The 48,842-nt window shown below is 31.6% G+C and carries 42 protein-coding genes and 6 pseudogenes; all 48 read right to left on the bottom strand.

The genetic code is table 11. The annotated features are described in order from the left end of the window. Positions 1–143: 143 nt before the first annotated feature. A complete protein-coding gene (locus ACU68Y_RS08350) occupies positions 144–434 on the bottom strand; it encodes a DUF3847 domain-containing protein (protein ID WP_446755855.1) in 291 nt (96 codons plus the stop codon). Positions 435–507: 73 nt separating this feature from the next. Continuing rightward, positions 508–648 carry a hypothetical protein gene (locus ACU68Y_RS08345; RefSeq protein ID WP_446755854.1) on the bottom strand — a complete coding sequence of 47 codons (141 nt, stop codon included), beginning with the start codon at positions 646–648 and terminating at the stop codon, positions 508–510. A 30-nt stretch (positions 649–678) separates the two neighbouring features. Then, on the bottom strand, positions 679–2,121 hold the full coding sequence (locus ACU68Y_RS08340) for a HAMP domain-containing sensor histidine kinase (protein WP_446755853.1): 1,443 nt from the start codon (positions 2,119–2,121) through the stop codon (positions 679–681). Then, entirely contained in the window at positions 2,112–2,774 is a 663-nt protein-coding gene (locus ACU68Y_RS08335; protein ID WP_002840689.1) for a response regulator transcription factor, read from the bottom strand. Before ACU68Y_RS08335 ends, ACU68Y_RS08340 begins: the two co-directional genes overlap by 10 nt. Before the next feature lie 124 nt (positions 2,775–2,898). Continuing rightward, positions 2,899–3,639, bottom strand: coding sequence for a lantibiotic immunity ABC transporter MutG family permease subunit (locus ACU68Y_RS08330; RefSeq protein ID WP_446755852.1), 741 nt, complete (start codon positions 3,637–3,639; stop codon positions 2,899–2,901). Between the two features lie 5 nt (positions 3,640–3,644). Further along, the gene (locus ACU68Y_RS08325; protein ID WP_195853314.1) at positions 3,645–4,394 is read right to left on the bottom strand and encodes a lantibiotic immunity ABC transporter MutE/EpiE family permease subunit; all 750 of its coding nucleotides are present in this window, start codon (positions 4,392–4,394) and stop codon (positions 3,645–3,647) included. Further along, positions 4,387–5,097 carry a lantibiotic protection ABC transporter ATP-binding protein gene (locus ACU68Y_RS08320; RefSeq protein WP_002841082.1) on the bottom strand — a complete coding sequence of 237 codons (711 nt, stop codon included), beginning with the start codon at positions 5,095–5,097 and terminating at the stop codon, positions 4,387–4,389. The genes ACU68Y_RS08325 and ACU68Y_RS08320 overlap by 8 nt, the downstream gene beginning before the upstream one ends. Before the next feature lie 226 nt (positions 5,098–5,323). Further along, a pseudogene (locus ACU68Y_RS08315) lies at positions 5,324–5,443 on the bottom strand (adenine-specific methyltransferase EcoRI family protein); the annotation flags it as partial. A 45-nt stretch (positions 5,444–5,488) separates the two neighbouring features. Then, on the bottom strand, positions 5,489–5,710 hold the full coding sequence (locus ACU68Y_RS08310; protein ID WP_446755851.1) for a helix-turn-helix domain-containing protein: 222 nt from the start codon (positions 5,708–5,710) through the stop codon (positions 5,489–5,491). Positions 5,711–5,805: 95 nt separating this feature from the next. Next, a pseudogene (locus ACU68Y_RS08305) lies at positions 5,806–9,762 on the bottom strand (Eco57I restriction-modification methylase domain-containing protein); the annotation flags it as partial. Positions 9,763–12,019: 2,257 nt separating this feature from the next. Next, entirely contained in the window at positions 12,020–12,985 is a 966-nt protein-coding gene (locus ACU68Y_RS08300) for a DNA cytosine methyltransferase (RefSeq protein WP_446755850.1), read from the bottom strand. Beyond that, positions 12,978–14,699, bottom strand: a complete 1,722-nt coding sequence (locus tag ACU68Y_RS08295) for a DNA topoisomerase 3 (RefSeq protein ID WP_446755849.1) — start codon at positions 14,697–14,699, stop codon at positions 12,978–12,980. Before ACU68Y_RS08295 ends, ACU68Y_RS08300 begins: the two co-directional genes overlap by 8 nt. Positions 14,700–14,789: 90 nt before the next feature. After that, positions 14,790–15,773: a nucleotidyl transferase AbiEii/AbiGii toxin family protein gene (locus ACU68Y_RS08290; protein ID WP_446755848.1), complete on the bottom strand. Its 984-nt coding sequence runs from the start codon at positions 15,771–15,773 to the stop codon at positions 14,790–14,792. A gap of 1 nt (position 15,774) precedes the next feature. After that, positions 15,775–16,377, bottom strand: coding sequence for a DUF6088 family protein (locus ACU68Y_RS08285; RefSeq protein ID WP_446755847.1), 603 nt, complete (start codon positions 16,375–16,377; stop codon positions 15,775–15,777). Between the two features lie 74 nt (positions 16,378–16,451). After that, positions 16,452–17,315, bottom strand: a complete 864-nt coding sequence (locus tag ACU68Y_RS08280) for a CD1107 family mobile element protein (protein WP_446755846.1) — start codon at positions 17,313–17,315, stop codon at positions 16,452–16,454. 14 nt (positions 17,316–17,329) lie between these two features. Beyond that, positions 17,330–19,681 carry a leucine-rich repeat protein gene (locus ACU68Y_RS08275; RefSeq protein ID WP_446755845.1) on the bottom strand — a complete coding sequence of 784 codons (2,352 nt, stop codon included), beginning with the start codon at positions 19,679–19,681 and terminating at the stop codon, positions 17,330–17,332. Then, on the bottom strand, positions 19,668–19,907 hold the full coding sequence (locus ACU68Y_RS08270) for a hypothetical protein (protein ID WP_002839226.1): 240 nt from the start codon (positions 19,905–19,907) through the stop codon (positions 19,668–19,670). The genes ACU68Y_RS08275 and ACU68Y_RS08270 overlap by 14 nt, the downstream gene beginning before the upstream one ends. Positions 19,908–19,921: 14 nt before the next feature. Next, complete coding sequence (locus ACU68Y_RS08265) at positions 19,922–22,501, bottom strand: CD1108 family mobile element protein (RefSeq protein ID WP_446755844.1); 2,580 nt, start codon at positions 22,499–22,501, stop codon at positions 19,922–19,924. A 7-nt stretch (positions 22,502–22,508) separates the two neighbouring features. Continuing rightward, positions 22,509–24,911, bottom strand: a complete 2,403-nt coding sequence (locus ACU68Y_RS08260) for a VirB4-like conjugal transfer ATPase, CD1110 family (protein ID WP_410054644.1) — start codon at positions 24,909–24,911, stop codon at positions 22,509–22,511. Next, positions 24,823–25,233, bottom strand: a pseudogene (locus ACU68Y_RS08255) (PrgI family protein). The gene ACU68Y_RS08260 and the pseudogene ACU68Y_RS08255 overlap by 89 nt, the downstream one beginning before the upstream one ends. 1 nt (position 25,234) lies before the next feature. After that, complete coding sequence (locus ACU68Y_RS08250) at positions 25,235–25,525, bottom strand: hypothetical protein (RefSeq protein WP_002838520.1); 291 nt, start codon at positions 25,523–25,525, stop codon at positions 25,235–25,237. A 9-nt stretch (positions 25,526–25,534) separates the two neighbouring features. Continuing rightward, entirely contained in the window at positions 25,535–26,398 is an 864-nt protein-coding gene (locus tag ACU68Y_RS08245) for a VirB6/TrbL-like conjugal transfer protein, CD1112 family (protein ID WP_000466919.1), read from the bottom strand. 10 nt (positions 26,399–26,408) lie between these two features. Beyond that, complete coding sequence (locus ACU68Y_RS08240) at positions 26,409–26,624, bottom strand: Maff2 family mobile element protein (protein WP_000394203.1); 216 nt, start codon at positions 26,622–26,624, stop codon at positions 26,409–26,411. A gap of 1 nt (position 26,625) precedes the next feature. Continuing rightward, a complete protein-coding gene (locus tag ACU68Y_RS08235; protein ID WP_002839977.1) occupies positions 26,626–26,937 on the bottom strand; it encodes a hypothetical protein in 312 nt (103 codons plus the stop codon). A 195-nt stretch (positions 26,938–27,132) separates the two neighbouring features. Then, complete coding sequence (locus tag ACU68Y_RS08230) at positions 27,133–28,602, bottom strand: PIN-like domain-containing protein (RefSeq protein ID WP_001105422.1); 1,470 nt, start codon at positions 28,600–28,602, stop codon at positions 27,133–27,135. 17 nt (positions 28,603–28,619) lie between these two features. Beyond that, the gene (locus ACU68Y_RS08225) at positions 28,620–29,156 is read right to left on the bottom strand and encodes a ClbS/DfsB family four-helix bundle protein (protein ID WP_446755843.1); all 537 of its coding nucleotides are present in this window, start codon (positions 29,154–29,156) and stop codon (positions 28,620–28,622) included. A gap of 61 nt (positions 29,157–29,217) precedes the next feature. Next, positions 29,218–30,027, bottom strand: a pseudogene (locus tag ACU68Y_RS08220) (VirD4-like conjugal transfer protein, CD1115 family); the annotation flags it as partial. A gap of 11 nt (positions 30,028–30,038) precedes the next feature. Next, positions 30,039–30,224: a transposon-encoded TnpW family protein gene (locus tag ACU68Y_RS08215; protein WP_062570877.1), complete on the bottom strand. Its 186-nt coding sequence runs from the start codon at positions 30,222–30,224 to the stop codon at positions 30,039–30,041. A gap of 111 nt (positions 30,225–30,335) precedes the next feature. Next, positions 30,336–31,325 carry an ORF6N domain-containing protein gene (locus ACU68Y_RS08210; protein ID WP_000797008.1) on the bottom strand — a complete coding sequence of 330 codons (990 nt, stop codon included), beginning with the start codon at positions 31,323–31,325 and terminating at the stop codon, positions 30,336–30,338. 21 nt (positions 31,326–31,346) lie between these two features. Continuing rightward, positions 31,347–31,670: a hypothetical protein gene (locus ACU68Y_RS08205; protein WP_001222545.1), complete on the bottom strand. Its 324-nt coding sequence runs from the start codon at positions 31,668–31,670 to the stop codon at positions 31,347–31,349. A gap of 173 nt (positions 31,671–31,843) precedes the next feature. Continuing rightward, a complete protein-coding gene (locus tag ACU68Y_RS08200) occupies positions 31,844–32,596 on the bottom strand; it encodes a phage replisome organizer N-terminal domain-containing protein (protein WP_000774839.1) in 753 nt (250 codons plus the stop codon). Between the two features lie 2 nt (positions 32,597–32,598). Beyond that, positions 32,599–34,251: a MobQ family relaxase gene (gene mobQ, locus ACU68Y_RS08195; protein ID WP_048949720.1), complete on the bottom strand. Its 1,653-nt coding sequence runs from the start codon at positions 34,249–34,251 to the stop codon at positions 32,599–32,601. Positions 34,252–34,495: 244 nt separating this feature from the next. Continuing rightward, positions 34,496–34,825: a DUF3847 domain-containing protein gene (locus ACU68Y_RS08190; RefSeq protein WP_446755842.1), complete on the bottom strand. Its 330-nt coding sequence runs from the start codon at positions 34,823–34,825 to the stop codon at positions 34,496–34,498. 83 nt (positions 34,826–34,908) lie between these two features. Further along, on the bottom strand, positions 34,909–35,325 hold the full coding sequence (locus ACU68Y_RS08185) for a sigma factor-like helix-turn-helix DNA-binding protein (protein ID WP_001074477.1): 417 nt from the start codon (positions 35,323–35,325) through the stop codon (positions 34,909–34,911). Positions 35,326–35,590: 265 nt separating this feature from the next. After that, a complete protein-coding gene (locus ACU68Y_RS08180; protein WP_000791747.1) occupies positions 35,591–36,175 on the bottom strand; it encodes an MptD family putative ECF transporter S component in 585 nt (194 codons plus the stop codon). A gap of 10 nt (positions 36,176–36,185) precedes the next feature. Further along, complete coding sequence (locus ACU68Y_RS08175; RefSeq protein ID WP_025194627.1) at positions 36,186–36,890, bottom strand: energy-coupling factor transporter transmembrane component T; 705 nt, start codon at positions 36,888–36,890, stop codon at positions 36,186–36,188. Between the two features lies 1 nt (position 36,891). After that, the gene (locus tag ACU68Y_RS08170; RefSeq protein WP_000601969.1) at positions 36,892–38,397 is read right to left on the bottom strand and encodes an ABC transporter ATP-binding protein; all 1,506 of its coding nucleotides are present in this window, start codon (positions 38,395–38,397) and stop codon (positions 36,892–36,894) included. Positions 38,398–38,399: 2 nt separating this feature from the next. After that, positions 38,400–40,109, bottom strand: a complete 1,710-nt coding sequence (locus ACU68Y_RS08165; protein WP_000488165.1) for an ABC transporter ATP-binding protein — start codon at positions 40,107–40,109, stop codon at positions 38,400–38,402. After that, positions 40,102–41,841 carry an ABC transporter ATP-binding protein gene (locus tag ACU68Y_RS08160; protein WP_446755840.1) on the bottom strand — a complete coding sequence of 580 codons (1,740 nt, stop codon included), beginning with the start codon at positions 41,839–41,841 and terminating at the stop codon, positions 40,102–40,104. Before ACU68Y_RS08160 ends, ACU68Y_RS08165 begins: the two co-directional genes overlap by 8 nt. Before the next feature lie 103 nt (positions 41,842–41,944). Then, a complete protein-coding gene (locus ACU68Y_RS08155) occupies positions 41,945–42,517 on the bottom strand; it encodes a TetR/AcrR family transcriptional regulator (RefSeq protein WP_000079886.1) in 573 nt (190 codons plus the stop codon). Positions 42,518–42,592: 75 nt separating this feature from the next. Next, positions 42,593–44,431, bottom strand: a complete 1,839-nt coding sequence (locus tag ACU68Y_RS08150) for a recombinase family protein (RefSeq protein WP_001243446.1) — start codon at positions 44,429–44,431, stop codon at positions 42,593–42,595. Between the two features lie 96 nt (positions 44,432–44,527). After that, a pseudogene (locus ACU68Y_RS08145) lies at positions 44,528–45,523 on the bottom strand (type IV secretory system conjugative DNA transfer family protein); the annotation flags it as partial. Next, complete coding sequence (locus ACU68Y_RS08140; protein WP_446755839.1) at positions 45,516–46,250, bottom strand: phage antirepressor KilAC domain-containing protein; 735 nt, start codon at positions 46,248–46,250, stop codon at positions 45,516–45,518. The pseudogene ACU68Y_RS08145 and the gene ACU68Y_RS08140, both read right to left, overlap by 8 nt. Next, a complete protein-coding gene (locus tag ACU68Y_RS08135; protein WP_000606599.1) occupies positions 46,247–46,732 on the bottom strand; it encodes a PcfB family protein in 486 nt (161 codons plus the stop codon). Before ACU68Y_RS08135 ends, ACU68Y_RS08140 begins: the two co-directional genes overlap by 4 nt. After that, the gene (locus ACU68Y_RS08130) at positions 46,725–47,552 is read right to left on the bottom strand and encodes an ATP-binding protein (protein ID WP_446755838.1); all 828 of its coding nucleotides are present in this window, start codon (positions 47,550–47,552) and stop codon (positions 46,725–46,727) included. The genes ACU68Y_RS08135 and ACU68Y_RS08130 overlap by 8 nt, the downstream gene beginning before the upstream one ends. Continuing rightward, a complete protein-coding gene (locus ACU68Y_RS08125; protein WP_446755837.1) occupies positions 47,549–48,322 on the bottom strand; it encodes a replication initiator protein A in 774 nt (257 codons plus the stop codon). The genes ACU68Y_RS08130 and ACU68Y_RS08125 overlap by 4 nt, the downstream gene beginning before the upstream one ends. Positions 48,323–48,404: 82 nt before the next feature. Further along, on the bottom strand, positions 48,405–48,644 hold the full coding sequence (locus ACU68Y_RS08120; protein ID WP_230958001.1) for a CD1845 family protein: 240 nt from the start codon (positions 48,642–48,644) through the stop codon (positions 48,405–48,407). Positions 48,645–48,749: 105 nt separating this feature from the next. Further along, positions 48,750–48,842 (bottom strand): annotated as a pseudogene (locus ACU68Y_RS08115) (methionine--tRNA ligase subunit beta); the annotation flags it as partial.

Below are 48,842 nucleotides of genomic sequence, written 5' to 3'. Positions count from 1 at the left end.
GCGAGTTTATTTACCCTTGACTTTTAAAAAGCGAATGGTTGTTGCTCCCTGCAAGGGTTTGGCTCCGCAGGACGCAAGCACCCTTTAGGGTGTATAATTGCGCCCTTAGAAAATCTAAGGGAGATTTAATTATTTTATTTTTCTTAATTTTCACTCATTATTTTTAGTGTTTCTTTAAATTCTTTCGTCTCTATCGCTTCTTCTAGTAGGATTTTTATTTCTTCATCTGTTAGTTCTTCTGCATTTTCTATAAGGCTTTCTAAGATTGCTCCTCTTGTTATTAGCCTATGAGTTCTTTCTTTTCTTTTTTTCACTATGTCTTGTTTTAATATTTTCTTTTCTTGATTTTTTAGTTGCCTTAATCTTTCTTCTGTATTGTCAATTTTATCTTTTATTTCTTTTGACTCTTGTCTTATTTGTTCTAAATTTTTCATACTAATTTCCTTTCTTGTATTAAAAAAAGACGATAGAGTTTTTATTTTCTATCGCCTAGGTTATTTATCCTATTTATTTTACACCCATTTCAATTTTGCTAGCTATAGGTATCTCTATAAAAAATACTGTATATTCTCCAAACTCACTTCTTACTCCGATGTTTCCTCCCACATTATTAAGTATTTTTTTTACTATTGATACGCCTAATCCCATTTATTCTTTATAACAGGAAAATGTATCGTTTTATTGGGATTTAAAACCTTTATTTTTTTTAACTACTGGAATTATAACTTGTACACAGGCATATCCCTCTGGAGTGTTAGATAGATATAGTTCTCCACCATTTTCTCGTATTACTCTTGCTGTGAAATACAATCCGACACCTTTTATATTTTGTGTGTAATTATTTTTTTCAGAAAAGCCTTTGTCAGTTGCGTGGACTAAGGCAGCATCTGAAAAATGTGATCCAGAATTTGTGATTTTGTATTCGGCTTTCCCGTTTGAAACGATAAATATTAGATGAATTGATTGGGGTGAATGACCATGCTCACAGGCATTAAGAATAATATTAGTTAAGGCTTGATGAATTGCACTTTCCTCTGTAGTTGTATAATCATCTGTATCTTGAAATTGGCTTTTCCACTCATTCCCATATTGCTCACTTAATATATGTCCTTCTTGATTTATTTTGAGATTTAAACTATCTAATGGCAATGATTCCTTGACTAGTTGTTCGTTATCTTCATGACTAAGTTGTAGTTGCAATCTATCTGCTACCTCTTCCAATCGATTCAAATTAAAAATAATGGATTCGGTATATTTCAATAGATTTTCATTCATTTTTTCTTTATCATCGTCAGATAGGAATAGAGTTAATTGACTAAGATCTTCTTTCATAAACTCAGCATTTGCACGAGCAACGGTCAACGGAGAACGATAATCATGCAGCATTTGGGTTGTTTGTTCTCTTATTTTATGCTCGTTATTCCAAAGTTCTTCTAATGTTGCTTTTAGATCAACACGCATGTGGTCCATAAGGTTCCCTAGCTCTCTAAACTCTGATATTGATAGGGAGGAAGGGACAGGTATATTTAGATCTCCATTTCCTATGGAAACAAGAGCTTTTTGTAGAGGTAATACATCTTTATAAATATGTCTGGTAACAGACTTTGCAAACCACATGGTTGGAATAAGAAGCGTGAGAGCTATTATAAAAATAAAAAGTGATTCTACTCTTGGCAGATGTGCATTTGCCCAATCTGAAGAATACAATACACCTATTCTGTATTTAAAGACGCAGACTCTATTATTGTATACAACCTTTGAAAAATAGCCTTTAGAAAAAGGGATTTGTTTTCCATCTAAATAGTCTAAAGCATTCTCTTGATCCTCTATCTTCATATTTGAATTAATAACTTCATTTTCATTGTTTAGCTGAATGTAGCCAATATTATCAGGTACCCAAGTTGAGTTGAAATTTTGGCTAGAAATGATTTTTTCCTTTAAGATTTCAACTTGTTTTTCTTCGTGGTTGGCAAAAGTATATAAATCATGTCTAACTCCATAGTGGAAACCGATAACCAATAAAAGAAAAAGAAAACAAATTATACCTATGAACACTAAGGAATATATAGATAATATTTTCCTTAGTGTATTTTTCTTAGAATATATATTTTTTATTCCCATTTGTAACCGACTCCCCAAATTGTTTTAATTGGATCAAGTTGATAAGTTGAAAATTTTTTTCTGATATTTTTTATATGTTCAACTATAGCTGCAGACTCAGATTCTGTCCAAAATCCACCGACTTGTTCGAGAATATGTTCTCGTGAAAAAACTTGCCCCTTATGTCTAGCTAAGAGTTCGCAAATTTCATATTCCATTTTTGTGAACTTGATAGTTTCTCCCTTTATTTGTATTTCTTTGGCATTCAAGAGAAAACGAATATCTCCAAAAGATAGGTAAGAATGATGAACACGCTCTTCCCTTCTTAGATGTGCTTTTACTCGACTGACTAATTCCAATGGTGTGAAAGGCTTGCGAATGTAATCGTCCCCTCCAAGTGCTAACCCCTCAGCGACATCTGCTTCTGTGGATTTGGCTGTAAGAAATAATATTGGACAATCTACTTTTTCACGAACATTTCTGCAAAGTTCAAAGCCATCCATATCGGGCATCATCACATCGAAAATCATCAAATCAAATTGATCGAGAGATAAACTTAAAGTTTCTTTTGCTGAGGCACAAGTATATACAGAGAATTGAGCACGCTTTAAACTTGTTTCAATAACAGATCTAATTTGCTCATCGTCATCAACTACAAGTATGTTTTGACCCATATATTCACCTCTCCTTTCATTAAATTTAGCCTGAGCCAAAAAGAGTACTTATATTATGAGAGCACTCTTATCATTCAAAATCATAGTATGATATGGAGATCTTGAACTTTTAAATAATTTAATATTATTCATCACTATTATCGGCTCTACCATCCCATTTATTAAACCATATAGGAATTAAAGTAACAAGTGCAATGGTTACTATGATACATATCAATAGACCATATCTCAGCTCAGCTGCAATCTTAAGAATATAATCTGTATGAAAAGTATCTAGAATCATTAGAGATGAAAATCTAGCTGCCCATGTTGGCGGAAGGTAATACCAAAACTTATCCAAAAGTCCAGTACATCCTAAAGCCCCAACCAGAATAAAAATGACTCCAGAACCTATTGACCATGACGTACCAAATTTAAAAGCGATAAATAGATGGATAAAAACTAGGCAAATAAGTGGAATAAGCATAAGAATAGTAGCCAAGACGTATGATATAGTAAGCATCTTTCCATACAGCAAAGCAAACCCAGCAACAGCAATGATTAAACTAAGACCTGTCATAATAACCAATAAAATAACAAGTGATATTAGCATTTGAATTCTTGATTTTCCAACACATAAAATATTAAAAGAAGAACCCGCACGTTGTTCCTGCTGAACAATACCAGTACACAACATGACAACCAAGCAATCCATAAATAAGGATAAGGCTTGAAAAAATCCAGATATATTTTGCTCATTGCTCCATGAAGAAACGGAATAATAAGCGATAAAAAGTCCTACACAAATAATTGGCCAAAGAATGGTTATATAAAATAGCGGACTTTTTACTATTTTATAAATATGCGAATGTAAACATTTCAACATCAAAATCACCTCGCTTCTGATTTTTTATAAAGGGTGGTGGAAACAATGGACAAAACCATCGTTAGTACCACAGATGCAACAATTGCAATTAAAACATCATAAGATTGTGTATAAATCAAATCTTCTTCAACAGGCAAACCATTAGGTAAAAGCCCTAAAATAGAAATCATGGAACGATTTACCCATGCCCATGGGCAAAACATCCAATATGGTTTTAGTGCTAAAAACACACCTGAAAAAGAAATAGCTAAATTGACCACTACCGAAAAGATCACCCCTAATTTTTTTGAAATTATAAAGCTAAAAGGGATTTGCCACATGGTTGTGATAAACATGACTATAATCCCTAAAAATATTGAAGCAATACTTAATTGCTTAATCTGATTAATTCCAAACAAACTAAAAATAAATGGTATACAAACCACAGCAACACTTAATAGAAAACAGGAAAGAAGAGCATATCCTAATACAACCAAAAGTTTAGAGCTCCATATTTTTCCTTGAGAAACTGGTAGACAACGGATTGCACGAAGTCCGTGCTTTCCGTTATCTATATTAACAGCTGTTGCACTGATTAATGCGAATGTGGCAGGTAAAAAAACTACATAGTACCAGTTGAATAAATTCAAGGAAAAATAACCTTGTTGAACAATAGCCATTAGTGCTAAGCAAAGAGGACTAGCAATAGCAATTCTTTTTGTTGCAGTTCTTTTTGTTTTCAAGAACTCGGCCATTAATATATTTGAATTACTCATTGAAACCTCCTTGCTGATTACTAACAACTTTCATAAAAAGTTGCTCCAAATCCATTTTTGAATCAAATGCGCCTTGATAACCTAAATGTCCTGATGCAATGATTCCAATATGATCTGCAATATGTTCGACTTCAGATAAAATATGAGAAGACAGAATTACAGTAGTTCCTTGTTGTGAAAAACCTCTAATAAGTTCTCTCAATTCCTTTATTGCAATGGGATCAAGACCATTAGTTGGTTCATCTAGAATTAAAAGTTTTGGATTACTAAGTAAAGCCAAAGCAATTCCTAATCTCTGCTTCATTCCCATTGAAAATTGTCCAGTACGTTTTTTACCTGTATTAGTAAGACCTACAATCTGCAAAACTTCTTGAATTCGCTCTTCTTCAATCCCTAAAGCAATTGATCGTACACGACAATTTTCATAGGCTGTTAAGTTTGGATATAGTGGTGCATTTTCAATCAATGCACCAATTTCAGAGAGATTTGAACGATTCCAAGGATTATTATTGAATATTATGTCACCAGATGTAGGTGTAATCATACCGCAAATCATCTTGAGAAGAGTAGACTTTCCGGCTCCGTTTGGTCCCAATAATCCATAAATTTTTCCTCTTGGAACATTGATATTAACGCAGTCCACCGCTTTTTGTTTCCCGAACTGCTTTGATAGATTTCTAGTTTGTAATATAAAATCATCCATAGTATATTTTCCTCCTTATATTTCTTTACGAATGTAATTTTAGGAGAAAAAAATAAGGAAATTATAAGGATTTAAGAATTTCCATAGTAGGTAGTTATTGTCAAGATTTATCTCGCCATTTTAGTGAATTTGGCTATAATAAACCAAAAATGGCGAGATTAAATACAATTAATTATTTATCATAATTGAAAAATTAAATGAATCGTTACCACGTTTTATAGTTCTATCAAGAGCCAAAATTATAATGATAACAATAAACCGCTTTATATCTAAAATGAGCCTTATAATATTTCAAATCTCTTTCTATATCAACAAGTTGAGTATGGAATTCGTCATTTTTGTTTTTACTTGCTTTTTTTTAATTTTTATTACTAGCTTGTCTACCCATTCTTTAATCCTCTTCTACTTGTTTTGATTTGCTAATCTCTATAACATCTTCAATTCTGCAATCCAATGCCAAACAAATCTTTTCTAATGACTCTAAGTTCACATAAGAATTTTTGCTCATTCTTGAAACTATGTTGCTTGTTATGTTTGCAGCTCTTTTTAAGTCTTCTTTGTTCATTTCTCTTTCTACCAATAAATGCCATAATGGTTTATAAGAAATTGCCATATTATTACCCCTTATCCGTTTTATTGTTAAGATATATTATATCATAAATAGGCTTATAAGTCACTTTAGCCTATTTTATACTTGTGCTTGCGTTAGTATTTATTGAGATAGTCCTTGTTTTTTCCTTGTCCCACTTGGAACTGCTCCAAATCAGACGGTCTCCAAGGGACGTCTAAATCATGTAAGGCTATTAGTTTATTTTGTACATTTGTACCTGCTCCCATTTTTTGAGTAGAGCCTAATAATACCCTTACTTCTCCTCTTCTTACCTTAGAGAACAATTCATCTTTTTGTTTGTCTGTATCTGCTTCGTGGATAAAGGCTATTTCTTCTTTAGGTATTCCCATATTCACTAGCTTATTTCTAATATCATCATATATATTAAATTCTCCGTCTCCTTTTGGTGTGGACATATCTGAAAACACTAATTGTGTCGATGAATTTTCTTTTGTCTTATCCCAGATCGAAAAGATATTTTTTACACATACATTAACCTTTGAATTAGGATCATCGGGAAGTAGTGGATTTATTAATCTTTGGTCAAGAGCAAGTTTTTTACCATCATTTGTAATCTTTAGCATATTATCTTCTGTTGGCTCTACTTGGTTATTTCTAACTGCGTCTGCTCTTTCTGAAATAGCTTCTAATATTTCTTTTTGTTCCTCAGTAGGTTTTGTTTTAATAACTTCAAAATTTGCTTCAGGAACTGGCAAATTTAACATATCTGAAGTCTTTATATCTGCTACTTCTTTAAACATAGACATCAACTCTGGCAAGTTATAGAACTTTGAAAATCTTGTCTTTTGCCTATATCCAGTGCCTTCTGGAGATAATTCGAAGGTGTTTTCTGTTTCTCCAAAAGTAGAAGCCCAAGCGTCAAAATGTTCTAATCCTCTTGCCTTTAAATCATCATACTGAAGGTATCTTTGCATGGTATAAAGCTCTGTCATTGAATTTGATATTGGTGTACCAGTAGCAAATACAACTCCCTTGCCATCTGTCATTTCATCCATATACCTACATTTCATATACATATCCGAAGACTTAAATGCTTCACTCTGACCGATACCTGCAACATTTCTCATCTTGGTGTGCAAGAATAAGTTTTTGTAATTATGAGCTTCGTCTATAAATAACTTATCTACTCCTAGTTCTTCAAAGGTTATTACATCATCTTTTTTAAAGTCATCATTTAGTTTTTCAAGTCTTACCAAGAGTTTTTTCTTTGTCTTTTCTAGTTGTTTTACTGTGAAATTTTCCCCTCTATTTCTTTTGTTCTCATCAATAAAGGAAACTATATCATCTATTTGGTCTTGTATATGCCTTACTTGGTATTCCTTAGACATTGGTATTTTTTCAAATTGAGAGTGTCCTATGATGACCGCATCATATTCTCCCGTTGCAATCCTACCTATAAATCTTTTTCTATTTTTAGGTTGGAAGTCTTTTTTATCGGCCACCATAATATTTGCTGACGGATATAATTGCATAAACTCCCTACCAATTTGAGTAGTTAGATGGTTAGGAACTACAAATAATGACTTACTTGCAAGTCCTAACTTTTTAGATTCCATAGCAGAAGCTACCATTTCAAAAGTTTTTCCTGCTCCTACTACATGGGCAAGCAGTGTATTTCCACCATAAAGAGTTCTTGCTATGGCATTTTTCTGATGTTCTCGAAGACTGATTTCAGTATTCATTCCATCAAAAGTTAAGTTAGAACCATCAAATTCTCTATTTCTAATTGAATTGAATTTTTCATTATAAATCTTTTCTAGCCTATATCTTCTATCAGGATCTTCAAATATCCAGTTCTTAAATTCCTCTTTAATCAATTCCTGCTTTTGGCTTGCAAGCATAGTTTCTTTTTTATTTAATACTGAAGTCTTAGAACCATCATCATTTATTACTTGGTCAAATACCTTTGTATCTTTTAAGTTAAGGGCATTTTCAATTAGCTTATAGGCATTTACTCTACTTGTACCATAAGTCATATTAGCAAGGTCATTAGCTGAGTCAACACTTTTACCTTCAATGTTCCATTCACTTGTATGTGGTGAAAACCTAACATTTATATTCCACCTATCATAGCCAGGAGTTTTTAAAAGATTAAAAGTAAAGTCTTCTATATCTTTTTGAGGTATCCAAGTTGCTCCTAGCCTTACATTTATATCAGAAGCAGTAAGTTCTTCAGGCATAACTTCTTGTAATTTTTCTCTTTGATATTTGAGTTTGCCTAACTCGTTTAATAGTGTATCTTTCTTTTCAGAAGGTGCTAAATCTATTACATTTTCAATTTCTCCGATATATGAATTGAGGTAGCCAATCTTTTCTCTGATATTACCACTTAAATATTCATCAGCCGATACATATGAAAAATGAAATGGATCGTCATTGTCAAAGTTCTCAAAGGGCATTCTGTTATTTATTAGGTCTGTATCCTTAATATCTAAAAATATCTCGCCCTCAAGCTCACCAATTAAGGTGTTCCTATCTTTACTTGTGATAGATTCCATATATTCAAAATCTACATATCCTTTTTGTGAAACTGATAAGACTAAAGCTTCAAGGGAAGTGTCTACATGATCTACTACCTTTGCCTTTGTTATTGTTCTTTTTGAGAATATATCACTCTTAGCTTTGAAATTATCCTCATCATCAAGTATTTCTATTGATGAAACCAAAGGAAAGTTTGAGTCTTCCTTTAAGGCTCTAGTATTTGATAAGGAGTTAATAAAGCCATGTTTCTTTGAAAAGTTATCATAGACTTCATTTAACTTTGCTTGTGACTCTTTTATTTCATCGTCTGAAAAATAGTCCTTTTGTTTTTCTATTACATCTTTTAAAGCATTCATTACATCAAGATAATCTTTTATCTTTTCTTTATTTTTATCTGATATATTCTGCTTGATTAAGACTGAGTTTTCTCTTAGGTAGACCTCTTCATCAATAATAGTGTAAGAAAAATTCTTAACATCATCTGTTGCTGGAAGACTTAATTCTTCATCTTCCAATAGTTCGACCTCTTCATATTTTGAATTTGAAGATATTTCCTTACTTGCAATATCCATTAAGTCTTTTAACTTTTCATCTTCTTTTTCATCACAAGTAATAGTATTGCCAAATCTGCCAGATACTTCTTTCATATTCCCTAATACCATCTGAGGATTATCTACAAAGTATTTATTATAAGTCAAACCCTTTTTATCAGTTGCTAGATGAATCCAATCATCATCTCTTTCTATAACTGAATCTCTCTTTTTCAAGAAAATAATATCTGAAGTAACTTCTGTACCAGCAAGTCCTTTAAATATTGTATTAGGAAGCCTCATAGCTCCTAAAAACTCACATCTTGCATTAATATATTTTCTAACAGATTCATCTTTTTTATCCATAGTTCCAGATGAAGTTATGAAGGCAATAATTCCTCCATTCCTAACCTTATCTATTGACTTTGCAAAAAAATAATCGTGAATCAGAAAGTTATTTCTGTTATATTCACGATCGTTAACTTTAAAATCTCCAAAGGGAACATTTCCTATTACCAAGTCAAAGAAATTATTTGAGAAGTTTGTTTCTTCAAAACCTTTAATTTGAATATTAGCTTCAGGATAAAGTTCTCTTGCTATTCTTCCGCTTAGACTATCTTTTTCTACTCCATAGACTTTAGAGCTTTGTATTTCACTTGGCATACTTCCAATAAAATTACCGACTCCTGCAGACGGTTCAAGGATATTTCCAGTCTTAAATCCCATATCTGTTAGAGTCTTATATATTCCATCCATTACCTCTCTAGGTGTATAAAACGATGTTAAAGTAGACTCTTTAGCATTCAAATACTCTTCATTTGTTAGATTTTCTTTTAAAATATTTCTTACTTCAAGCCATTGTCCGCCCTTTTCTTCATCAAAGACATCGGCAAGACCACCCCAACCTAGATAGTCAGCAAGATAGGCTTGTTCATACTCCCTTGGGCTCCTATTTTCATTTTCAAGTCTTTTGAGCATTTTAATAGCTTTGATATTTTTATCTAACTTTTCAGATGGTGTAAGGTATTCTGAGTAGATATGATTTTTCAAGTCATAATTTCTAGCAAAGCTTAGCCTTTTCCTATCAGGTTCATAGCCTAGATTCTTTAAATCTTCTTTACCCCTCAATAAGTTTTCGGCTGCTTCTCTTGGAACATTGTATCTATCCATCATTTGGTCAATTTCAGGATTGTGGTTATCTATAAAGCTTTCTTGCTCTACTTGTCTTTCAATTTGTTTTTCATGCTTAGATAATTTGTATATCTCGTAATTTCCACTATCTAAAAGGTCATCAATCTTTCTACTTTCTTCAAATGTTTCACCCTTATATAAGGGGATTTCTTCTCCATTAACTTCTACCTTAGTTCCTGTTTCAATTAAGTTAATTCCATCAAAGGTATTCTCATCTTCTAAAATAAATTCCTTACCAACTTTTACAGCTAGTTTTTCTGATGTTTGACTTAGATTTTCAAAGATTTCTTCAAGGTATGAATCGTTTCTATATGGAATTACTTCCGAACCCCTAATCATACCTCCCATATATTCCATATTATCTCGGATAGTGATAGTTTTAAGTCCTCCACTTAGTTCATCAAAATCTGTAATAGTGAAGTCCTTATCTTTATATCTAACCTGATCACCTATCTTAAATTTAGGCTCTATATTTTCCTTAGTTTCTTCTTTTAATAATTTTTCCTCACTTAGTGCAACTTGTTCTTCTAAATATGAAAATTCACGCTCATTTACTTCTACACCATCACCAAGGTCAATCCTATAATGCTCGACAACTTCGCCGTCTACATAGTGATCAAAATAGAATTTAAAATATCCGATATAATCATCAGTCATTTCTCCAAATTCATTTTCTCCAAGAGTTTGATTATGGTCTTTAACATCAATATCCTTTTGTCTTAGGACATTTATTAATTCTTTGGTTACTATCTGCCCACTATAATCGGGAACTAATTCGTGGTTTTCATTAAATTCTACAATCCAATAATCTTTTCTATTTTCAGTGTTTTTGCCATCAAAAAAAGAAGCTTCATCAGCTTCCTTTTCTTGGCTTATTTCCTTTTCTACGCTTCCACGTATTCCTTGATTGCCATTCTCTTCACTGTTGCCATCAAGTTGTTCATCTGTCCTTGGAATTTCTCTGGATTTTCTCTCATCATCTTCTCTGTCAATCCTTGTGCTTTCATCATCTTGACTTTCTCTCTCTTGATATAGTCCACTGCCTGAGTCTGAATTTCCTTCAGGTGGTTCAAAAGTGTTTTCTCCTCGTACATTTCTTGAAGTTTCTTCCAGTTCTCCATGTCCTCGCTCCCTACCAGGTAAGACAGTCTTAGAACTGCGTATGTTGGATTCGGAAATCTCTCCATAAATTCCAGATCCTTCTCCATCATGTCCAATGTTTTCTCTTCGATCTTCATCGCTATTTCCTCTGTCGCTTCCATCTGTGAAAACTCGTCCATCTCTACTTCTTGACCTATCATCTCGTCTATATAAATCATTTTGACCTCCTCTATCTTCGTTTATATTTTCTATATCTCTATTATAGTCGCCACCGGCCCTTTCTGTCAGCAGCCTAGCTCGATCCATTTCCTTAGATTTTTCTATTGTGTTATCTATAATATCTTCACTAACCCTTGATATTACAAGACCTATCTGCTCTAAAGAAATTGTATTAATCCTCGAAAAATTATTTTTTAAATTTTCCATATCCATAGGATAAACTGTATTAAACCTATTAGCTACCGCATAGGATATTGAGTCTCTCATAAACTTTTCAAAACTTAGTCTATCCTCTATATCTATTCTCAAATCAGCAAGTGCCAAATTAATGTATTCATCTCCATAAATTCGGCTCAAAGAAAATATATTTTCATTGAGTGAATCACTAGCTTCAAATGAAGAATCTCTTATTATTTCTTTTAAAGCCTCCTTATGATTTTCGTGATCAAACTGCCATAAGCTAACCTCATTAATATTCCTATCCATTGATGTGGTCTGACTAATATCGAAAATATATGAAATTCTTTGATTTACATCACTTCCAACTAAAGTTGGAATACCCTTTTGACCTCTCATAACAACTCGACCAAAATATTTTTTCCACATATCAAAAGTCGCACAAGCTCTAGCTTCAGGTTCTTTGTTATATATACTTAGTTGGCTAGAAAAATCATATTTTTGATTGTTACCTATAACCTTTAAGAGTTTTAAATACTCTTTTTCATCTTGTAACACTTCATACTTTATTGCTTCTTGTATATTCTTAAAATCATTTACTTGCATTTCCTACCTCCATTCTATGAATTTCTTTTATAATAGCCATTAAAACATCAACCACAATAGAATTGCCGGCCTGCTTATAAAGCTTGCTTGAAGTACAATTTTTTCTTCTTGGATGTGCTTCTTCTAGTTTGTTAATATCAATGTCATCAAAACCCATGAGTCTTAAACATTCTCTTTCTGTTAAATACCTATATTTACCATTTCCAATATCTATTATTCCAGAATTAGGTACTCTCATCTGTTTTGTAGAAATAGTATAAGAAAAATCTTTAATCACTTTTAGTCGCCCTCTAAAACTATTATCTATGCCTTTATTTAAAAATTTCAGCATATAAGGTTGGGTCATTGTGTAAAGTTCACTTACATCCTTTTCTAAAAATTCACTTAGTGATCTTGTTTCTTTCCTCTCCAATTTATTAAAAGAAAAGTTATTTGCTCCAAGACACGAAACAACAAATATCCTTTCTCTTTTTTGAGGTATCCCAAAGTCCATTGCATTTAAGATTTCATATTTGCTTTCATATCCAAGGTTTTCTAGCTCTTTTAGATAAATAAAAAAGGAGTCCCTCATATTTCTATCAAGGACTCCCTTTACATTTTCCCAAATTATCCATTTAGGTTTATCTTTCATTTCTTTGATTATTCTAATTGTTTCAAATAGTAAGCTTGATCTAGTGCCTGAGTTTTTTACTCCTCCTTGCTTTTTTCCTATTCTTGAAAAGTCTTGACAAGGACTTCCATGCATAATTAAGTCTATCTTCTCATTAGGAGCTTTATATCCTACTACTGATTTTGGCTTATAATCTTCCCCATAAAGTGCGTTGTATGATTTAACACAAGCCTTATCTATTTCTACATAATCAACAACTTCATAAGGTATCTTTAAATTAATAAAAGCCTTTCTAATAGCACCTATGCCACCGAAAAGCTCTAATATTTTTACCTTATTCATTTAGATTATTCTTGTACCTATCTACAAGCTCCCTTATACTATCTTCTATTTCTCTTAAAAAGTCTTCTTTATCTACTTCACCAGAGCTAATCTTTGCAAGTTTCATTTCCCATTCAGATGTTGTTTTAGCTGACTTAAACTTATCCTCTACAATTGATACAAGTCTATTGCCTTTTTCTGTTACAAGTAGATTTTTCTTATCTCTTCTTATAAGGTCCTTATGGATAAGATTTTCAATAATTCCTGCTCTTGTAGCTGGTGTTCCTAAGCCTTTTCTCTCCACTTCTATGTCTTTATCCAAGGATTCTACTCCTGCATTTTCCATAGCTTTTAAAAGTGTATCTTCATTATAATGACTTGGAGCTTTGGTGAATTTCTCCGATATATTTTTAGAAGTTAGCTTAATTTTATCTCCTGTCTTTATATCTGGTAATTCATTTTCTTGTTTTTCTTTTCCATAAAACTTTAGATACTTTGTATATCCTTCATCTATTACAGTCTTACCACTTGCATTAAAGCTAAACTTGTCATATTCATATCTGATTTTTCTACTAGATTCCTTTAAGTTATCCGAACATGAAGCAAGTAATTTATTCTTAATTAGATTATAGATTTTACTTTCTTTATCAGATAAATCTTTGGCTTTTCCAATGCCTGATATAGTAGGAATAATTGCATAGTGATCTGTAACCTTAGATGAATTAAAAATAGACTTAAAGTTTGATTCGTTGATTTTAAAACCTTCTTCAAGTCCTTCTAATAATTCTTTCATAGTAGTAACCATATCATCGGTTAAATACCTGCTATCTGTTCTTGGGTATGTGATTAGCTTTTTTTCATACAAGCCTTGTGCCATATTTAAAGTGTCATTTGCTGAATATCCAAAATATTTATTTGCTTCTCTCTGTAAGGTAGTGAGATCATAAGGCTTATCTGGTTTTGTGCTTATTTCTTTATCCTCTACCTCTGTAATAACTATTTCATCTTCTAGTAGATTTAATAGTTGCTCTGCCACTTCGATTTTATCAATCCTATCTGATACAAGTTTCAATCCTCCATAAGATAGGTCAACTGTATAATATTTTTGCTTCTTAAATAGGTTTATTTCACTATCCCTCTTAGCTATTAAATATAGGGTTGGTGTTTGTACTCTACCAACGGAATATGTTTCCTTGTAAATGCAAGAATAAAGCCTACTTAAATTCATTCCTACCAGCCAATCCGCAATTGCTCTTGCACTTGCCGATCTATATAAGTCTTCAAAGTCTTTTCCGTCTTTAAGATTTCTAAAGCCATCTTCAATAGCTTTGTTTTCCATTGAAGATATCCAAAGTCTTTGAATCTTCTTCTTACATTTAGATTGATTATATACAAGCCTAAAGATAAGTTCTCCCTCTCGTCCAGCATCACAAGCATTGATAACTGTGTCGATGTTCTTATCGTTTAAAAGCTTTTTTAAAACTCCATATTGTTTCTTAGTGATTTTAGATACTTCATAAATATATTCTTCTGGAATTATAGGAAGAGTGTCTATTGTCCATTTCTTCCATTTTTCGTCTATCTTATCTGGACTTGCCATTTGAATTAAATGACCTACACACCATGAAACAATGTATCCATTCCCCTCATAATATCCGTTTTTTCTTGTTCTTGCTCCAATTACTTTTGCAATTGTAACTGCTACACTTGGCTTTTCTGCTATTACTAACTTCATTAATTACCTCCATAAATAAAAAAAAGAGCGAAAGATTTCTCTCTCGCTCAAAGTTTTTCTCCCGAATAATATATTATTTTCGGGAGAATTCTATTTATTAATTTCTTTTTCTAGTTCTTTAAGAACTTTTATAATCTCTTCAAAGTTTGGATAGTCTCCATAAATCATTTCTGACATAGCCTTATAATCTTTTTCTATTTCAGAAAATCGGTACTCTCGTGGGACTAACCTTAATCTACCATTTAATGCATCTTCATACCTTGCCCACTTTCTAGGGTAGAATTTCATTTTAAATTCAGTCACTTGCTTTAGTAATTCTTTATCCTCTAAGGCTTTGTTTTTAAAATCTGAATTTGCTATTTTATATAAGTCATAAAAGTGTCTTGCATACCTATGTGGCATAGGAGAAGATTCTGGTCTATTTGCTTCGTGGTGTAAAATTGTTGCTTTTTCCCAAAAAGTTCTCTCTGCTGATACTGTTCTTATATTAGTTTTTTCTTTAAAAACATTTGGATAGGCTTCTCCAATTATTGGCAGGATTTCCACTTCAATTGCAGGTGTCCATGCTGCAAGACTTCCTATTTCAATCCTTATATTTTGTGTCAAATAATTAGATTCAAAAATTTTAGGATATTTACACAAAATTGTTTGTGAATCTATACTATCTATAGAAAATTCAAAATCAAAATCCTTTAAATCTTGTTCTAAAACTTTTAAAAATTGGTCTCTTAAAAATACTTCTGTCTTTTCATTAACTGCTTTGTTGAATTTATCTTGCTTGGTATTTGATCTTTCTATCCATGGTTCTTTTTCTTCATAACCTAATACTCGCCAATCTAAGATTAAATCTATATCTTCAGAAAATCTTTCTATAAGTCCAAAACACTTTGAAAGTGATGTTCCTCCTTTAAAGGTAAAATATTCTTTCCATTTGTTTTCATTAAATAGATAATCTAAGATAAAAGTAACCCAATAGTCTTTTTCAATGACTGCTTCAGATATATTCCTCTTTCTTGCAGTATTTACTATTAAAGTCCTTAGATCTTCTTTATTTTTTATATAGAACTTATTCATTTTAACCCTCACAGATTTCCCTTATCACTTCATATATCCATGCAGGAACTGATTTTGATTCGTTCATTAAGTCTATTCTTTCTTTTTCACTTAAGTTTTCTCTTATCTTTTGTATAACTTCGCTGGTTATATCTTCTTTACCTAAAGACTTAATTGCTTGAATAGCAGTCGCTGTCTTCAAAGACATATTAGCAATCTCTCCTGGATTTACTTTTTTAAATTCTAAAATGGTATCTCCAATTTTATATTCCTTATATCTTCCACTAGATATATATTTATAGTGAGTTGGTACTTGTGTTGAAAGTCCTAATAAGTTTAAGGCTGTGCTATTATATGGTGCAATATTCCAATTGTATTTTCTTGCTATAGCAAGTGCTAATTCATGAATTGATACTGCTTCATACTCTCCGATTAATTCACTGTATTTTGGATTGTAATAAAATCCATTAATTACTCTTTTTATTTTATTTTCACTAACTAGTTGATTTAAAGTTCTACGAACAGTTTCATTTCCTGCTATATCTAAGAAATCATTGTTTATAAAAACTTTTCTGCTATCAAAATCATTAATTCTATTTTTTATTTGATCTAAATAGGAATTCATTTTGCTTCACCTTTCTCCCGAATATTGTATCATATTCGGGAGAAATAATCAATTTAGATTAAATTTTCATATCCTTATAATAGTTCATCGTCATCATCATCTAGTGATTCTTCATGACTTTCTTCGTTGTCAGACTCATCTTCTGACTCACTAATATAATCCTCATCATCTTCTTCAAAATCTTCCAACATTTTATCTTCCTTAGCTTTTACTACTTTAAAATAATATCCTGCTCCTACAACTCCTCCAATTACAAGTGCAACAATTAGAAATGAACCTATCCCTCTTTTCTTTTCTTCTTTTACTGGAACAGTCTTAGGTTCTTCTTTTTTTACTTCTTCTTTCTTAGGCTCTTCAACCTTTATAGTATTTTTATCTTCTGATTCAATCATATTAAGTAGGTCTTGCTCTCCTACCTCTGTCAATAACCTTACATTATCTTGATTTGATGAATGATCCACTATTAGGTGCATAGTTTTTCCACTTTTAGTTTGAAATGTTAAAAATTGTCTTACATCTACTGGATTTTCTTTATCTTTTTCTGTATCTCCACTTGGTGTAATATCTTTTCCATTCCTATCTACATTCTCAATTACTGAACCTCTTGCCTTATTTTCCTGTGTTGCAAGATTATTTACTGCCTTAGTATTACCACCTTTTACAAGTGGTGTTTTCTTAGGAAGATTATTTGAAGGCTTATTTGCTTCACTTGTATTTCCTGGTATTCTTGGAACATCTTGATAAGGAATTTCTTCTTTTGATGGTGTAAAAACATCATCTTTCAACATTTTTTCAAATTCTTCTTTTTGTGGTTCATATATTGATCCACTTTGATTTTCTATTTGCCCTTCATTTGTCATTGCAAATGTAGTTGCTGGTACTGTAAATGTAAAAAGGAGTAACGCTATGGCTACTCCTCGTTTAATACTCTTATTCATTTTTCTATCCTTTCTTATTTTACATTTTTAAATACATATACTGCTTTTCTAGCATTGTCCCATTCTATTGTTTGATTTTTACCATCTTTAATATCTCCATGACTTGCTCCAAAAGCTTTAGCAATATTTGAAATTGAAGCATGAATTCTTCCATTTATAATCACTGGCTTAACATCTGAATTGTAGACCTTTCCATCTGAATCTTTCATAACACCAGTATCAATATTTAGTCTTAATGTCTTTTTAGCTAGGATATTATTCTCCTTATTTGAGAAAATGGCTTCACGAGTAGAGTTGTCATACTCAACATTAAAACCTAGAGTATAGGCAATATATCTTACTGGAATCATAGTTCTTCCTTGGTCTACATAAGTTTTTACATCCATATAGACTGTTGTCTTACCATCTTTGTTGATAATGTTATAAAAGTTTTTGTCTACTTGGAAAACTGCAAATTCTTTTTCATCTTTAACTTGTTTTTTGCCTTGTTGTTCTTCTTGCTTTTTCATCTTGTTAAGATCAAATTGATTTAGGATATTCTTGTCATCAGCTTTTAAAAGTTCGTCCCACTTCTTATCTTGAGATTTCTTATCTTCTTTATTCTCTTTGTTTTCTTTTTGGAGTTTTAGAAGTTCATCTAATTTTTTAGATAAGTCTTGATTTAGATTTTTATCTTTTTCATCTTTAGTTTGTTTTTCAAGTTCTTCTTTTGCTTTTTTATTTGCTTCCTCGATTAACTTCTTGGCTTCTTCAATTTTCTTATCTAAATCTTCTTTTAGCTTTTTTATTTCTTCATCAGAAGATTTTTGTTTTTCTTCTAGTTCTTTAATCTTATCTTCTAATTCCTTTTTTGTATTTTCAGAAGATTCTTTTAAACTATCAATAGCTTTTTGAAGCTCTTCAATTTTCTTACAACATTCTGACTTAGTATTTTCTGTTTCTTTCTTTTTAGACTCAAGGTCTTTTATCTTAGCATCTTTTTCATCAAGAGCTTTTTCTAAGTCCTTAATTTTATTATCTTTATAATCAATTTCTTTAGTCTTCTTTGCAAGTTCCTCTTCTAAAGAGTCAAGCTTTTCTTGCATTTCTTTGATTTTATTTTCGTTTTTATCTGCCTTTTCTTTCTCAGCTTCTAGCTCCCATTTTGTAGATGAATAATCTTCTTTTAGCTTTGCATTTTCATCTTGTAATCTTTTTAATTCATCTTTAAGCTGAGTAATTTCTGCTATTAGTTCATCATTATTAGAGTTTTTAAGTTCCTCAATTTCTTTATTTAATTGAGCAATCTTATTATCTTTATCTCTAATCTCTTCTTCTAGCTTAGCTTTTTCTTGTTTTAGTTTTTCTCCATTATCTTTGCAAGATTCTAACTTTTCCTTTAATTCATCTATCTTTGATCGGTCTTCTTGTTTTTCTTCATTTAAGTCTTTGATTTGATTTTCTAAATCCTTAATGTTTTTAGTTAAATCATTAATTTTATTGTCTTTTTCATCAATATCTTGTCCTGTCAAATCTGTTTGAGTATCAATGGAATATTTATTTGGATTGTATATAGTCATCTTTCCTTGATACATATCATTGTTATAATCAAATTCAAGTTCTACACTATCTACATTCTTATCAAAGACAAACTCTCCATTTTCAAACCTTAATCCATTAGGAATAGATTTGAATCCTTGATTTCCATTGAAACCAAAAAGATTTTCGTAAAATGGATTTTGTTTTGGTCTATACTCAACTTCTTGATTATGGAATACTCCCTTACTGTTAATATTTGGATTGCCTAAAACTTTTATAGTGTGCAATTTGTTTCTTGAAAAAGCGTATTGTTCAATTGTCTTCACAGACTTCGGTATAGTTATTTCTTGAAGGTTATTTCTTTCAAAAGCATTATGTTCAATATTTACCAAAGTATCAGGTAAAGTTACTTCTTTAAGTCCACAGTTGAAGAATGCTAAGCCTCCAAGATAAGTTAGGCTATTTGATAGTTTTACCTCATCTATACTTGCTTCATAAAAGGCAGCATAACCTAAATGCTTAACAGAGTCAGGAATAATTACTTTATCCCAATGTTTGCCACGTCCAAATTCTCTTTTATACCTAAATTCATCGTTTGAATGATTTAAAGAATAATTTCCATTTATAGACTTCGTCCCTTCAGGAAATACTAGAATATTTGTCTTTTCTTTCTTTTCTAAACCCTTATCACTAAAGGCAATTATATTTCCCTCAGAAGAATACATAAAATCATCTTCCGTCCAAGTAACATCAGACTTTGCAAATGCACTTGTATGCACAGTTGATGTCAAAACTAATAAAAGAGCCATAAAAAAGGCTCTTAGTCTGTTCGTATTAAATTTCTTCATTATGAATGTTCTCCTTTTCTTTTAATTTTTCTTCTCTTTTTCTATCATTGATTTTCTCCATTAATTCTTCCAAGCTAATATTGTTCCTCCTAAGAGTTACAATTATTTCTTCATTTTCAACTTGTATTTCTTCATCGCAAATTTCCTTGTATTTTGCATTTAAATCTTTTAATTTATCTTCTATTTTTTTCTTCTTATTCCTAATGCTTATAAGTTTTCTGTTCACATAATATCTCCCTTCTATCTTGGTCTTCCAAAACCATAAAAGTGTGATTTCCAATATTTTGAATTTATTGATGTGTATTGAATTGGATCTCCTGCGTGAATCATCATTCCGTTACCTGCGTATATTCCTACGTGAGATATTGGTGTCCCACTGTTATATGTTGAGTGGAAAAATATAATATCTCCAGGTTGAGCTTCACTTGGACTTACTGGATTACAATAGTCTTTATATATTCTCCATGCAGTTGTTCTTGGCATTCTCTTTACACCAGACTTTGTAAATGACCAACATACAAAACCTGAGCAGTCAAAGTTAGATGGTCCACTTGCTCCAAACACATATCTTTTGCCTATATGTTTTTCTGCTTCATTAAAAAGAGCCTTGGCAGTAGCTGAATCAAAAGCAAGACCAGGATTTCCAAAGTTTGGATTGTCTACTATTTCTCCTAAGTCCCCATTACCTGATCCAAAAACATCTCCCATATTTCCCTTAGTTTCAAGAAGAGCTTCATAGTGAACTACATTGTCTGGATAATTTTTAAATATTTCCCTAACAACTTCATCCATTTCTTTTTTCTTTAAAGTTACAATTAACTTTTTATATTCGTACTCTTCTTTTTCATAGCTAGTATACGGATTGCCACGACTATCATATCTAGTTCTTGCTACTGTTCTTGTTCTGATTTCAATTTCTTCCTTAAAATCAAGTTTATACATCTTATCGAAAAGCTCTTTTAAAATTCCTTTTACTTCAGATGCTGATTTTACTTCACCACATCTTGAAGTTATATAGGATAAAAGTTCATGGGTATTATGACCAATTTCTCCTTCTTTGTTTATGATATATTCGTCATATCCAGGATGACTTGTTTTTACACTTTCGATTTTTGATTGTAGGTCATATTCCATTGATGAAAATTCTTGATTAACTTCACTTAGAACTGTATCTTGTGATAGGTATGTTGTTGTCATTACTGAGTTGACAGAGTTACTTAGTCCACTCATACCAACACTACCACCACCAATCATGATTGATAGCATAAGACCTAGTCCTATTACTAGAAATAGAACCATCTTACTTTTTCTTACGATTAGCTCTTTAGAAGCCTTACCTAAACTTAAAATAGCTTTTTTAACTCTATCTACAAGTCTTGTTTCGTGCTTTTTAGCTATCATGCTCTTCATTTGCTTTCTCTGGTAAAACTTCTTAAATCTATTTTTCTTTATATAGGCGTCTGACTTTTTTAAATCTTCCAAGCCACTTTTAAACTCCAACTTGCTTTTTCTCTTTCTTATTTTCTTATCAAGTTTAGATAGTTTTTTTAAGGACTTTTTCTTTTTGTCTAACTTATACTTCCTTATTCCATGCTGGAGTTTAGAGCTTACATTAGCGACCTTTTCTCCAGATTCTACACCAGTATTATCAGACCCTGAACTTAAATAATCTCTCACTAATTCTGAAGACTTAGCTCCAGATAATAAAACCCCAGAAGATAGACTTCCTTTAGTTTTATTCTTTAAAATATTATCCTTTAGCTTGCTTTTAGACTTTTCAAGCTCTCCAATCTTTTTATCTGATATAAAGTCTTTAACATCTTGTGCCTTCTTAGAATCTTTCGGTGTAACTTTCTTAGATTCATTTTTTAAGTCATCGATTTTCTTTCGAGTAAATTTATCACTTTCATAATTTTTTCTCTTGTAGTAAGTCTTCTTTTTATTAACTTTCTTTTGTTCTGAAGGTTTAAGGCTTGTTTCTTTTTCATCTTTTATAAATTCTTGATTATTGTCTTTAAACTCAGGATTATCAAAAGTTTTATCTGTATCAACTTCGTTTAGCTTATTTTCTTTATCTTTTTCTTTAGAAATTTTCTCCTTATCTCTAAACTTCTTTTCTTGATAAAGTTTCTGTTTTCGCTTTTTATCGATATTAGCATTACTGTCGTTCTTGCTCACTTCATCTTTAACAAGCTTATCTTTTCTATATATTCTCTTGCTTTTCTCTGCTTCGATAGGTTTATCTTCACTTGTCTGGATTCGCTTAGACTCTTTCTCGTTGATTTTGTCTTGGAATTTATCCTTACTATGGATAAGTTTATCCTCATAATTTTTAAGAACTTTTCTTTTACTTGATGCCTTCTTATTGCTTATTGGTTGAGCGTTAGCTGAAATATCATCTGTTGTTAATTTATTAGAATTAATATTTCTACTATTTTCACTTTCAAAATTTACCTTTTTGAAGTCTACATCTAACTCTTCATCAAGTTTAAAGCTTTCATCTGTCCTTATTTCAAGATTAGTTTGTTTTGTTTCTTCAACCTTATCCTTATTATCTAAAAATTCTTTTCTGATTCTTTCCTTGTTTTTAGCCTTCTGAAAATCTTTTAGTTTATCTTGTTTTTGATCTTTAGCTAATACATTCTCATGAATTAGTCTAGATTCTTTTTCTGAAATTTTATCTCCGAACCTATCCCTAGTTTTAATTATCTTATTGGTATAATCATCTGAATGAACAAGTTTACTATCCATATTTTTTTCAGGAGCGTCCCTATTTCGTGTAATTTTCTTTTGAAAATCTTTTTTTAGTTTTTTATCCATATCACACCTACTTAGCTTCTTCTGGTTTTGTTGTCATAAGCTTATATAGCATGGTGTCTTTAGGGAATTTATCAATAAATGGAACAATAGTATTTCCGAAGAATAATAGTCCCTCACCTGCGTTTGAATTAGTAATATAGTTTAACTGATAAGGCGATATTTTTAATTTCTTAGCAAGAATATCTCTATCTCCAGATGCTTGATTTAACATTAGAACAAAGTCTGTATTATCAAAGATATTTTCAATTTCCTGACTTGTTAAAAGGTCTTTTACGTTTTGTGTTATACCTGTTGGAATACCTCCCCATTTTCTAAATCTTTTCCAGATTTCTACTGAATATGAAGCAGTTTGTGGGTCTTTTAATAAAAGGTGGAACTCATCTATATAGTATCTTGTAGACTTACTTCCTCTATTTAGGGAAACCTTGTTCCAAACCTGGTCTTGAATTACAAGCATACCTATTTTTTTAAGTTGTGTTCCTAGCTCTTTTATATCAAAACAGAGCAGTTGTCTATTTAGATCAACATTTGACCTATTATTAAATACATTAAGACTTCCCTTAACATAAATTTCCATTTCTGTTGCTAGTTTTCTACCAACTCCCTCTTCTTGAGATAGGAGCATATCGTATAAATCTCCTAATATTGGCATATTTTCTGGCTTAGGGTCTTCAAAATATTTTTGATATATCTTTGGTAAGCACCTATCTATAACAGATTTTTCTGCAGCAGTAAGACCAGATCCTCCTACTACAAGTTCAAGCATAGACATTATGAAGTTTGCCTTATCCTTTAAAGGTGCATCCCCATCTCCATAGTTCATATTTATATCAAGTGGATTTAGATAGTCCTTTGACTTTGCTGAAACTTTAATAACTTCTCCATTAAATTGTTTTACAAGGTTTGAATACTCGCCTTCAGGATCACAAATAATTACATCATCGTCTGTTACAAGAATTGCATTTGCCATCTCTCTCTTTGCCGAGAAAGATTTACCAGAACCTGGTGTTCCTAATATTAGTCCGTTAGGATTCTTAAGTTTCTTCCTATCTGCCATAATCAAGTTTTGGCTAAGGGCATTTAATCCATAGTACAAAGAATTTGCCGAATCAATAAATAGCTCTTCTGTTGTAAAAGGCATAAATACTGCCGTTGATGATGAAGTTAAAAATCTTTTTATCTCGACTTGATTAACTCCTAAAGGTAAGGCAGAAACAAGTCCTTGTTCTTGTTGGTGAGATAATCTTTTTACCTGACAATTATTTCTATTTGCAATTGATGATATTTGAGCAATGGTGTTTTCTAATTTTTGATTAGTCCTTGCAAAATTCATCATTACTATGGTAACTACAAAGAGCCTTTCATCTCTATTTTGTAAGTCAGATAACATGGACTTAACATCAGCCCCAAAAGTATTTATGTCTGATGGAATAATATCCATATCATATCCAGCACGAACTGCTTTCTTTTGTTCTTCAATTTTCATTCTGTCTAGGTCTGTGTTCTTTCTCTTAATAAGTTTTATAGCTTCTGCTTGTTCAACTACATCTATATGAAAAGCTACATAAATATTGTCATCAATATCTAAAAACTCGGATAACATTCTGTCTGATAACTCACTTGCAAGTATTTGAAAATGGCTTACTGCTCCAATGAATTTGCCAAATTTAAAATTATTTGCTGGTGCAAAATTAAAGATATTGGGAGTTATATGTGATTTTGTAGACTCTTTTTTCTTCAAATCCTTATATGAAAAATCAAAGTTTTTGTCTGGATTTAACATATCGTGAACAAGTCTTAACCTTTCATCGCCATCAAGACTCTCTGCTCTTACTCCCATAGATTTAAAGTTGGATAAAATATCCACTTCAAGTCTATTTAACTTTGCTCTTGCTTGCTCTAGGTTATCGGCTTCTGTTGTAAAGGTTATATACTTCATCTTTTTAAGTCCGTTATTGCCCTTTGCAAGTTGAAGCTTTAACATCTCCCTAAACTCTTTTCTTACATCGTCATAAAAGTCTCCCTTATCAGCAATTTTAATTGCGTCTTGTAGGTCTTTATTTCTCCCTAATTGATTTACATATGAAAGTTCTATGTGGACACTTGGATCAAAAGAATTTAAAAAGTTGGCAAATTGGTTAAAGATTAAATCTCTATCTTCTTCCAATGCCAACTGGTAATTTATATCTTGAAATGAAATTGTCTTTGAATAATTTTTTTCATCTAACTGGCAAATGCCCTCTGGTAACATTCTTTTATATGGAATTGTATCCTCAACTGTAAATCTCTTTTTCTCTTTCTTTAAAAGTACACTTAGAAGACTATTTGTCGGATCTTTCTTTGTTTTTAGCTTTCTTACTTCCTTTCGGTCTTTTTTTAATTGTTTTTCCCTTAGATTTAAGTCGCTGATTTGCTTTTTTCTATGCTTCAAGGTATGCCTCCTTTCTTATTCTCTTAGTTGGTTGATAAAACTTATGAAGATAGAAAAATTTAAAATATTTTTCAAAAGTTAAGGTGTCTTTTTCATATAAGGTTATAAAAAAGATTGGCAGGGTTACTATTAGCATTACAATGATAGAAACATCATTAGGTAGATATTTTTTCATAAATAAATAGGTTGGTATACCAATTAGTCCTGCCACAGAAAAACCTATAAGTTGTCTTTTGGTTAAGTTAAAGGCAACCTTTGTTTTAATCTTGTCCAAATCTTTTGGTATTGGTACATATGCCATTTTAATCTCCCTCTACTTCTTCTTTGGAAAGTTCAAGTATATGGTCATAATTAGATGTTGTTTCCTCTTCCAGGTAGCTAATTCTTTCTTCTAATTCTTCTTGTTTTTCTTCATTTCTGTCATTGTATTCGCCTTGATACATAACAAATTCATTGTGACATCTTCCGAGTCTATTTATTCTCCTCTTTAAGTTTCTAATCTCTTCATTTCTTTTTTTCTCTTTTAAGATTTCATAAGTTCCTCCTAATAAAATTCCAAGTCCCAATAAAGCACAATTTTTCTTTTTTAACATTTATTCCTCCTAGTGCGTATTCATAATACTTTTTGCAACTGTTCCACTCTTAAACATCATAAGTCCAAGTAGTAGAGCATATCCTAATATACTAAACAAGCTTGCGTGAATATCTGTAATCTGTACCGTTCTTATTAAAACGGTGTAGATACCTAAACATACCATCAAAAACAAACCTTGTAGTCCCAAGGCAAAAAGTCCCTTGATATAATTTGTTCCAATCTGACCCCATTCTTTATTTCCCATAGTCGCAAATGGTATGGATGATACTGATGAGTAGACATATATTTCAAACATACGCCCATATACTATTAAGGTAATAGTTAAAGATATACATTGAATTGCAATCCTTACAAGGCTTGTTTCAACTAATATCATTAAAAGCTCACCTATTTCTTTTTCTTTTAATGTATCAACCATTGCAACTATCTGATCTCCTGAAACAGTGGCAGAAGTAGTGATTACCCCTGCCGCTTTGTTTACAAGATTTTGTGCCACATCAAAGACTGCCATTGAAAATTCAAAGGCATGGCTTGCAAGGTAGACTGCTATAAACATCTTTATAATGTATTTGAAAAACTCAAAAGTATCTGTATCGTGCATATTATTCTTTTGCATAACCATATTTATGAGTTCAATACATAAAACTGCTGTTATGATAAGACCTGCTATTGGAACGATCACATTATCATTAATGTTTTTTATGAAGTTATACACTTCTCCATTCCAACCCATTGGTGTCTTCCCAACATCAGTTGCAATAACTCCTACCTTGTCATTTATATCTAAGAACATGGACTCAAGATTTGCTTTGATACCTCCGAGTAGCATATCCTTAAAAAATTCAGTTAGCTTGTCAAAGATACCAAACATAGACTTTCTCCTATTTTAAAGCATTTGCAAGTAGTGGAATTAATTTAATACCGATTAGTACAATTCCCCCACCAGCCATAAGCTGCTTAATACCTTGAGATTTAGCACCAGGGTTATCATTACCATAACCTTCCATTAAGTTAATAACTCCCCATGCTCCTAAACCTGCACCAATTGCAGTTACAAGTGTCTTTAAAACTCCAACTCCAGCTGTAAAAAATTCCATATTATTCCTCCTCGTTTTCTTTCTTATTTTCTATTTTATTTAGTGATTTAACTATAAAATTCTTGTAGACCTTATCTCCTTTTTTGTTTTCTTTGAAATATCCAAAGACATGGATTAGATCTCCTTTATCTAATTCTTTTGCACGTTCGCTTTTTTCTCCGTAGACTGAACAATTTATATATTCTTTTCCTTTACCATATTTTTTAATGAGAGTAAAATTTGCTACATCTACTTTTTCTCCATCTCTTTCAAATTCTGATAATTCCACTTCTTTAACTAAATTTGCATTAATATTTATCATTTCTCTATCCATTAATTTCTTCTCCTTAATCTATAAATTTCAATTAAAAAAGCGACTGGATCTATTTATTTCCAATCGCTATACATTATTCCTTATTAAATTGTTCTAAGTAGGAGCTCTTATCCTTAACATCTTAACCTCCTAATTTTGAGTATAAAAAAAGCAGTAAACTTTATAATTACTGCTTTAATAAAATATCCTATATTATTAATCATTAAATGAACAATCTCGACAAATACCACCTACATCTTCTCGCCTATCCTTAAATCCCTTTCCACATTTAGAGCAAATAAATGCATAATCATTATTGTAATTCTCCTCTTCTAAATAAGAGTCATCGTAGTCTTCTTCATTTTTGTTTATAGAATCTTGATCTATCTGAATTTCAATTATTTCAATATCTGTATATTCTTTATCATTATTAATATAAAAAGAATCTTCTTCGATATCATCTTTATTAATTAATCTTGTGACATTAACTATGACACTTCCACTAAATTCTTGTTCTATTGGTGGTGATTGTATGACTTCTTTTGTATCATCATCACGTCCCCAATAATCAAAGGATACACAACTTAAATTTATTAAATATTCTAGCTCATAAGTTATACTAACAATCTCGTCTGTAAACTCTTCATAAGTATCTAATATCTCATTGAATTCACAATTATTTATATCTAATTCTTCAATACCCTCACTTCCAATAACATACGATTCTAGATAATAATAGTTGTTATTATAAATACTGTCAACTATATCATTAGAAATATCTTGTTTTACTCTTTCTACATATGACACATCTTTTCTATTTAAATCTACATAAACATTAAAATCATATCTATCATATACTTTTGAAGCGAAATTCTGAAACATTCCTGTTGTTAAAAATTCAATATTTACATTTGGATTTTTTTCTTTAAATTCACTTAATAATTTATCGTGAACTACTAAATTATCTTGACTATCCTTACTCCACCAGTCTTCTTTTATATCATTCGTAATAAAAATAATATCTTTTACTGATTTTTCAACTGGTAAATCTAATATCTCTTTCCAAACAAATAAATCTCCAAATTTTTCAACTCCATCTTTATTAATGTCCTCATATCCAGGCGGAATTTTATATTTATACCTAAGTTCACCCTCTCTAATAATTTTTAATTGTTCACTAAACCTTATCCTATTACCTATCCTATTATTTTTTTCTAAATATGAAATAAGATTATCTATATCTTTAATTATTTCAGGAGAATCTGTTGTTATTTCATCATATTCAATACCAACACTATTTTTATAAGATTTGATTATTTGTTTTAATTCAACTAACTTGTTATTTAAATCATTCTCCAAATTTTTTCTTCCAAAATAATTATATTTAGATGATTTAATCAAGACACTCTCTAAATTTTTTTGACTCCTTTCAATTACTCTTAGTAAATCTTTTTCAAAATTTTGATACTTTTTTTTCAATTGTCCGAATACGCTATATTTATTTTTATTAAATTCTTTATACACTTGATTCGGAATCCATATTAAATCCTTACACTCCTTGAAAATTTCTAATATGTTTTTGCTACTGTATAATGAATATCGAGCTAAGTCAAGTATTACATTTGTATCTAATACTATTATAGAGGTTTTTCTATTTATTATTTTTTTAAATTTTTCATAATTCAATTAAAGCACCAACCTTATTATTTAATTACATTCACAAAATTATTAAGTTTTTTCCATTTTCTAATCTTAGTCCTAAATGTTCCAAATGGTGCTACTGTATTTACATGGATAAATTTATATACTTCCCAAGTTGCAGTTTTTGTTGCTTCATCTGCCCATTTTCTCATATGTGGTTTAAATAATTCTTCCTCTGTAAGATTATCTATCAAAGAGTAAATATCTTCTATATTCTGTGATAGTTGTTCTTTTAATTCCTTTAACGATTTATGAGCATGGGTATCTGTAAACCATTGATACAATTCTCCAAGTTGATTCCACTTAAATTTGTCAGATGGCGTTTTAACCTCAATTCCCTTTTTTTCATCTTCTTCCCATTTCAAAACTAAAGTTGTCCAACCTACTTGATATGCAAGATTTTCAGCTGGTGTCCTATCAACTTGATCTACTCTTTTATCTTTTAATTCTTCTGGGATATTATCAAACTCTGAAATATATTTTCCAAAAGTTTTCTTTATCTCATTTTTTAATTCTTCCTTACTTTCATAAGACCTCATATGCCTACCTCCATGGTTTATATAGATATTATACCAAAAATATTTTTATCCTAGGCTTAATTCATAATCTTGTAATCAAACTGTTCCTGTTTATTTTTATTTTATCTCTATTTGTTAAATACTCTTCCACATCAAACAAGTTTTTCTTATCATAATCTTCCAACAACTTGTAATTCTTATGCTTTGTAATATCGAATTTATCAGATAGAAAAGGTCTTACTCCTCTTAACTGATAAATACACTTACCGCCATCCATTACAGTTATTTCATCTTGACTCATAAGTTCCTTGCCAGTTTTTTGGTAATTTAGACCAAAAGATTTTTGATTGGATCTTGTTTCTGATGTGTTATATAGGTCTATGGTTTCTTTTCCTAAGGTTTCAGATAATTCTTTTACTGTTGTTTTTTCTTTTCCTCCTAAAAAGAGTGTAGAGTCGCAGTTACCAACTATTGTATCTGCATGGTCTTTATAGATTGCTTTTAATTGAGATTGTGCTTGCAGTATTATGCTTGCCGATATTTCTCTTGAACGAATTGTTGCAATCAATTTTTCAAATTTAGGAATTAATCCTATATTTGCAAACTCATCAAGTAGACACCTAACATGAACTGGAAGTCTTCCACCATACACATCATCTGCCTTATCACATAGAAGATTAAATAGTTGAGAATACATTATTGAAACTACAAAGTTAAAGGTATCATCTGTATCTGATATTATTACGAATAAAGCAGTTTTTCTATCTCCAATTTTATCAAGCTCTAATTCATCTTCGCTCATTAGTTCTCTAAGCTCTCTTATATCAAAAGGTGCAAGTCTTGCTCCACAAGATATTAGAATTGACTTGGCAGTTTTTCCTGTAACAACTTGTCAAGGACTTTCTAATCATTTTTATCTCCTTTTTGATGTTTTTTCATCTCCATTTCTCTAAGCATTATCCTTTTCAATTTATCTTGCATAGTTTCAGTCGCATTTTCATTAAAATGGACAATAACCTCATAAGTTACTTTTCCAATCTTTTTTATAGTCTTTGTTCCTGTATTATGTTCATTTTTATTTTCGTGCATATTAGTTTCCCTCCTGTTAGTTGCAATCAAAAAAAGACGATAGAGTTTTATTTCTACCGCCTTTCACAAGTCTTATAGCTATTCATTTAATAACGCTTTACCATTTACATATTAAATTTTCAAATCCTTATTGTTCAGCATTCCGCCAAACATCGTATGATACATATCCTTGGAAGATTCCTCTATCTTTGTAATACTTGATATTTTATTTCCTGCATCTTTTGATGAAGCTCCGCAAAGATAAAAGGCTTCACTGTCTGTTCCATAGTCAATGGCAATATATCTATCGTGATACTTTTTACCTGCAATTTTCATCTTCAGATTGATATTAGGGTAATCTTTTCTAAAATCGTTTAGGATATTTTTTGTCAGCATATCCTTGTTTTTCACATTGTCGCTAAAGACTATAATTTCAACATTGTCTTTTGCAGCCCTTAATAATTCTAAGGTTTTCAAGCCTATATAGTTGTCTATCACATAAATACTTTTCTTTGCAGACTTATATATTTTGGTATAGGCAACATCTGCTTCAATCTTATCTCCGTTCATTAAAAGGAAATGCTTGTATGTGTCCGGATCTATAAAATTATCCATAACCTTTTTCAAATCTTCTTTTGTAGCCATTTGCGACTTTATTTCAGCTATATCCTTTGTGTTTTGATTTGTCTGTACTGCTATTTGTACCAATTCTTTTGAGCTAATAAAATCTTGATTTTCGATTATAAAGTCTTTCATCTGCTTAAATGTTCTAATTAAGGCTCTACTTTGCCTAATCGCAAGTTCACCTCTTAATACCGTCATAAGCATATAAATACCTTGTTCTGTAAAGGCATTTGGTAAGTATCTTGAACCGCCCCAACTTGAGGTGAAATTTTTGCACCTCAAGTTTTCAAATTCATTCTCGGTCAGTTGAAACATAAAATCTTCGCCTTCAAACTTCTCAATATTGTTTTTCACCTGTCTATTAAAGTTTTTTGTTTCATAACCATATATTTCAGCTAAATCTGCATCAAGCATTACTCTTTGCCCACGAATAAGATATATTTTTTCTTGTATAGTTTTATCATCTACAATAACTATCTCTTTATTCTCTTCTGCCATGAAATGCACCTCCAACATTATCTAAATTCTTTTATATTTTTCTACTCCGCCTTCAGCTTTTCCGATGTGTTCCACATTTTTTACAAGTCTCTTATTTACATTTTCATAAAACCATCTGCCAATCAATGCCGGCGGTGTTGCGATTAACTCTCTCAAAACAAATTCTTTGCCCTTCGGTAAAGAGCTAATTTTGTTTAATAAGGTAGTATATAGGTCAGCATAGCTTGTATTTTCTTGTAAACTGCTACACTTACAATATTCAGTAACGCTTGGGAAACCTCCCTCTATTGCTTTTTTAGTTAAAATTTCAAGTTCTTCATCGGTTACAGTAAATTGAATTCGCATTTATATATCCTCTCCTTATAACTGAGTTTATTACCATATCACTATCATTTTATCATAAATACGATATTTTTTTCATACTGCAATTTTAAGCCCTATTTTACACTTAGCTATAGTCTGATACCTATTTTATCATTAACGCTCTAAAAACACCTTTCCACCGTCTTATACGAGGTCTACAAGTGTTCCCCCTTGTCATAATCTTCAAAGGTATATACTTTTGATTTATGGCTTTCTTTTAATTTACCTTTATCTTGCTCATACCAATGAACTAAGGTCGCATAATGATCTTTATAGTTTCTTCCCGTGCTTTGCATATAGGTTGACAGCTTCTCTATCATTTCTTCCCTATGACCTTGCATTTTATCCTTTAACTTCCCATATTCTTCATCGGTTAAGGAAACATTTTTATATTCTCCATAAAGGTTGGGGGATATTTTTTCTATCTCCCCCTCTTTTTCTAACTCTATATCTATCTCTTTATCTATCTCTATATCTCCGTTGCAGTTTTGTTGCAAAAGGTTGCAAGGTGTTGCACCAGTGTTGCATTGCAACGCTTTTTGTCCTCTCGATTTTCTTGAACGCCTTGTAGAAGCTGTTTCTGAACCTATAAGACTTGGAATTTCTGTTAAAAAATACTCGTCATTTTCTGTAATTATCTCCATCAATCCTTGTGCTACAAGATAATTTACTATAACCATTACATCATCTTCCGTTTCATCAATCGTTAAGGCAAGCTCTTTGATAAAGTCTGTTTCTACTCCATCATAATACAGCTTCCCACTATCTTTTAAGCTAAGTAAAAGCAATTTAAGATAAATGATTGTATAGGTATCTCCTCCTGATATTTTTCTTAGCCTTTTGATTCTCTTATCTGTAAAAAAATCTTCTTTCAATTTTAACCAATAGTATCTTCTGTTGTCTGCCATTTTTATCTTTCCTCCCCTTTATTTTTATAATTTTCTTTAGCCTTTTCTTTTGCTTTTTGTTTGTACTGACCCTTTCTTTCCTCTTGCTCTTGAAATTTTTTCAGTTGTGCAATTACACTTGGTTTATCTCCCCTCTTAATTGCCTTGTCTATCTCTATAGATAAATCTATTCCATACTCATCATTGACAATCTTTACTGCATATTTGATATGATCTATCTGCTTAAATTCGTCTTGAACTTTAGCTTTATCTTCAGTTAAGTCTTGTATCTCTTTTTCAAGGCTTGATATTTCTTTCTGCCAATCACTCGACTTTATAGCTGATGTTCCAGTAAATTTTTCTATAGTCTTTCTTGCTTTTTTGTAGTTTTCAATTTCATCTTTATGTGAATTGTAAAATTTATCTTTAAGAAAAGTTTTATCTTTATATTCCTGATATACCGCCTTATTTTCTTTGATGATGTCTGCACAAATAAAGCAACGATTTAACTCCTTTATTCTTTGGGTTTTGCTTTGAATATCTTCACTTATCTTTTTACTTTGCTTTGCCAGTTCAAAAACTTTTTCTTGTAGGTCTGCTATGGTTTGAAGATGATTATCTTTTAGATAGTAGATTGCTTTTACAAATCTCTTTAGGTCTGCATTTCCCTTTTTTATCTGTCCATAGTAGGATAGATTTTTTGTTTTTTCTCCCTGTATTTCGTTGTAGATAGAAATATATTCATAAAGGTTAAAGAGTTCTGCTTTGTTCTCCAGCTCATCTTTCTTGGTCTGTTTATACCCATCGTATTTTGCTTGCAGATTTCCAAGTAAAGAGTCTATCCAAGAAGTGATTTCTTTTATCTTGTTCTTGATAGCTTTTACTAAAGAGTTATGTTTTTTTATTTCTCTGTTGATGTTTCCTTTGTCGGTTTCGATTCCTTTTTTCTCTAAGGCACTGGCACTTGCTCCCATGTGAATGGTTGGGATTTCTTCTATCCCTTGTCTTTTGTAGGAACGATGATCCACTCTCTTTTCTTGATGATTTTTTTCTAAATACTGATTACAAAGTCTTGCAAAATTCTCTCTCCATTTCTCTGCGTTTCCTTTATTGTTCCAGTCTGTCAGCTCTACTTTTCTTGTTTTGTAGTTCCCGCTTTTTAGTTTTATCTTTTCTCCATTTTCATCAATTACATATTCTTTTTTGCTTTTTGCCTGCCACTCTCCTTTTTCATTGATTGGTCTAAGGGTAGTCATAATATGAGCATGTATATTGTTGTTATCTTCACTTGTTCTATCATGGATTGCAAGGTCTGCTATCATTCCTTTTGATACAAAATTTTCCTGTATAAAGTCGGTAATGAGTTTCTTGTTTTCTTCAAAAGATAATTCTTTTGGTAAAGCGATAATGAAGTTTCTTGCAAGCTGTGCGTTGCTTGCTTTCTCATTTAGTTCAACGCTGTTCCATAAGGTAGTTCTATCTTTTAATGCTATGGGGACATTCTCCGGCAAGAAAATTTCTGAATGTAAAAGTCCTTTTTTATTGTGATAGTCATGAACTTCTCCGTCCCATTCATTTTTGATTTTCTCGCAAGAGATATATGCTGCACTTGCAACTGCCGATTTACTTTTTCCTCTGCTTATCATTGAAATATTAAAGTGAAATGTTTCTGCCACTTTTAAACTCCTTTCATTTTTTTATTTGTTTTCAGGTAAAGAAAAAAGCAGACGGGTTATTTTTTGTATCTTTTCCTATCTGCTTTATCCGTATGTTTTTATTAGGTTTTGGATTTTCAAAGACTTGCTAAAATCCCTTAGTTTACTAAGGGCGCAATTATACACCCTAAAGGGTGCTTTGCGTCCTGCGGAGCTTTTTGCCCTTGCAGGGAGCTTCTGAAAAAACTAAGGTCTTTTATTTTATCTACTCTATGTCTGTTTCATCTTCCATATCTTTCCCATTTATCATTTCTTCATAGGCTTGTCTGTATTCTTCTGTGTGAGTAGAGATATTTAACAGTTTTTCTATCTCCTCATTGGTAAATATTAGAGGTTTTTTAATGACCCTTTCTACTATCAATCCCCTTTGTATGAGCCTGTGATTTCTTCTTTTTCGTTCCTTTTCATTTGCCAGTTTTTCTAATTTTTTGCCTTGATTTTGTAGTTGTTTCAGCTTTACATCGCACTTTTCTCTTTCTTCCTGAAGTTCAGAAATTTGTTCCTGTACTTCCTGTAATGTTTTTTCTTTCTTCATTTTTAATTCCTCCGTTTTGGTATCTGCTTGTTTCCATAAAGAAAGGTTAAGCACCTTTTTTGACACTTAACCTTTCCAAGTTTTTAGATTTTATCTTCTAAAATCTTTCTCAGTTTTTCTAAAATCCTATCCCTCCTCCCACTGATTGCTTGATGTGTAACTTTCTCTCTTCTGCTGATTGACCTTAGACTTTCTTCTTTGTAGAAGATGGCTTCCATTAGTTCTCGTTCTTCTTTTGTAAGAGTATTTAATGCTTTATGAAGTTCTTCAATTCGCATTTTTACTTCTACAATTTTTTCTAAGTCTATCTTTTCATCTATGATGTTATCTACAAAGTGTCCATCATGATCCAGTGCCGAAAATGGTATTACATTATGCTTCCAATCTTTTCTTTGGAGATACTTTTCATGCTCTGTTATCTTCCAATAGGCTTTGTAGACTTCTTCACTTACAGGTACGGCTTTGCCTTTTACATAAAGGTAATATTCTTTCTTTGCCACTTAGTCATCCTCCTTTTTAAGTTCTCTGTTTTGGTTTTGAGAATAAAAAAGGAGGACTTCTACACTTTGGCGTAAAAAGTCCTCTCGGCTTAAAAACTAATGTTTTATATAATTTTCTATTTGGTCGTTTCTGGTAAAGTATTATTGCTATGTGTAAGCAATTCCAAGAATAAAAAAGGATAATTATATCGTTCTGTGAAAACCGAAACTATAAGTTTTGACATAATTATCCCTCCATTATTTTCCCTCCTAAGTAAATTTATTATTAAATCACTCCTGCTTTTTCAAAATGCTTTTTGAGTATCTTTGTTGCAACGAATGCTCCTATGCAAGCAAGAACAAATGTTATCAAGGCAAAGCCTACTGCCCATGAAACTTTGAAATAAGATAATGCTTCATTTATTTGTGCTTCACTCATTTTCCATTTTGATGCTCTTTCCACAAAAGAAGCTGTTCCGAATAAAATCACAGGAATTACTGTCCCTAAAAAATCCGCTAATGCAAATATCCCATATCCAATAATCATTCGTCCCTTGCTCTCATAATTTCCTATAATCAAATCACATATAATTCCACCGATTACAGCAAAGACTGCATGAGGCAAATGTCCTCCTGACAATGCAATTAAACCAAGAAGCGTTCCTGATATTGTAAATACGCCCTTCTTTTTAACTTTCAAAGCCATAAGGATATAAACGGTAGCAGCTACCATAAAGCTAACTCCTGAAGCAATAAATCCTCCAATCACTGTTGTTGCCATAGCAAATGCAACCGCCATGTATATGACAATTCCAATTGCATTAAAGATTCCGATTGTAATAAAATCACGACCATTTAATTTGTTTTTCATAAAAGTCCTCCTAATAAATTTTCTGTATTACTATCACAAGAGCAATCATCAAAGCTCCTAATAGTCCAATCAACAAATCCGTTGTTCTAAACCTCAATTTTGTTAATGTAACCCTGTTCTCATCACTATCAAGTCCTCTAATGAGTGCTGAAGCTGACAGTTCATCTGAAATCTTAATCATTCTCATTAAAAGCGGAACAAGCGTATATTCAATATATTTAATTGGATGTAGCAAGGGGAAAAATCTACTTGTTACGATTCCTCGAATCTTCATATTCTCTTTTAATGCCTTGAGTTCTATTTTTATAGTTGGTACAAACCTAAGCAAAACACTAAAAGGTATACCAATGCTTCTTGGTACTTTCATTCTATTTAATGCTTCAAGCATTTCACTTACACTTGTAGTCTTTGTTATATATCCACCAAACATAGCAATTAAGGTCATCCTTGATGCAAAGTAAATAAACATATATATTGCAAATACGATACTTGCTTCACAAAACTTTCCAAGCCATAACTCTATGCAGTATAAAATCACAAAAAACAAAATAAAGCGTAATGCTCTTTTCCACATACTGCTGTATACATACAGAAAAAAGGCAAAGAGAATCAGTCCGAAAAGTAGAATTGTATCGCTTATAAAAAAGCTCGTAAATCCAACAATTGGAAGTAGAGTAAGTTTTATTCTCGGATCGACTGTTTTTCTATCCATCAAGTTATCTACCTCCTCTCATCTTGTCCAATATGAGAATTTTATTACTTTCACTCATATTCAAAACACTTTCTATTTTTCCATCTCCCATTACCCAGAGCTTACTCACTGTGTTCGCTAAAAACTCAAAATCATGACTTATCACCAAAACTGTTGTTCCATTTTTTAATTGTTCTTCAATTAATTTTGCCACTGAAAGCATTGAGTCTTTATCACAACCTGATGTTGGTTCATCATAGATAAAAACTTTTGCCTGTTTCATCATTCCACAAGCTATTGTGAGTCTTTGTTTTTCTCCTCTTGATAAAGCAAACGGATGCTTATCAATATATTTATCTAAGCCAAGTACATTCAAAATAGACTTTGCCTTTTGAGTATTTTCTTTTTTATCTTTACTTGAAATACCAAGCAGCATTTCATCAAGTACACTTTCCGAAAACAACTGATAGTCTGAATCTTGAAAGACAAAATATGACATATCCATTAAATCTTTATGATTAAGCGAATTATCTTTCCCCGTCCATATCTTCCCCTCTTTTATCTTCTCAAGTCCTGAAATCACTCTTGCAAAGGTAGTTTTTCCGGTACCATTTAAGCCGATAAGACCAATGGCTATTCCGCACTCCATATTAAAATCAAGATGATTTAAAATGTACTGTTTTTGCTTCTTTCCATCCTTAGCTACATTCGGATAGCAAAATCTCAAGCCTTTTCCGTTTATACTTTCATCATTTAATTGATATGAGTCTTTCTTCTCACTTATCCTATATTCTTCTAATTCAAGAGTTCTTAGTCCATTCTCATCCCAAAACTCCCCTTCAAGATGAATAACTTCTTCCCGACTCAAGTCCAGTGCAATTTCTCCATCTTTCACCAAAAGAAAACGGTCAAATAAAGATTTTACATAGTACAAACGATGTTCAATTAGAACAACTGTTGTTCCTTTTTTCTTTAATTTTTCCAAAATTAAAAATAGGTCAAATGTTGCTTTCATATCCAAATTTGCTGAAGGTTCATCTAAAATTAAAACTTTCGGATTCATCGCATAGATACTTGCAATAGCTATCTTTTGTTTCTGTCCGCTTGATAATTCAAAAACAGATTTTCCTTTCAGTTCCTCAATATCCAGTTCTGCATATACTTCTTCTACTCTCTGTTTTATTTCATCTCTTGATTTGCAAATGGTTTGAAGCCCAAAAGCTATTTCTTCATCTGTCGTTGTCGTAAAAAATTGACTTCTTGGATCTTGAAATACAGTCCCTACAATATGCCCTATTTCATGAAGCGATAATTTGCTTATATCTTTTCCGGACGCAAAGGCTTCCCCTTTCATTTTGCCTTTGTAATAATGTGGAATAAGACCATTCATCACACTTCCAAGAGTACTTTTACCACTTCCACTTTTCCCTGAAATTAAAACAAATTCACCTTTTCTAATTTCAAGATTGACATTTTTTAAAGCAGTTCGTCCATCTTCCCATTCATAATAAACATTTTTTAGCAAAATCATGGTTATACCTCATACTGAGCTTTCCATAATTTTGTGTAGTAACCATTTTTTGCAAGAAGTTCGCCATGCTTTCCTTTTTCAAGTAAATTTCCTTTTTGAAATACGAGAATTTGGTCAGCTTTTTGAATTGTTTTTAAATGATGAGCCACTACAAGTACAGTTCTATTCTTTGCAAGTTCTGTAATAGCATCCTGTATCAAAGATTCGTTTACAGGATCAACATTACTTGTCATTTCATCAAGAATTAAAATCGGTGCATCTTTTAGAAAAGCTCTTGCAATAGATATTCTTTGTCTTTGTCCACCTGATAAAATTCCTCCATTTTCGCCAATATCAGTTTCATAACCTTTTGGTAAGCTCATAATGAAATCATGTATCCTTGCCTTCTTTGCAGCTTTAATGATTTCCTCTTTTGTAGCTCCTTTTTTACCTACTCTAATATTTTCTTCAATCGTGTTATCGAATAGTTGAACATTTTGCATGACAATACTGATACGATCCAAAAGCTCATCATAAGGAATATCCCTTATATCAGTTCCTCCGAGTGTAATTTTCCCTTTATGCACATCATAAAATCTTAGAAGTAAGTTTGTTATAGTAGTCTTTCCACTACCTGATTCTCCAACTAAGGCTGTCATTGTTTTTTCAGCAATAGAAAAACTCAATTTTTCCATTTTAAATTCATCTTTTTCATAGGAAAAATCTATGTTTTCAAAAGCTATATCATTATCTTTCGGAACAATTCCATTCACTTTATCCGGGATTACATCTGCATATAAAATTCTTGAAAGTCTTTCGTAACTATCTACCGCCGAAACATAGTACATATAGTGTTGTTCCATAGAAGCGAACGGCTTATAAAACTCTTTTGAAATTACCGCAAAGATAATAAAATTAAGCACATCGAGATTTCCCTTTATAACAAGTATTGCTCCTGCAATTAAAAGAACTAAATATCCAATATCCAGTAAAAAACCAAATATAGATAACTGTTTTGCCTTGAATCTTGAAGCTGCTTTACTTGTTTCTCCGAACTTTTTCGTTTTGTTCATAAGCTCATTATCTAAGCTCTTATTGTTTGAAAAACTCTTTAGTACAGGTATTCCTCTAACATATTCAACAAATAAGCTAACCATATCAAGAAGTGCTGAGTTGTTCTGATTTTCTATTTTTTCAGATTGCTTAATTGTCAGATATAGAAAGATAAGTGCAATCGGAACAGATACAGCCATAATAATAGCAAGTTTGAAATCAATACTTGCAAGACCAACAAATACGACTGCACCTATCAAAAAATCACCAAACATTCTTGACCACATGTGTCCTACAACAAGGGACATATTATCAACATCTTTGTGTAAAATTGTATTGATCTCGCCCAGTCTTTCGTTGGTATAAAATCCTAAGCTGAATTTTTTTAATTTGATAATCATGCGTTCTCTGATTTGCTGAACAATATCAAAACCTGCACTATGCTTTTTCATATCTGCAACCATATTACAAATACCTTTGAACACTACAAGTAATCCAATCGCAATAAAATATTTATATAGACTTGCTAAGCTCGTTCCATCGAATATTTGGAACAGTATAGAAAATACGATCACAATCATAGCTATGGAGCTTAGTCCATAAAGGGCAAAGAATACACTCGATATAATCAAATCTCTCTTGCCAGTTTTTGTAAGTAGTTTTAACATTTCTCTAAACATTTTCTGTTACCACCTCTTTCAAATTCCATCTATCTACCTTGTTCTGTGCTTCAACCATATCCTTATAAAAATCACATCTTTTCATCAGCTCTTCATGGCTTCCTGCATCAAGAACAACACCCTTATCCATAACAATAATTTGGTCTGAATCTCTAATCGTATTTAGATGATGAGCAATTGTAATGATGGTTTTATCCTTGCTTAAATCGTCAATTGCTTCGCCGATAAGTCTTTCATTTTCACTATCAACAGCCGCCATTGCTTCATCTAATATTAAAATCGGTGCATTTTTCAGTATCATTCTTGCTATAGAGATTCTTTGTTTTTCTCCACCGGATAACTTAACTCCCATTTCACCTACTCGTGTTTCATATCCATTTGGCAATGCTGAAATAAAATTATGGCATCTTGCTTTTTTAGCAGCTTCTATGACTTCTTCTTTTGTTGCATTTAGTTTTCCAATTGCTATATTTTCAAAAATACTTAAGTCAAAAAGGATAACTTCTTGTTGCACACTACCAATCAGCATTGAGATATTTTCTTGACTATATTCTTTTATATCTTTTCCATTTATCAGTATTTGTCCTTCATCTGCATCCCAAAATCCCATAAGCAAATTAGATACCGTACTCTTTCCACAACCGCTTGCTCCTACAAAGGCGTTCAAACTATTTTTCTTAAAATTCAAATTGATATTTTTAAGCTCAAAGCTATCTTTTCCGTATGCATAATTCACATCTTTAAATTCTATGTTTCCAAATTCTAAACCTTGTTCTGTCTTTTTGTTTGGAAGTGGAACTGTTAATACTTTCCCTATCGCCTTTAACGCTTCCTTAAACACAATAGAAAAATGTTGCAATGTAGCTGTCTTACTTATAGAAGCAGTAAAAGCAGACGATAAAATAATGGCAAGGATAAAATTAGGCGTTGTAATATTTCCATGATAAAGAAATATGCTTCCCAAAATCATGACAATAACCACTCCAATTTCCATAAATATGTCAATGAGTCCCATTGGAATTGTAACCATCCCCATGCTCTTTTTAACCCAGTAAATATATTCTCTTGCCGTTTTTAATGTTCTTTCACTAATTTCCTCTTCTTTAGCAAAAGCCTTAATCACAGAAATATTTTTTACATATTCCATTAGCTCTTCTCTCATTCTGTTTTCATGATTGAAGTAAATCGCAAAGTTTTTATCCATTGTTTTCTGTGAAAGAACTTTTACCAAATACATGAGTGGAACTCCGGCAATCATCCCAAGAGCAAGACGCCAATCCACAAAAATCATAGCTACAAAAATAATGGTAGGCAGAAGTGTAACTGACATTATTTCAGGGAGACCATGAGCAAGATATACTTCCACTTGTTCTACATCATGTTGGACAATGTTGGTAAGCTCTCCTGTATTATGTTCTTTAAAGAATCCCAAACTTAGTTTTTTCAGATGACCGATAATATCTAACCTAAGTTCTGTTAATTTTTCGTATGCTTTCTCATGGGCAACCTTTGTTGCAAAATAATAAAACACTCCTTTTAATACAAACGATATAAAGATTCCCAAAAATATATACTTTAAATTACCTTCGTTAATATTGTTTGTAATTAAAGAACTAATCAAATATACGAGTAAGATTTGTGGTATCAAATCAAATACTATTTTTAAAGCAAGAAGTGAATTGGATAAACCGTTTTTCCCAATCACTTTTTTTCTTAATTCTTTTTCCGGCATGAACAACTCTCCTTTCAAAATTGAATAATATTGAATTTTAATTCAGTATTAAGGTTTAAATTAAGACTTTGCTGATTACGCAAAGTCTATTTTTTTGTGCTGATTATAGGGATTCCACTCCCTTGTAATAACACCTTGCAATAAGTTTTAGCATATCTTTTGCCCACTTTTCACTTTGATAATGCCTTGCTATTTCAAGAAGTCCCTCTGTAAAGTTACTGGCTAAAATATGGGCAAGCATTGGATCATATTCCTGTTTCGATTGTCTTTTTAAACTTACTTCAATATGAACCTGCATTTGTGATATGAGTTTTTGTTTTGCTTCTGTATGCTTTGTACCTGAGCTTTTATCCATTAAAATAATTAACTTCTTACGATCTTTTAAAAGTTCATGAATATAATTTTCTCCAACCTCATCAAACCTTTCAGAAGCAGAACCTTTTTCCAAAGATTCTTCCTCATTAAAAGCTGACTCGAAGTTTATATAAACAGAACTTACTACTGCATCAAACAAAACTTCCTTATTTTTGAAATAGGTATAAATGAGTGCCACAGGAATATCTGCTTCTTTTGCAATTTCTGTTAATTTGGCACCTCTATAATCCTTTTTATAAAATACTTTTTCTGCTGCTTCGAGTATTCTATTTCTAACTTCTTCTTTTAATACTTGTGCCATAGCACACCTCTTTCTATTCCAATACTGAATATATATTTAATAATAAATCAAAATTCAATATTTGTCAAGATAGGTTTAAATATTTGTTTTTATATACTCACTCACCGGTATCCCCACTCTTTTCAAAACCTTTATTTTCTCCTGTTTCTTCTGTTCTCTCCTTGCCTTATATTTATCTTCATACTCTTTCTGTTTTCCGCTTGCTTTTCGTTTCAGGTAATTTTGATGTAGCTTGTCTTTTCTTTTCTTTATTTTTCTTTCTTCTTCCTCAAGTTTTTGTTTTTCTTCATCACTTAACTCCGCCTGTGGCAGTTCATAATTGCCTATGAAATTAAAGTAAATTTCTATCTTTTGCTTTGATGTCTGACTTCCTTTTCTATCTCTTTCATGTACGACAATCTTTTCTACAAACTCATTTATCATTGTGGTTGTAAGTTCATCAAAGTTTTCATAACGACTGATAAGAGATATAAATTTTTTAGCTCTGTCTGTTTCTTTTTCATATCTTGATACCTGCTGCTCCAAATCCTTAATTTCTTTACTTAAAGTTATCTGCTCCGTTTCATATTGGTTATTTAGTATTTCATATCTGCTATTTGGTATTTTGTTAAGGATCATATCTTCATAGATACGACACATCAGTCTTTCTAATTCCTGTAATCTTCCTTTGCTGTCAATAAGCCTTGTGCGTTTCTTTTCTATCTCTATTTTTTCCTTTTCTTCCATTTCATTTTGAATGGAACGGATAAAGGCTTCATTATCTTCATTAAGGTATTTTTTAATATCTTTTAGTGTTTCCCTAATAAGGTTTAAGACCGCTTCTGCTTTTATTCTGTGTGCTGATGGACAAAGTGTGCCACAAGGTGTTTTGGTATAGGCACTGCAAGTGTAATAGGGAATATTCTTATAATTGCTTGTTCTATGAACATACATCTTGCTCCCACAATCTGCACAATGCATTAGTCCTGTGAGTGGGTGATATTCTCCCCAACCGTCAGGATACCTTTTTACATTTCCTCTTATCCTTTGCACATTATCAAAGGTTTCTTGGTCTATGATTGGCTCGTGTGTATTTTCAAAAATAAGCCAGTTATCCTCGGATACATATTTGCTTTTCTTGTCCTTGAAGTGCTTTCTTGTTTTGAAATTGACTGTATGCCCCAAGTATTCCTGTTTCTTTAAAATGCTTGCTATTGTTGAGCTGCACCAACGATAGGGATGTTCAAAGTTTTTGCTTTGATATAGTCCATAGCCTAATTTCTGTTGATGATAGGCGGGTATATCTACTTTTTCACTCTCCAATATCTTTGCTATTCGATACGGACCATTGCCTTGCATGGTCAGGTTAAATATTCGCCTTACTATCTCTGCTGCTTTTTCATCTACTATCCATTTGTTTTTATCTTTTTCATCTTTGATATAGCCATAAGGCGGTGTGCTTGCAGTATGTTTCCCACTTTCGCCTTTTGACCTGAAAGTCGATTGTATTTTTCTTGATGTATCTCTTGCATACCATTCATTCATGATATTTCTAAAGGGAGTAAAATCATCTTCTCTGTAAAAACTATCTACATTATCATTGATAGCGATTAGTCTTACGCCCTTTTGTCTTAGTATCTCCATACATTGACCGACTTTGAGATAATCTCTGCCAAGTCTGCTCATATCTTTTACAATGATACAACCAATATTTCCTTGATTGACTCCGTTCATCATTGCCATAAATCCCGGTCTGTCAAACTGTGTTCCGCTGATTCCGTCATCTGTAAAGTGAATAATGTTTGACAGGTTATTTTTGCTTGCGTATTCTTCCAATATTTTTTTCTGATTGATGATAGAGTTACTTTCTCCTTGCAGTTCATCATCACGACTTAATCTCTCATAGAGTGCTGTTATCTTTTCAAAATTCCTCATTTTTACCCCCTTTCTCTTAATTTTTCAATAAAAAAAGAATTAAGAAGTACATATTTCACTAAAATAGTGATTAAGTGTTCTCCTTAATTCTATTACTCCTGCTGCCAGCTTATATTTCTTGTATTGCTTAACTGCAAAATGACTTGGATCTTTCTTTTCAAGAGCTTCAAAAAGCCTATCAATTGGGTTCATATAGGTTTCGTCATCTTCTCTAACCTCACTTGCGTCAATCATATCTAAGAGTGTTTTAAAATTCTTTTCTTCTTCAGGTGCTTCATAATAAATATACCCAATAAGAGCAGTGTAATATAACTTTTCAGCCTTTACCCAAAAATCTTCTCCTGCCTTTTCTCCATTTCCCTTGGTGTTGGCAATAATTGTTTGAACAAGCTTTAAAATATCTTTTTCACTTCTCAAATATGCAAAAGGATTGTATTTCATAGATTTTTTAAAGTTTATTGTGTTTAATATCTTTATGTCATATCCATTTTCATAAAGCATTTTTCCACACTCTAACACAAGTGTGCCTTTAGGATCTGTTACTACATAGGAAGAGTGCATTTGCATTAGATTTGGCTTTACATAAAATCTCGTTTTACCCGATCCAGAACCACCTATTACTAATACATTTTTATTTCTAGCATATTTAGGGTTTTTAGGTCTTGAGTTCATTGTAAGTCTTTCGGTATTAGTTATTAGTACATTATTTTCAAACTTAGGGTCAATGTATGGAGCAATATCCTTACTTTCTCCCCATCTTGCAGATCCATACTCTTTACCTTGCCTATATTTCTTTTTGTTTTTACCTTTGCTATAAACAATTAGCTTAACAAGACCAGCAACTGAAATACCTACTAACAAGTCCCTTGGATTTGGACTTGGTATATAAGATAAAGTTCCTATATCAGAAATTCCCACCATTATTCTATCAATAATATCTCCTCCTACATAAGAATTAACATGCTTAGAAAGGATATTTCCAATGTAGCAAAATGATAAATAAGGAATGTTTGATAATATAAATTTCTTTGGGTTGTCTATTTTAATTAAGTTTTTAATATCAGAAAGAATGGCTTCCAATATCTTATTCATCGTAGAAACCTTCGCTATCTAATAAAATTAGTAGGTAGTGTCTTCCCTTTTGTGTTATAAATGTTTGTATTCCTACAAGTGTACCTAATGGATCAACCCATTCTTTTACTTCAAAATATCCCTTATTCTTATCTGCATAAGGTAAGAGTTTCTTTTTCTTATCTCTATAAATTAATCCCTTATCCATTAAAAAACTTATAAGCTGGTTTTGTGGTATTCCTAACTCCTTGGCAGTATTTCTAAAGTTTGTAAGTAGATTATAATCTACTAATTTGTCATAATAGTCTGCCTTTGGTCTTAATTCTTCAATCTCTTCTTCTCTTTCGGCAATAATTCTATTGGCTACAAGAATTGCATCTGCAAGTAGCTCTTCGTTAGTTTTCTTTTCTTGCCCTACTATATATCCTCCATTTTTTCTAATACTTGGTAAGACTTCTCTAGTTACCCAAGCTTTGAATATTTTTGCTTGTGGTAGTTTTGATGAGAGGATAAGTGAATACAATCCTGATTCGTTAATTATTGAAATATTCTGTATTCCTCCAGGGGTGTTCCATTTCGTTACACCCTTATCTTCCTCATCTACATGGTCATAAACAGCTTTTCTTGGATTAACATATCCTAACATAGTTGCTACTTCATTTGCTATAAAGAAAAACTCACCGTCTTTTTCTATAACAGTGAGTTTCCCAAAATTCTTATTTTCAAATGTTTTTAAATTACTTATCATAAGCTTTGCTCCTTATGTTTATTTTTAACTTTATCTTTAATAATGGTGTCCTTAGCCATATCTTTAAACTTATTTATAGTCTTCGTTATTGAGTCTTTTCTATCGGCCTTTCTTTCAGAAGCCTTAACCGCTTTTTTAAAGGCATGTTCCATTACCTTTATATCCTTAGATTGAAAAAACACAGAGTGGTTGCCAGTTTCCTTATCCTTCATAACAGAAAACTTCACTCCGTGTTTATTTAAAATTTTCTTTAATTCTTTTAACTCAGGATCCTTTAGATTAATTTCTTCTAACTGTCCCTTTTTAACCATATCCTTTAGCTTTACTTCTTCTCCGTTATTTTTTATTACATTTTTCAAGCCTCCTTGTTCTTCTATTTGCTTGTGTACTTTCTTTAAGGCATCAAGAATTGCTTTACTTGTTGCTTTTGCAAGCCTTACTTCAAGGTTAAGGCTCGACCTAGATACTTCTTCATTAATCATCTATTCCACCTCCATATAAAAGTAACTCTTTATATTTTCTTAACTTCTCTTGATGGATTTTTCTTCTAAAATCTTCTCCCGGAACTTTAACTGGTATTGTCATTTCAAGTATTCTTGAATATATTCTCTGATACTCAAGGTCAATGTTTGGATTTTGAATGATTTCCAATGATAAGTTTGTAGTAAAAATGGTCGGCCTACCCTTTAAGTATCTTGAGTTTATAATGTTATATACTTGTTCTCTTGCATAAGATGTATCCCTTTCAATTCCAAGGTCATCTAAGATTAACAATGGAATATTAGAGAGGTTACTGATAATTTCATTTGAATCTAGCTTAAATGCTGATTTTTGTATTTGATTTATAACCTGAGATAAATTCATAATCTTAACTTTAACTTGTTTTCTTTCGATTAATTCATTTGCAATTGAGCAAGCAAGATAAGTTTTTCCGCTGCCAACATCTCCATAAAATAAAAGTCCAACATTGTCTTCCTTCATTTGCTCAAAGCTTTTGGCATAATTATAGGCAACCTTGTAGGCTTGACCTTTTTCATTTAAGTATTTCTCAAAAGTATATTGGTGTTGGATAGGCGATGAGAAGCAATCTCTTTTCAATGACGATATTTTCATCAGTCTTTCTTTTTCTTCATTTTCCTTATCTCTTTTTATTTCACACTTACATTTAATTCTTGGAATAAACTTTGTAAATCCAAGGTCAAGTAATTCTCCATCTACTCTTTTACCACAGACCTTGCAATAAATATGTCCATTTCTTTCAATATCATTTTCTCTTAATACAAAATCTTTTAATTTCTTCATAAACTCTCTCCTATATCGTAATTCATTTTCCTTGTTGTATTATCATTAATGTTTTTTGTCTGATCATTAAGATACCAATTGATTATCGTTGCCTTGTGATCTTGATACACTCTGTTATTTGCTTTCATATATGACGACAACCTATCAATATACTCACTAATCCTGCTTCCTAACTCATTCGTTAAGTCCTTATATTCTTCATCAGTCAAAAATATGTTTTTATATATTCCGTAAGGCTTTTGCCCCTTACTAAAATCATTATTTCTTAACTCATTATTAATAATATTGTTATAGTTACTTTCCGATTTTCGAAAATCTTGACTTTCGATATTCGAATCTCTTGAATTTCGATTATCGAACTTCTGGAATTTTGTTTTTCGAACTTCTTGATTTTTTAATTCCATATTATTAAATATGCTCATAAAGTCTTTAACATAAATTCTATTAGGCTTTCCAAGTCCTTGTCTTTTCTTTTCAATTAGTCCTATTCCTGACTTAATATCAAGCTCAGCTATTAATTTATTTGCTTTTTCACTTGCACAATTAAATTGATCTTTTATACTTTCAATTGTGTAATAAATAAAAACTTTTCCATCTTCATCTATCCACCCATTTTTATATGAAAGACCCATTCGATTAAGCATATATGAATACAAAACTTTAGATTCAATAGAAATACTCTCAAAAATTTCATCTTCCATTAATACCATAGGTAACCTAATGAAGTTATACATCTCAGATTGCCTATTATAAAAATAATCAAAATTCATTCCTGCCTCCTTTCTTTGAAATAAAAAAGACGACAGAATTATTACTTTCTATCGTCTACGATTGTCTAATATTTATTTTTCTTCAAATTGATTTTATTGTATAGTTTAATAATTCTAATAATCCAATAACATATATACCTAATTTAGGTAATCCAAATGGACTAAATAAAAATGCTAATATTAGTGCTTCAATTACAATTTGCTTGTCTCCTTGAAAAATGCTAGCTAATCCAATTACAAAAATCAAAGTAGAAACTACGCTTAACAACGCAGTACTCAAACTTAATATGAAGGTTAAAAAAGCTATGAGCAAACTAAACACTAATCTTATCGGTAATAAAATTATTCTAATTATCCATCTCGTACATACCCCTAAAAATTAAACTGGGATTAATTACAAACCCCAGTTTCATTTTTAGCGTGTTCTTTAATATAATTTTGATCCTGCTGGAATGTTTGAATCTAACATTATAAGATTCAATACTTCTTCTCCTTCATATTCGCAGATTGCAGATAAAAG

The sequence above is a fragment of the Finegoldia sp. P1-F-LS genome (assembly GCF_052932205.1).
This window is presented reverse-complemented; position numbering and strand designations above follow the sequence as displayed.

Bases quoted from the DNA above. Each gene is read 5' to 3' on its own strand.
- ACU68Y_RS08350 (WP_446755855.1), bottom strand. From the start codon at position 434: ATGAAAAATTTAGAACAAATAAGACAAGAGTCAAAAGAAATAAAAGAT.
- ACU68Y_RS08345 (WP_446755854.1), bottom strand. From the start codon at position 648: ATGGGATTAGGCGTATCAATAGTAAAAAAAATACTTAATAATGTGGGA.
- ACU68Y_RS08340 (WP_446755853.1), bottom strand. From the start codon at position 2,121: ATGGGAATAAAAAATATATATTCTAAGAAAAATACACTAAGGAAAATA.
- ACU68Y_RS08335 (WP_002840689.1), bottom strand. From the start codon at position 2,774: ATGGGTCAAAACATACTTGTAGTTGATGACGATGAGCAAATTAGATCT.
- ACU68Y_RS08330 (WP_446755852.1), bottom strand. From the start codon at position 3,639: ATGTTGAAATGTTTACATTCGCATATTTATAAAATAGTAAAAAGTCCG.
- ACU68Y_RS08325 (WP_195853314.1), bottom strand. From the start codon at position 4,394: ATGAGTAATTCAAATATATTAATGGCCGAGTTCTTGAAAACAAAAAGA.
- ACU68Y_RS08320 (WP_002841082.1), bottom strand. From the start codon at position 5,097: ATGGATGATTTTATATTACAAACTAGAAATCTATCAAAGCAGTTCGGG.
- ACU68Y_RS08310 (WP_446755851.1), bottom strand. From the start codon at position 5,710: ATGGCAATTTCTTATAAACCATTATGGCATTTATTGGTAGAAAGAGAA.
- ACU68Y_RS08300 (WP_446755850.1), bottom strand. From the start codon at position 12,985: ATGAATAAGGTAAAAATATTAGAGCTTTTCGGTGGCATAGGTGCTATT.
- ACU68Y_RS08295 (WP_446755849.1), bottom strand. From the start codon at position 14,699: ATGAAGTTAGTAATAGCAGAAAAGCCAAGTGTAGCAGTTACAATTGCA.
- ACU68Y_RS08290 (WP_446755848.1), bottom strand. From the start codon at position 15,773: ATGAATAAGTTCTATATAAAAAATAAAGAAGATCTAAGGACTTTAATA.
- ACU68Y_RS08285 (WP_446755847.1), bottom strand. From the start codon at position 16,377: ATGAATTCCTATTTAGATCAAATAAAAAATAGAATTAATGATTTTGAT.
- ACU68Y_RS08280 (WP_446755846.1), bottom strand. From the start codon at position 17,315: ATGAATAAGAGTATTAAACGAGGAGTAGCCATAGCGTTACTCCTTTTT.
- ACU68Y_RS08275 (WP_446755845.1), bottom strand. From the start codon at position 19,681: ATGAAGAAATTTAATACGAACAGACTAAGAGCCTTTTTTATGGCTCTT.
- ACU68Y_RS08265 (WP_446755844.1), bottom strand. From the start codon at position 22,501: ATGGATAAAAAACTAAAAAAAGATTTTCAAAAGAAAATTACACGAAAT.
- ACU68Y_RS08250 (WP_002838520.1), bottom strand. From the start codon at position 25,525: ATGTTAAAAAAGAAAAATTGTGCTTTATTGGGACTTGGAATTTTATTA.
- ACU68Y_RS08245 (WP_000466919.1), bottom strand. From the start codon at position 26,398: ATGTTTGGTATCTTTGACAAGCTAACTGAATTTTTTAAGGATATGCTA.
- ACU68Y_RS08240 (WP_000394203.1), bottom strand. From the start codon at position 26,624: ATGGAATTTTTTACAGCTGGAGTTGGAGTTTTAAAGACACTTGTAACT.
- ACU68Y_RS08235 (WP_002839977.1), bottom strand. From the start codon at position 26,937: ATGGATAGAGAAATGATAAATATTAATGCAAATTTAGTTAAAGAAGTG.
- ACU68Y_RS08225 (WP_446755843.1), bottom strand. From the start codon at position 29,156: ATGAGGTCTTATGAAAGTAAGGAAGAATTAAAAAATGAGATAAAGAAA.
- ACU68Y_RS08215 (WP_062570877.1), bottom strand. From the start codon at position 30,224: ATGCACGAAAATAAAAATGAACATAATACAGGAACAAAGACTATAAAA.
- ACU68Y_RS08210 (WP_000797008.1), bottom strand. From the start codon at position 31,325: ATGGCAGAAGAGAATAAAGAGATAGTTATTGTAGATGATAAAACTATA.
- ACU68Y_RS08205 (WP_001222545.1), bottom strand. From the start codon at position 31,670: ATGCGAATTCAATTTACTGTAACCGATGAAGAACTTGAAATTTTAACT.
- ACU68Y_RS08200 (WP_000774839.1), bottom strand. From the start codon at position 32,596: ATGGCAGACAACAGAAGATACTATTGGTTAAAATTGAAAGAAGATTTT.
- ACU68Y_RS08190 (WP_446755842.1), bottom strand. From the start codon at position 34,825: ATGAAGAAAGAAAAAACATTACAGGAAGTACAGGAACAAATTTCTGAA.
- ACU68Y_RS08180 (WP_000791747.1), bottom strand. From the start codon at position 36,175: ATGAAAAACAAATTAAATGGTCGTGATTTTATTACAATCGGAATCTTT.
- ACU68Y_RS08170 (WP_000601969.1), bottom strand. From the start codon at position 38,397: ATGATTTTGCTAAAAAATGTTTATTATGAATGGGAAGATGGACGAACT.
- ACU68Y_RS08165 (WP_000488165.1), bottom strand. From the start codon at position 40,109: ATGTTTAGAGAAATGTTAAAACTACTTACAAAAACTGGCAAGAGAGAT.
- ACU68Y_RS08160 (WP_446755840.1), bottom strand. From the start codon at position 41,841: ATGCCGGAAAAAGAATTAAGAAAAAAAGTGATTGGGAAAAACGGTTTA.
- ACU68Y_RS08155 (WP_000079886.1), bottom strand. From the start codon at position 42,517: ATGGCACAAGTATTAAAAGAAGAAGTTAGAAATAGAATACTCGAAGCA.
- ACU68Y_RS08150 (WP_001243446.1), bottom strand. From the start codon at position 44,431: ATGAGGAATTTTGAAAAGATAACAGCACTCTATGAGAGATTAAGTCGT.
- ACU68Y_RS08140 (WP_446755839.1), bottom strand. From the start codon at position 46,250: ATGATAAGTAATTTAAAAACATTTGAAAATAAGAATTTTGGGAAACTC.
- ACU68Y_RS08135 (WP_000606599.1), bottom strand. From the start codon at position 46,732: ATGATTAATGAAGAAGTATCTAGGTCGAGCCTTAACCTTGAAGTAAGG.
- ACU68Y_RS08130 (WP_446755838.1), bottom strand. From the start codon at position 47,552: ATGAAGAAATTAAAAGATTTTGTATTAAGAGAAAATGATATTGAAAGA.
- ACU68Y_RS08125 (WP_446755837.1), bottom strand. From the start codon at position 48,322: ATGAATTTTGATTATTTTTATAATAGGCAATCTGAGATGTATAACTTC.